The following is a 57,671-nucleotide window of genomic DNA, read 5'->3' as shown; positions in this document are numbered from 1 at the left end:
ACGTATGGCAGATGCCGGCGCCAGTCTCGATGACCGGTACCGTTGCGTTCTGCACGACGTTCTGAATAAGAGATGCTCCGCCCCTCGGAATGATGACGTCGAGCAGACCGTTCAGCTTGAGCATTTCGTCGACCGATTTGCGGTCCGAATCTTCGATCAGCTGCAGCGCATCCTCGGGAATGGCGGAACGCGACAACGCTTCGCGCAGCACGGCGACGATGCTCCGGTTGGAAGACAACGCGGCAGAACCGCCGCGCAGCACGACGGCATTGCCCGTCTTCAGGCACAGGGAGGCGGCGTCGACGGTGACGTTCGGGCGAGCTTCGTAAATGATGCCGATGACGCCGAGTGGAACGCGGCGCTGTTCGATCGACAATCCGTTCGGACGGTCGAAAGCGGCGATGACTTCGCCGACGGGATCGGGGAGCTCCACGATCTCCCGGACGGCGTCCGCGATCGCTGCTAGCCTTTGCGGAGTAAGCTTAAGACGATCGAGGAGCGATTCGGACGTGCCTTGCGCGCGTCCGCGTTCAATATCTTCGGCGTTGGCGGCGAGCAGGCGATTCTGCTCGGAGGTAAGAGCGTCCGCCATCAGCAGCAGGGCTTCGTTTTTCTGGGTTGTCGTCAGTGTGTTCAACACGGTGGCGGCTTCTTTGGCCGCTTTGGATTTCGCGATTACTTCACTCATTCGCGTGAGCCTCCTTAACGTTTGTGGATGCGACCCATTCGTCGCGATGGATAACTTCGATGCGCGCGATGTCAATGCGTTTCTGCGCTTCTTCGCTTGATAAACCGGCGACGGCGGTCACTTGCCATGCGGCGTATTGCGTAACGCCCCTGCCGAGAAGGCGTCCATCGGCGTTCACGATTTCGACGACTTCTCCGGGGTGGAAATCGCCCTCAACGGCGGTGATACCTGCGGGAAGCAGGCTGCGTCCGCGGTTCAGCAAGGCCTCTTCCGCTCCGGCGTCCACGGCGATCTTGCCTTGCGGATCGGAGAGAAAGCCTATCCAATGCTTCTTGGCGGACAAGGATTGAAGCGAAGAAGTGAAATAAGTGCCTTTGCCGGTGCCGTCCACGGCAGCACGCAGATCACCGAGCTCGGAAATTCGGCCGACGAATACGGGTACGCCTCCTTGCATGGCGATGCGAGCTGCTTCGAGCTTGGAGCGCATGCCGCCGGTTCCGACGGAGGAGCCGGCGCCACCGGCCATCCGGTATAGCTCCTCGGTCAGCGTCTCGACGCGTTCGATGCGCTCGGCGTCGGGAACTTTCCGCGGATCGCCCGTATACAGACCGTCCATGTCGGTCAGGATGTATAAGCCGTCCGCTTTGACGAGATTGGCGACGAGCGCCGATAGGGAGTCGTTCTCGCCGAACTTGATTTCGTCGACTGCGACGGTGTCGTTCTCATTAATGATCGGAATCGCCTTTTGCTTCAGCAATTCCTCGATCGTCCTCGTCGCGTTCTGCGCCCGTCCCCGATTGCTGAAGTCCGGGCGAGTAAGCAGAATTTGAGCGGCAATGACGCCGCCTGCATTTAGCGCTTCCTGATAAGCCTGCATGAGCAGCGCCTGACCGACGGCTGCCGCAGCTTGTTTCTCGTGCACGAGCTTCGGTCTTGCGGCATAGCCGAGACGGCGGAAGCCGGCGGCGATCGCGCCGGAGGTCACAAGCAGTACTTGACACCCGGAAGCGTGCAAAGACGCGAGTTCGTCGGCGAAGAATTGAACCTGTTCCCGGTTCAGGCCGCCTTCCGCGGAGGTGAGCGAGCTGCTGCCGATTTTCACTACAATACGTTTAGCCATGTTTTCAACTCCTAATCACACTCGCGACCTGAAAGGCGCTCCCCTTCGGAAAAATAGTTGTATAGCATACAACTAAATATGTCGGAGAGTGGTTGTTTTCGAGAATAATTGCATTTTGTACAACTAATAAAAGGCGGTAGACGTGTTTGGCAGAGAAATGGGTCAATTAGTTGTACTCAGTACAATTAGTTGGACTATTCCATTTGAAAGCGGCCAATTAATTGCACGAAATGCAACTAATACGCAAATCTCTTCGCGAAGACGCCGTCCCTTCGGAAAAACAAAAAACTCCCGTCCTCGTAAAGGACGGGAGTTTAACTTCCGCGGTACCACCTTCGTTGACGGCGCCTGTAAATAGAGGCATCCGTCCTCTTATGCTCCTGATAACAGCAGGGTCTGTCCGGCTCATCGCCGGCCGCTCGGGGATGGGGGAGGCGGGGGATCAGGTAAATTCTCTCAGCCTGGAAATTTACTCTCTGGTCGTGTCCGGGTCCGCTTCGTTTCCCGTCAATGCGTTCGTATGGCGGCGCCGAGTTCGGCGCTTGAATATGTTAAGAATACCATGCGCGGTAAGGCTTGTAAAGAAACGAGCGACGGGAGAAATGGTTTTAGAACAGACCCAGACGTCCGACTCGTGCAGCGACTTCTCGCAAGCGGTCTTCGGATGTCAAAAGTCCGAGCCGGACGTAACCTTCTCCGGAAACGCCGAAACCTGAACCCGGCGCGACGACCACGTCGGCTTGCTCGAGCAGCAAATCGGCGAAGGACATCGAAGTGTGGCCTTTCGCGACCGGAAGCCAGCAGAAGAAGGAACCAGCAGGTTTAGTCGCTTTCCAACCGATCTCGTCTAGTGCGCCGTATAAGGCATTCCGCCTGCTTTCGTAAGTCGCTACTAGATCGCGAACCGATTGCTGCGATCCGGTTAACGCTTCGGTGGAAGCTTCTTGAATGCCTCCGAACAGGCTGCAATACATATGATCTTGAATCAAATTGATCAATTCGATGATTTGCGGGTTTCCGATCGCGAATCCGACGCGCCAACCGGCCATGTTGTAGCTTTTGGACAGCGTATAGAACTCTACGCCAACTTCTTTTGCTCCCGGAGTCTCGAGGAAACTGATCGGGCGCTTGCCATCGAAGCCGATCGCGCCGTAGGCGAAGTCGCTGGCGACGACAATGCCGTGCTTGCGGGCGAACGCGACCGTTTCCTCGTAAAATTCGGGAGTGGCGATAGCCGAAGTCGGGTTGTTCGGATAATTCAAGAACATGAGCTTCGCGCGATCGATCGCGCCGGCCGGGATTTGAGAATAGTCAGGCAGAAATTCGTTTTCCTCTTTTAGAGGCATGAAAGCCATCTCCGCTCCTGTGAGCGCGACACCAGACCAATAATCGGGGTATCCGGGATCGGGCACGAGGCAGACGTTGCCGGGATTGAGCAGAACTTGACTGATCTCGATAAGTCCCGACTTGCCTCCGAACAAGACGGCCACTTCGGTATCGGGATTCAAGTCGACGCCGTAATCCGTTTTGTAACGTTCGGCGACAGCTTGCTTTAAGAATGGAAAACCGCGAAAAGGCGGATATTTATGGTATTGGGGGTTGTCCGCTGCGTTTTTCAACCGATTGACGATCGATTGGGGCGTCGGCAGATCGGGATTGCCTTGGCCAAGGTTGATGACATCACGACCGGTAGCCGCTCTGGCGTTGGCTTTGGCGACGAGCGCCGCGAAAAATTGTTCCGGTAAACCCTGCATCCGTTTGGCCGGTGTAATCGTAAAGCTCATCTATTTCGTCACGCTCCGTCATGCTTAAAATAGGATAGGATGAATGTAGCACAATGAGACTCGCTCGGCAACGGAATCGACGGACATTTTTGAAAAAAATCGGGGTTTAGTGGTCGGAATGGTATGATTCTTTATCGGGTTGTTGCTCTCTAAAGATGGATGCAGTAGGATGGAGAGCATACAAGCATGCAGATACATGGAACGGGAGTGGAGCGATATGAGTAGCCCATTGCGTCTCGCATTGGTTCAAATGAATATTGAAGCGGGCAATACGGAATCCAATTATGCTAAGATGAGAGCGAAATTGGAAGATGCGGCTTCGCTGGAACCCAAGCCGGATATCGTCGTTTTGCCGGAAATGTGGAACACGGGATATGCGTTGACGGAAATCCGCGAGTTGGCGGACCCGAACGCTTCTCGGACGAAGGCGATTTTATCGGAGTTCTGCCGTGCGCACGAGATCGTCGTTATTGCCGGTTCGATCGCCGAACTACGCGGAGATTCCGTAACGAACACGCTTTATATTTTCGATAGGACGGGTGCTGAAGTTGCCGAGTACAGCAAAATTCATCTATTTCAACTGATGAACGAGCATTTGCATCTGAAAGCGGGGGATACTCCGGGAGCTTTCGATCTAGAAGGTGTACCCGCCGCCGCTATGATTTGTTATGATATCCGCTTCCCAGAATTGGCACGCAAGCTCGCTCTGAGTGGAGCGAAAATCCTGTTCGTGCCCGCCGAATGGCCCCATCCCCGCCTGCATCACTGGAGAACGCTGCTGCAAGCGCGCGCGATCGAGAACCAAATGTTTGTCGTCTCCTGCAACACGGTTGGCGAGAGCGGAGGCTCGAATTTCTTCGGCCACTCTATGGTCATCGATCCATGGGGCGAAGTAGTCGCGGAAGCGGAAGAGATAGAAATGATTCTCGTCACGGAGATCAATCTAGATCTCGTCGACGAAGTGCGAGGACGCATTCCGGTATTCGCAGATCGTCGTCCGAATATTTACGAGTGAGGAGAGCTGTCTGTAGCGCAGATTAACCGATTGGCAACCCATCTCACAGTTACTCTGCCGCTATCCCCGCCACTCAGATAGGAGCAGTCTCCACCTTATTTGCCTCTGTCCCTATCCCCGTCACTCAGACTGATACCTATCCAACGTTGATCACTCTGGCGCTATCCCCGTCGCTCAGACGGATACCGTTCCAACATCGATCACTCTGGCGCTATCCCCGCCGCTCAGACAGATACCGTTCCAACACCGATCACTCTGCCGCTATCCCCGTCGCTCAGACAACCGGGTTCTTGGCGAGTACGCTGCAATCTTCTGAGTAGAGGGGATACCGTCGGAGTATTGGTGGTGTACAACGATTTAACGGTCTGCGAGACCGCTAAAGTGCTGATTGGTGGGGAAAAAGTCGGTGTAATGGTCTGCGAGACCGTTAAAGAGCTGATTGGTGGAGAAAAAGTCCATGTAACGGTCTGCGAGACCGTTAAAGAGCTGATTGGTGGAGAAAAAGTCCATGTAACGGTCTGCGAGACCGTTAAAGTGCTGAATGGTCGAGAAAAAGTCCATGTAACGGTCTGCGAGACCGTTAAAGTGCTGAGTGGTGGGGAAAAAGTCGATGTAACGGTCTGCGAGACTGCTAAAGTGCTGAATGGTGGGGAAATAGTTGGTGTAACGGTCTGCGAGACTGCTAAAGTGCTGAATGGTGGGGAAAAAGGCGATGTAACGGTCAGCGAGACCGCTAAATGGCTAACTGGCTGCATTCTTCTGAGTTGCGGGGATAGCGGCAGAGGTAACGGAACACAGAATACGATGTATGGCCTCGCCAAGCGTGCCAATTGTACCACCACACGGTGCTTTATCACCGAAACCCCTAACCAACACCCCAATAGTACCCCCATACGGTACGACATCGCCAAAAGCCAAGTCAAGCTCCCGGATCGTACCGTCCGGCGACGTAATTGCTAATATCTTGTCGCGATTTTCTCGGTCGTCTCGCGGAAAGTCGCGATGAACGCTTCGGCCGCATTGGACAGGTATCGGCCTTTACGAAATGCGATGACAAGCGTGCGCGTCGGATCGCCTTCCAGCTTCAAGTAGACGGGCGCGCGTACTTGCCAGTCGTTGCGTGTGACCATCTTGGGAAGGAACGCAATGCCCATGCCGGCTGCGACGAGAGACTGGACGGTTTCGATGTTCCCGCTTTCGAAGACGACGCGCGGATCGAACCCTGCGGCGGAGCACAGATCGTGGGCAATGGCCCGGAAGCCCTGCCCTTTTTTCAGCAGCACGAATGGCTCGTCACGCAGCATTTTTACGGAAATCGCCGAGTTCCGGTGTTCTGGAGCCGCGAGTGGATGATCGGGAGGGACGGCTAGACATATCCCTTCTTCAAGCATAGGCACGTAGGCGAGCGACGGCTCGATCAGAGGCAACGACAGCAGGCTGACATCGGTTCCGCCGCTTGCGGTCAATTGCTCGAGCACTTTGGTCGATTCTTCAATTAATACGACCTCGATGTTCGGATAAGCTTCCCGGAATACAGGGAGCACGTATGGAAGGACGTGGGACCCGGTCATCGGCAGACTGCCGACGACGAGACGACCTTTGCGCATCTCGGCGATGTCCTCCATCTCCCGTCGGAGTTGATCGGCCATATCGACGATCTGCTGGGCTTTCTCGACGAAGACGGAGCCCGCGTGCGTAAGCTCCACCGAATTGGTGCTTCTTTTGAACAGGAGCACGCCCAATTCTTTCTCCAGTTTGGAAAGCTGTTGGCTAAGCGAAGGCTGGGCGATATGCAGTTTTTCGGCGGCGCGGGAGAAGTTTCTCTCGCTGGCGATCTGAATCGCGTAGAGCAACTGCCTGAATTCCATAGTATTCGGCCCTCTCGTTATAGATTGCAACTATCAACCTTATAGATATTATATCTTGGAACAATGAAAGATAAAATGATAATATAATGTCAAGATAAAAGAGAACTATTGGGGTGAACTGAAGACATGAGCAAACAAACTATGTTCGAGAAAATTTGGAACAATCACGTCATCGTCGCAGAAGAGGGAAAGCCTAGCATCCTCTATATCGATCTGCAATTGGTGCATGAAGTAACGTCTCCGCAAGCCTTCGAAGGCCTGCGCATGTCCGGACGCAAAGTGAGACGTCCTGATCTGACGTTCGCGACGATGGACCACAACGTTCCGACGAAAGACCGTTTCAACATTGCGGATCCAATCTCCAAGCAGCAAGTCGACACTTTGACGGCCAACTGCCAAGAGTTCGGCGTTAAGCTGTATGACTTGAACACGATCGATCAAGGCGTTGTTCACGTTATGGGACCGGAACTCGGCTTGACCCATCCTGGCAAAACGATCGTTTGCGGCGACAGCCATACGTCCACGCACGGCGCATTCGGAGCGCTTGCGTTTGGTATCGGAACAAGCGAAGTCGAGCACGTGCTCGCGACGCAATGCTTGCAGCAAGCGAAGGCGAAGACGATGGTCATTCGTTTTAACGGCAAACGCCAACCAGGCATTACCGCAAAAGACATGATCCTCGGCCTGATCGCGAAATACGGCACGGACTTCGGTACTGGCTATGTCATGGAGTACACAGGAGAAGCGATTCGCGAGCTGTCGATGGAAGAACGTATGACCGTCTGCAACATGTCCATCGAAGCCGGCGCACGCGCCGGTCTTATCGCTCCGGACGAAACGACTTTCGAATATTTGCGCGGTCGCGAATACGCTCCGCAAGGCGCCGCATTCGACGCGGCCGTCGAGCAGTGGAAAGCGCTGTGCACGGATGAAGGCGCGACGTTCGACGCAGTCATTGACTTCGACGTCGAATCGTTGATTCCTCAAGTCACTTGGGGAACGAGCCCGGGCATGGGAACTGGCATCACGTCCTCCGTACCGGTTCCGGAGAACCTTCCGACTGAGAACGAACGTAAAGCCGCGACAAGCGCGTTGGATTACATGGGCCTTAAACCGGGCACTCCGATGACCGATATCGAGATCGACTATGTCTTCATCGGTTCTTGCACGAACGGACGTATCGAAGACTTGAGAGCGGCGGCTTCCGTCGCGCGCGGACACAAAGTTAGCTCTAACGTTACGGCGATTGTCGTACCGGGCTCTGGCCGCGTCAAGATTCAAGCGGAGAAGGAAGGCCTTGACAAAATCTTTACCGAAGCTGGCTTTGAATGGCGCGACGCCGGCTGCAGCATGTGCCTCGCGATGAACCCCGACGTTCTGAAGCCGGGCCAACGCTGCGCGTCGACTTCCAACCGTAACTTCGAAGGCCGTCAAGGCCGCGGCGGACGCACGCACCTCGTGTCGCCGGAAATGGCTGCGGCAGCTGCCGTACAAGGTCGTTTCGTCGATGTTCGTACATGGGATTTCAAAACCGAAGTGAAGGCGTAACATGCCTACCGAGCGCAACTAACGTTGCGTGCTAGCGGTAGCATTCTGAGGAGGAGCACCAACATGGAAGCATTTGTGAGTTTAAATGGACTTGTCGCCCCGGTCGACCGGGTTAACGTAGATACGGACGCTATCATCCCTAAGCAATTTTTGAAAAGAATCGAAAGAAGCGGGTTTGGCCAATTTTTGTTCTTCGAGTGGAGATGGGATGAGCAAGGCAACGTCATTCCCGAATTCAACCTGAACAAACCGCGCTACCAAGGCGCGTCCGTCTTGCTGTCCCGCGCCAACTTTGGCTGCGGATCGTCTCGCGAGCACGCGCCGTGGGCGATCATGGATTATGGATTCCGCTGCATCATCGCTCCGTCGTTCGCGGACATTTTCTACAACAACTGCTTCAAGAACGGCATTCTGCCGATCAAGCTGAGCGAAGAGCAAGTCGACGACCTGTTCAAGCGCACCGAATCGACGGAAGGCTACAAGCTGAACGTCGATCTGGAGAGCAAAGTCATTACCGACGACGAGGGACTGAACATTCCGTTCGATCTCGACGAGCACCGTCGCCAATTCCTGCTGCAAGGGTTGGACGATATCGGCTTGACATTGAAGCACGAATCTGCGATTACGGAATACGAACAAAAGCGCGCTGCCAACGCTATCGTCTAACGCTGCGCTTGAGATCGGATTAACCATTTTTGGCCGTACAGTGAAGGACCTATTGCCACCGATTCGGCATAATTCGGGGCAATGGGTCTTTTTTTCCTCGGTTACGCAACTTTTCATGCTTCCCGACGTCTAAATATTCGTGGACAAGCCGATATGAAAGCTACATAATCCGGCAACATCCGCAAATTTATTTGACATCGAGGTGAAGCATGAAGAAGTGGTTTTCCCTGTTGTTCGTCGTCGCTGGCATGCTGTTCCTCAGCGCGGGCATCGTTCAAGCGGCTAAAGCGGAAACGCTTACGCCCAAGCTTATTCTGGACGGCAAAGCTTTGGAGCCCGAAGTTCCGCCGGTTGTGATTGGCCAGACCGTAATGATCCCCGTGAGGATTGCGACAGAAAGTCTGGGCTATAAGGTGGATTACGACAATAACAAGAAGCAAGTAACGGTAACGAATTCGCGCAAACAACTCGTCATGACTTTGGACAAGTCTACCGCGTATCTCGACTCCGTTCCGCAAGAGATGATTGTACCGCCTACGGCAAAATCCAACAAAATTCTTATTCCTTTAAGATTTCTTGGCGAATCGCTAGGCGTCCAAGTTTTCTGGGATAATCAAATTAAATCGGCATTTTTGTACTCATCGAAAGGCTCCGATAGCGGTAACAACGCAGGTTCCGATCCATCGAACGGCGGAGACTTGATCGGCATCGTCGACCCGAACGACGAGGAAACGGGAAGCGGCCCGCAGAACCCATCCAATCCTCCCGTCATTACGGGAACGTTAAACGAAGTACGCTACGAAAATGATTCGGTTATTCTGAAATACGATGGACTTATCGCACCGACCGTATTCAAGCTAGACAATCCGAAGAGGATCGTCGTGGATGTGCCTCAAACGCAGTACTCAGGCGAGTTTGTTCCGTTTGTTGATTTTACGCAATCGGCCGAAGGCAGGCTGTCTATTGACGAACACGAAGCGTTGCAAGCGATCCGGTATTCGGTGTTCGGTACGGAAGCGAAGTCCCCGCGATTTGTTCTTGATCTGAATCAAGCTTGGGATTACGAGGTTTCGAACGATCCCTCGCTCGGTGAATTCAGGATCCTGCTGAAAAAGCCGGTTCCGGATAAATCGATCTTTACGGTCGTGCTGGACGCCGGTCACGGCGGCAGCGATCCGGGAGCGATCAGCCTCTCGAAACGACCGGAGAAAGACTTTAACCTTTCCGTCGTTTTGAAAGTGCAGGCACTGCTCTCGGGCGACGAGCGGATCAAGCTCGTATTGACCCGATCCGACGATTCTTTCCCTACTTTGATCTCGAGATCGCAGCTTGCCAACTCGATCAACGCGGACTTGTTCGTGTCCGTGCACGCCAATAGCTACACAGCAGCGACGAATGGTACGGAAACGTATTATACTCGTCCTGAGAGCAAAGCGTTCGCGGATTTGATGCACTCTCTCTTCATTCAGGCAACGGGTCTGAAAGACAACGGGGTTCGTCAGAAAAGCTTAAGCGTGACAAGGGAGACGACGATGCCGGCCATCTTGCTGGAAGCCGGTTACTTGTCCAACAAGATCGACGAGCCGAAATTGTGGACCAACGAGTTTCAGGATCGCGTGGCTCAAGCAATTGCTAAAGGAATTAAAATGCAGTTGAAATTATCTTAAGTCATCCGGCCCTCTTAGGGGGGCCGGTATACTCATATATTAGGAGAGGAGACATGTTAACGATGAAAAACGGAATTTCGAAAGGCGTTACAGGTTTGCTCGCAACATCGCTGGTCTTATCGGGGGTCTCCTATACGCAATCGACCGCGTCGGCGGCTTCGCCGTTCTCGGACGTCAAAGCGGGGGGGTGGGCCGAGAAACATATCACGAAGCTGGCCTTGCAAGGTATCCTGAAGGGCGGAGCGGGCAAAGCTGCAGGAACGTTCAGTCCGGCCAATAAGGTGACTCGTCAGGAAGCGGTCATTATCGCGCTGCGCTTCATGGGTGTCGCGGATGAAGTCAAGCTGGGAGATCCATTGGTGTTTCCGAGCGACCTGATTATTAAAGACGATTACAAACCCTACATAAAATTAGCAGTACAAAAAAATATTTTATTCCTCGACGAGGAGATCGCGATAGCACAGAAAGAAGGCGGTAAGGAATGGGGCAACAGCCCCGCGACCCGGGAATGGATCGCCAAGCTGATCGTGCGGGCGATCGGCAAAGATCAGGACGCTAAAGCGGCCGCCGGCAAAGCGTCCTCCTTCACGGATGATGCGCAGATCGGCACGGATTTTAAGGGATACGTCAACTACGCGGTAACTTCGGATCTCATAACTGGAGTTAACGGCAAATTCGATCCGAAAGGCGCCGTTACGCGGGAAATGGCATCCACGCTGTTCAGCCGGGCAGAATCCCACGTATCCGTAGCCTATTCCGGCCAGGTGACTGGATCATTGGTTGCGGTGAATGGCAACAAACTGACCGTCCTTCAATCCGATGGCGCCACTAAAGAATACACGCTTTCTCCGACGGCTTCGGTCTATGCGTACCAATCGGAACAAACGTCCGATATTTCCAAATTAAAGCTATTTGGCGAAGTCGTCCTGATCAGCAATTCGGACGGGACGATCGGTTACGTAGAGCAAACGAGCGAGACGCCGAAAGTGAAAAACTACGAGGGTACCCTCATCTTGGTGTCAGACGCGCAAAATACGTTGACCGTATCTGTTGATGGAAAACCTAAAACAGTATCTTACGATTCGCAACTGTTAACGATCAAAGATATTAACGGCCAATCCCTGAAAATAGCCGATCTGCCGCTTAACGTGCCGGTGAAGCTGGGTGTCGATGTCGCGACTGAGAGCAAATTGCTGTCGCTAACGGTGAATAAGGCTGTCACGAACAAAACGGGGTCGGGCACGGTCGCGGCTTGGAACGTATCCGGTCTGTCGCTGCAAGTCAAGGACGCGGCGGGTAATACGGAGACGTATCCGACAGCATCCAATATGACGATCAAGTACAAAGACTCGAACCTGACGTTCGACCAGCTTACGGTCGGAGACGTGATCTCCTACGAGGTCAAGATGGGTTCGGTAACGAGTATTACTGTCACGAACAAAGTGCAGCCGCCCATTACAGGCGTGCTTAACCTAGTCGATAAAGTCGGCAAAACGATTCAATATCGCGTCAATAACGAATTGGGCGCCAAGGACCTTGCGGACAACGTCGTCGTGAAGATCGAAGGGATGTCGGACGTGACGTTGGACGATTTGTTCAAAGGCGACACGATTTCCATGACGCTTAACGACAGCGGCAAAGTATCCGTCATTACCATCTCGAACAGATCGGTAAGCTTCTTGAACGGAGTTACGGTCGCCAATTATCTTCCAGAAGACAATACGTTGATCGTAACGGATTCCGCGAACAAAAAAATCCCGCTGATTCTGACCGAAACGACGAGATTCGATCTGAACGGCACGATCATTACGCAGAAAGAAGCCAATCAATATATTGCCAAAGGCAAAAAGATCAACGTCGGCTATTCGAACTCCAACGCCGCATACGTCTCCATCGTATCCCAATATACGGGAACCATCCTGGAAAACAACGTGACGGCTAGAACGTTGAAGCTCTCTTTGGATACGTCGACTAACGTTACGCTTTCTTATTCCACGTTCGTGCCAGTCGTAGATGTTTATGGTCAGAATTTCACGACTTACCTGGATCTGCGCGTAGGCGATAAAGTAACGGCGATCATGGACTATCAGACGCAGGATAAGGTCATCTCCGTGCAAGTGCAAAAGGCGGTTCAGTTTGATCTGGTAACCGCCGACGTTGCGGGCAATAAAATACGGGCTAAACGCGCGGACGGGGTTGTCGAGGATTGGTACTTGAACGGCACGACGATTACGCTCGTGGACGAGAACAACGCGCCGATCAGCGTGAGTGCGTTGAGCCAATCGAATTACACGTTGCTTAACGTAACCTTTAAGGGGAAGACGCCGATCAAAATCAAGGCGTTGTCGACGGCTCTCGGAAGAGTTGCTGCTGTGAACACATCCGCTTCTTCAATCGACATCGTGACGCCTGCGGGCAATACCGTTACGAAAGCTTTCACTGCTGCTCCAACCGTTGTGAGAGACGGAGTTACGATCGGTTCGTTGTCTTCGGTTAAAACGGATGACCGCGTGGAAATCCGAATGGACGAATACGATCGTCCGATCATTCAGATCATTCCAGCGCTCAGCAAAACGGTGCAATATACCGACAGCACGCAACGTACGGTGATCGTGTTCAGAGCTTCGGTTAGCGATACTACGAATAACGTCTTTACATTGCATCAGCAGGCCTATATTCACAAAGGAACGACGACTTTAAGCCTGTCCGACCTGAAAAACCAAGATTCCATATTGCTGTATGCCCTTCGCGATAAAGCATTCGAGATCGTAAAACAATAATGCCGCGAACCCCTTTCGCTCCCCGGTCAATTCGGCCGGGGAGTTGTCGCGTTTCGGCGGATATTGCCGCTTGGCCGATCTTCCGGTAAACTTGTTAATGACTTTCAATCGAGAAGGAGCGCCTATGAACGCCGCAACGTTAAGGCAAGTGTTGAATACGATAGCAGAGATGTTTCCCGATGCCCGGTGCGAGCTGAATCATCGCAATCCGTTCGAACTGACGATTGCGGTTCTGCTGTCGGCGCAATGCACGGACGAAACGGTCAACAAAGTGACCGCGACGCTATTCGATAAATACCGCACGCCCCAAGATTATTTGAACGTTCCGCTCGAAGAGTTCGAGAACGACATCCGCAGAATCGGATTGTTCCGGAATAAGGCCGCGAACATTCAGAAGCTGTGCAGGCTCGTAATTGATAAGCACGACGGCGAAATTCCGCGTACGCACGAGGAGCTGACGGAGCTTCCCGGAGTCGGCCGGAAAACGGCAAACGTCGTCATGTCGAACGCGTTCGATGTGCCAGCCATCGCGGTGGATACTCATGTCGAACGAGTGTCCAAGCGGCTTGGAATCGCGAAGCCGGACGACTCTGTTCTTGAGGTCGAGAAGAAGTTGATGCGCAAAGTTCCTCGCGACGAGTGGACGATCACGCATCATCGGCTTATTTTTTTCGGGCGGTACCATTGCAAGGCGCAAAATCCGAAATGCGAAGTTTGTCCGATATTGGAACATTGCAAGGAAGGCAAGTCCCGAATGAAAGCCTCCTTGAAGAAAAGGAGCGTCGGCAAGTGAATCCGACTGACATCATTGAGCAAGCGGTCCATACACCGCAATTATCCGAATTATCCGTATATCGTAAGTCTCTGGAGCTAATGTCCGCAAGAGTGGCCGAGCACGGGGATCCGGTTCAAGCTGAGAAGCTGGGCGAACTGTCCGAGAAGCTGGCAACCGGTCGATTAACCATCGCATTCTGCGGGCATTTCTCCGCGGGAAAATCCACTTTAGTAAATACGTTATGCGGAGCGAATCTGCTTCCATCTTCGCCGATCCCGACGAGCGCGAACGTGGTCACCGTTGTAAACGGAGAGCCATCCGCGGAAACCGTTTTTCGCGAAGTGAGCGGAACAATATTCCCTTCGCGCCGAATCGAAGTTGAGCAGCTTCACGACTTCGCCGTCGATGGAGAAGGAGTCACCTCGATCCAAGTGTCCTACCCGATTCCGCTGCTCGGTGATCGGATGGCGATCGTCGACACCCCTGGCGTAGACTCGACGGACGGCGCCCATCGGGCAGCCACCGAATCTGCTCTGCACTTGGCGGACGTTGTGTTCTACGTCACGGATTACAATCACGTGCAATCTGAAGTGAACTTCCGCTTTTTGCGCAGCTTGGCGCGATGGGGGAAGCCGACCTATTTGATCGTGAACCAGATCGACAAGCACCGCGAAGATCAGATTGCTTTTACGGCTTTCCAGGAAAGTTTGAGACAAGCTTTAGGCAATTGGGATATCGAGCCGGCGGGCACTTTGTTCCTCTCGCTAAGAGAACCGAAGCATCCGCTCTCTCAGTGGAATCAGTTGCTCGACCTGATCAAGGACCTGCAGCCGCTTGCCACGCCTTTATTGTTAAGAAGCGCGGCAAGATCCGCCATTCATCTGGCCGACCAATACCGGGAGACGCTGCATACGCTTAACGGCGATAGCAGAGAGCAACTGCTGAGCGAACTTGGCGAGTACGCGGATAACGAGCGCCGGTCCGCTCTTCGTCATGAGCTCGAGCAGCGATTGGCGGATATTCGTTCTGCAGGAGCTATCCGCAAGGAACGCACAAGGGCGGATATGGATAACTTGCTTCGCAACGCGAGCCTTACGCCTGCGGAGACGCGCGAGAAAGCGCGCGAAGCGCTTGTCGCTTTGCAGCCCGGATTCAAATCGGGATGGTTCGCAAGCGCGGCCAAGACGGAAGCGGAGATCGCGTCAAGGCTGGAGCGGCTCGCCGAAGACTTCAACCGGCAAATATCCGCTCATGCAACCGGACATCTGAAGGAGATCTTGCGCAAAGAAGCGGAGCAATCCGGTTACACGGGAGAAGAGATGGAGCAATCTCTATCCGCATGCTTCAAGCCGGTGGAGGTCGCATGGCTGCGGGAGAGGGTTAAACCCGGAGCGGGAGCGGACGGTCAAGCGGTTCTAAACTATGCGGCCGAAATCGGAGAAGCGTTAAAGTCGTTATACCGTAAATCCGCGCTCCAGTGGATCGACGAGCTCCAGGAGAAAGATCGACCTGCTCTCGACAAGCAGGCGCAGGAACTGGAGCTTCAACTGGCTGAGTTTACGGTACGGGAAGGCACCGCGAACGAACTGGCCAAGTTGGAAGAGGCGGAGAAAGAGGAGGAACGGCAGTTGCTCGCGATCCTTCCGTCCTCGGACAGCTCGAGCGAGCTAGTCCTTCCGAGACCTACGGCCATTGCAGCCGAGCGGGTGCAGCAAATCGTGCAGGAAGCCGGTCAGGGAGGCGTCGCCGTTCCTGTGCAGGAAGCGATTGTCGAAGGCGGCTCCTCGATTGAATCGGCTGCTAACGACGGCGAGCGGCCTACGCGGCTTGGAGCGCCGCATGGGGCTGCAGAGATGCTGGAGCGGTCCGCGGAGCTTCTGTCGGGCATCTCCGCTCTTCGCGGCGTCGCAGACGGCTTGTACGCCAAAGCGGAACGATTCAAGAACAAGAGCTTTACGATCGCGTTGTTCGGCGCGTTCAGCGCGGGCAAGTCCTCTTTCGCCAATGCGCTGGTGGGTAGATCGGTGCTTCCCGTATCGCCGAACCCGACGACTGCGACGATCAACCGGATCGTCGCTTCTTCCGCGGAGCATCCTGACGGAACGGCGCTCGTAACGATGAAGACAGCCGCGGATTTCGCAGACGATCTGCGCCATTCGCTCAGGAGAATCGGCGTCGACAAGGATAAGCTGGCGAAGGCTGGAGACGACGTTGCAAGCTTGCTTGCGCTTAAGGAGCCTATTTCCGCTGGCGATCTTCATCCCCGGGGAAGGCCGCACCTAGCCTTCCTGACAGCCGCGGCAAGAGGGTGGACCGAATACGGCACGCTGCTTGGACAGAAGTTGACGGTCGGGGAAGAGGAATACAGGCGATTTGCCGCCGAGGAAGAGGCGTCATGCTTCGTAGCGGAGATCGACCTATTCGTCGATTCACCGATTACCCGCAGCGGCGCGGTGCTGGTCGATACGCCGGGAGCGGATTCGATCAACGCCCGGCATACGGGCGTTGCTTTCCAATACATTAAGGACGCAGACGCAGTATTGTTCGTAACGTATTACAATCATGCTTTTACGGAAGCAGACCGCGAGTTTCTGAATCAGCTCGGCAATGTGAAAGACGTGTTCGAGCTGGATAAAATGTTTTTCGTCATCAACGCAGCGGACCTGGCGTCTTCGAATGAAGAGCTGGATGCGGTGAAGGCGCACGTCGAAACGCAGCTCTTGAAGCATGGCATTCGCAATCCGCGATTGTTCGCGGTATCCAGCTTGCTTGGCCTGCAAGCGAAGCAATCACGGAATGAGACGGCGCGCCAAACTTCGGGGCTTACCGCCTTCGAGAGCGCGTTCCAGACCTTCTCCGAGGAAGAGCTCGGGGGATTGGCGCTCGAAGCGGCGAACAAGGAGCTGGACCGGGTCGACAAGCTTCTCGAGAGCTGGCTGCAATCCGCGAGTGCGGATGCGGCGACGCGCGAAGCCAAAGCTCGGCGACTTAGCGAACAAGCGGAGAGGTGGCGTAGCGAGGACGCGTCTAACGTTCCTCAAGCGACGATGCAGCCGCTGCAGCAAGAAGTCGGCGAACAGTTGTATCATCTCCGTCAGAGACTTCTGTACCGATTTAAGGAGCATTTTCAGTCCGCCTTCCATCCTTCGATCCTTCAGGACGACGGCCGGGACTTGAAGAAGCTGCTGTCGGCATGCGGCGAAGATCTTAAGCGCTCGCTTAGCGAAGATCTTCTCCAAGAGCTTCGCTCGGCGGGATTGCGCCTGGAAGTGACAATTCGCGCGATGGCGGCCAAGGCGCTTGGAGCCCTACCCGGCTTATCCGAGATGGAACGGGAAGGCTTCACGCCTGAACAGATCGAGAAGCATCCGCTCGAGCTGCCGCTCTTGGATGTTTTCGCGAACGGGCCTCAATTCGAGACAAGGCAGTTATGGAGCGCATTTCGATCGCCTAAGCACTTTTTCGAGAAGGAAGGGGCCAAGTCTCTCCGGGAGGAACTGGAGCTGGCTTTGTTTCAAGCGATCGACCGGGAACTCGCGAATTTGCGACAGCTCTGGGAATCCTCCTCGGAGGAGGCCCTCCAATATACCGTTCGCATGGCGTCATCCGCATGGTCCCAGCAATTGGCATTATTTGCTTCGAGCATGAGCCAGACGCTGAGGGAACCGGGGGAAGAGCGTTTATTGTCGGATTTGCAAGAGAAATGGCGGAAAATCAGGCAATAACATTCATAATCGGTCCCTTTTCATCCGTTTTCGGATGGAAGGGGACCTTTTCTTCTATTGCCGTAGTTTTCCTCTGCTAATCGATGTAACTCAGGGATGTTATGCATGAATAGCGAAGATATCGGAGATATTCGGTGCATTCGCGGGATAAAGGCGCTAGTTCACGCCGTAAGGACCAATAGGGCTCTATAACGCTGTTGCCGGGGGATAGGGATTAAGCTACACTGCCGTAGAAAGCAGCGAGGGGAGGCCCAATTTTGGATATTTTTCGGGGACTAAAAGATTATTATTGGCAAAACAAAGGATTACTGTGGGGTTCCGTAGCTGGGCTCGCAATCGCGACCGCGCTGGGATTGGTTTACCCTCTACTGCTCAAGACGTTAATCGACGATATGATCATACCAGGCCGGTATGAAGGGGTAACCGGGCTCACTCTCTTAGCGGTGAGCGTAATCGTCGTCAAAGCCGGGTTTCAGTACGTTCACGGGTTTTGGGGGGGACGTGTAGGGAATCGCTTGGCATATCGGCTGCGCAACGCATGTTACGAGAAGCTGCAGCAATTATCTTTTTCCTATTACGATACCGCCAGGACGGGTGACCTCATGTCGAGGTTGACGGCCGATATCGAAGGCATACGGCAATTTATCGGATTCGGTTTCGCCCAGTTGCTTAATACCGGACTGCTGCTCGTATTCGGCTTCGCAATGATGTTCACGATCGATTGGCCGCTGACGCTGATGACGCTCGTCATGATTCCGGTTCTCGGTTACGTGGCGATCCGGTTCGAGCAGAACATTCATCCCGTTTTCAGGTCCATACGCGCCGCCGTAGGCCGTTTGACGGTACGTGTGCAAGAGAACATCATGGGCGTGAGAACGGTAAAATCTTTTGCCCGCGAACCTTTTGAAATCAAGAAATTCGTTAAAGAAAACGTGGACTACCGCGATAACCATTTATCGCTTGCAAGCGTATGGGCTAAATATTTCCCTATGATCGAGTTTATCGCGAATGTAAGCGTTGCCGCTCTTTTGCTGGTCGGAGGTTGGAGAGTCATTGAGGGCACTTTGACCTTGGGGGATCTCGTCGCTTTGTCGGGTATGCTTGGGCTTATCGTAGCTCCGTTATGGACGCTCGGCTTCCAGATCAACGGTTATACGCAATCCAAAGCATCTGGCGAAAGGCTGCTAGAACTTCTGAATCAGCCGGTGGCGGTTAAAAGCCATACCAAAAGTCTCGTGCTTGACGATGACGCGGTTCAAGGCCATATCCGTTTTGAAGACGCGAGTTTCCGGTATGCGAACAGGGACGATCTCCCGTCCGCGCTGCTCGGCTTCGAATTAGACGCTCCTGCGGGTTCTGTTATCGGGTTGCTTGGGGGAACGGGTTCGGGGAAATCGACCGCGGTTGGGCTGCTGCTGAGGGCGTATGATGTCGGCGAAGGCTCGATAACGCTTGATGGAATCGATATTCGTCATATCGAACTTCAAAGCTTGCGGAAACAAATCGGCATCGTCTTTCAGGAGTCGTTCCTGTTCTCGACGTCGATCAAGGAAAACATCAGTTACGGGAAACCGAACGCAACGATGGATGAAATCGAAGAGGCGGCTCGGCTTGCGCAAGCGGACGGTTTTATCCGTGAACTTCCGCTAGGCTACGATACGGTCGTCGGAGAACGCGGAATGGGGTTGTCCGGCGGGCAGAAGCAACGGATCGCTATTGCTCGGGCATTGCTGAACAAACCGAAAATCCTGATTATGGACGATGCGACGAGCGCGCTGGATATGGAAACCGAGCACGAGATTCAAACCGCGGTCCGTCAAGTGATGGCCGGTCGGACCGTGTTCATGATCGCACACCGCATATCAACGTTGCGCCGCGCGGACGAGATCATCGTATTGGAACGCGGGCATACCATCCAACGGGGGACCCATGACAAGCTTGTGCGGCAGCCGGGGCTTTACCTCGAAACATACCGAATTCAATATGCCGATCGTCCGGAGGATTTGGATCATTATGAGAAAAACGCGGACGGGTCCGGAGAAAGGCGGGTGTCGGGATGAGCCGTCAATTCGTATACCAAGACGACGAGCTGATCGAGAAGCCGTTTAACTGGAAGCAGATGGGCAGATTGCTTACTTTCGTAAAACCTTATAAGTCTGACGTCACCAAAGTCGTATTCGTGATGACAGTATTCGGCATGTTGGCGAGGCTTGCCATTCCGTTCCTAACGATGAAAGCAATTGATAATGCGATCCATCCGAAGAACGGAGACGGGAGTTTGTCGCTTCTCGTCATAATTGTGTCGATCATGTTGGCGATGTACGGTATGCGCTGGTGGGCGCAGCGTTATACGATTCAGCAGACGAACGAGATTGGACAGAAGGTCATTTTCGATTTGAGGGCGGCGCTATTCCGCCACATCCAATCACTTTCGTTCAGGTTTTTCGATAAACGTCCTGCAGGTTCCGTACTCGTGCGGGTTACGAACGACGTCAACTCGTTGCAGGACATGTTTACCAACGGCGTCGTCAACTCGGCGATCGACATTGTGCAGCTAATCGGGATTACCGTCATTCTGCTCGTGATCGAACCGAAGCTGGGACTGGCGATAATGATCACGGTTCCGCTCATGTTTATCGTCTCGAGTGCGCTTCGCAAGAACATTCGCATGGCCTGGCAGGTCGTGCGGATCAAGCAGTCGCGCATCAATGCTCATTTGAATGAAAGCATTCAAGGGATTCGTGTGACACAAGCTTTCACGCAGGAGAAAGAAAATATCGGTTTCTTCGACGGCATGAACAAGAGCAATATTCGCTCTTGGAATAAAGCATCGGCACTGAATCAGTTGTTCGGACCAATTATCGAAGTGACCTCCGCGGTAGGCACGCTGATTCTACTGCTGTACGGCACGTATTTGATTCAATCCGGTACGATGACCGTCGGCGTTCTTGTCGCGTTCATTACTTACGTAGGCAGCTTCTGGGAGCCGATTACCCGGCTTGGGAACATGTACTCCCAACTTCTGATTTCCATGTCTTCCGCCGAGCGGATATTCGAATTCATGGACGAGAGACCGGCCGTTCCGGAAAAAGAAGGAGCGAAACCGATCGCCGAGCTTCAAGGAAACGTTCGACTCGAGAACGTCACTTTCGGTTACGAAGCCGACCGTCCGGCGCTTAAGGGAATCAATCTCGACGTCAAGGCGGGCATGTCCATTGCTCTTGTCGGGCATACCGGCTCTGGCAAGAGCACGATCGTGAACCTGATCTGCCGATTCTACGACACAGTGGAGGGCCGCGTACTGATCGATGGCACGGACATTCGGGATATCACCATCGACAGTCTCCGTTCGCAGATCGGCATCGTGCTGCAGGATACGTTTATTTTCTCGGGAACGATCCGTGATAACATTCGTTACGGCCGCCCGGACGCCACGGACGCGGAGGTCGAAGCCGCCGCTCGCTCGGTCAGAGCTCACGACTTTATCGCCGACTTGCCGAACGGATACGATACCGAGGTCGAGGAGCGGGGCAACGCTCTCTCGGTCGGCCAGCGCCAACTGCTCAGCTTCGCCAGGGCGTTGCTCGCCGATCCGCGTATTCTCGTTCTCGACGAAGCGACCGCGAGCATCGACACGGAGACGGAGTTGCGCATTCAGGAAGCGCTCGCGACGCTGCTGCAAGGGCGCACTTCCTTCATTGTCGCCCACCGTCTGTCGACGATTCGCCACGCGGATTGCATTGTCGTCCTGGACCATGGCGAAATCAAGGAAATGGGCAATCACGAAGAACTTATGAAGCGTCCGGGCCATTATCGTAACCTAGTCGACGCGCAATACCGCTTTTTATCCGCATAGCTGATCACAACCCGCCTTGTCGGTCCGATTGGATCGTCAAGGCGGGTTTATTTTGTCTTATTTCATGCTGTCCCTCATTCTGATTCCCTTTGTCGGTATCCCATTGGATCAGGAACTAGATAGCTCACAATACTCGGGTCGGGTTCCTCTGTCGGTATCCCATTGGATCAGGAACTAGTTAGCTTACAACTCTCGGTTCGGATTCTCTCTGTCGGTATCCCCATGGTTCAGGAACTAAATAGCTCACAACTCTCGGTTCGGATTCCCTCTGTCGCTATCCCCATGGTTCAGACACTTTCTTACATTAAGGTTTGCATATAATTTATTCCATTTAGGATCAACTAATCAGAATTTGGTCTAAATTCCTTAGCGAACGGGATAGCGACGAAGTAGAAATAGATGGATGCTGAGCGAACGGGATAGCGACGAAGGAGAAATGAATGTGAATGCTGAGCGAACGGGATAGCGACGAAGGTGAAATAGATGGATGCTGAGCGAACGGGATAGCGACGAAGGAGAAATGAATGTGAATGCTGAGCGAAAGGGATAGCGACGAAGGAGAAATGGATGTGAATGCTGAGCGAACGGGATAGCGACGAAGGAGAATTGAATGGATGCTGAGCGAACGGGATATCGACACAGGGGCTAATTTGATAAATTCTGCAAGAAACGTTATCGTTGAGACGTATAGACTGCAATCGGAAAGAGAACCCGATGGATCCGGGAGAGGGGGAAGCGAATGAGATCGTCATCTTGGCTATGGAAAGTAGTGGGGTTGACTTCGCTAGTTTGTCTGCTGGTTATGCTTCTCGGTTTCGGGTGGGCGCTGAAGGACACGTGGATGCCGAAGGAAGGGTTGGCGTTACCGGAAGCTAGCGCGCCGGAGAAGGCGTCAGCGGGAGACATTAGCTCCAAGAAAGAGCTGTACGTGACCGCGCTTGGGGACTCTTTGACGAAAGGGACGGGAGATTCAACAGGCGAAGGGTATGTCTCTCGCGCGATCGACGGTCTATCCAAACGGATGGACAAGCCGGTTTATTTAGTCAACAATATGGCCATTAGTGGGCTTCGGGCCGATCAGTTGGTTGCCAAGTTGGATGAGAAAGGCTTCGTTAACGCGATAGCCAAGGCGGACATCGTTCTCCTTACGATCGGCGGCAACGACCTATTTCAGGTCGCGCAGAATGGGGGTTCGCTCGTCGAAGGGGGAGATTTGTCCCCCGAGGCTATGAAAGAGCGGCTGCCCGAAGTGGAAACACGCCTAAAGGAAGTTCTAGCCAAAATCCGTAAAACGAACCCGAACGCGCGCATTGTCTACGTGGGTCTTTATAACGCTTTCTTCGACTTACAGGATATGAGAGAGACGGTCAGCGACACGGTTGCGGAATGGAACGCGTTCGCATATCGCCTGGCTTTGGCGGACGGAAACGCGAAGGTAATTCCGACGTATGATTTGTTCGAGTTCGATTTGAAAAAGTATCTGTCGTCGGATCACTTTCATCCTAATGCTCAGGGGTATGAACGAATTTCGGACCGAATTGTCGAGGCGCTACAATAAATCGCAGCAGGGGAGGGCTTAGCGGATGGCCGATCATGCCAAAGAAGTCGTATTGTCCGTACAAAATCTGCAGAAATCGATTGGTCGCAAGCAGATTATTCGCAACGTTTCTTTTGACGTCTATGCGGGTGAGATTTTCGGTTTTCTCGGGCCTAACGGCTCCGGGAAAACGACGACGATCCGCATGCTGGTCGACTTGATCAAACCGACGGCGGGCAAGATCTTGATATGCGGCGAAAATATCAATTCGCATCCGGATCGGGCGCTTGCGCACGTAGGCTGCATCGTGGAAAATCCAGAGATGTACGGATATATGACGGGGTGGGAAAATCTCGAGCAGTTTGCCCGTATGCAGCCGGGCATCTCAGAGCGAAGAATCGCCGAGGTGGTTGAGATCGTTGGTCTAGACGCACGTATTGGCGATAAAGTGAAAACGTATTCGCTCGGTATGCGCCAACGGCTTGGCATCGCGCAAGCGCTGCTTTGCAAGCCGAAGCTGCTCATTCTGGACGAACCGACGAACGGCCTCGATCCAAAAGGCATTAAAGAGCTGAGGGAATTCATACGCATGCTCGCGGGCAGCGGCATGAGTTTGTTTATCTCCAGTCATCTGCTTAGCGAGATTCAGTTGATGTGCGACCGCGTGGCGATTATCGCTCATGGGGAAGTTATCGCCGTGGGGGAAGTGGACGAACTGGTTTCCCAGGCCGGCACGTATACCGTATGGCAAGTCGATAAGCCCGATCGGGTAAAGGAAATGTTCGAAGGGCAACCTGACGTTCAAGTCGTGCCCGAGAATCAGCATCGCATAGACGAGTCGCTGCTCACTACATTAAATGAACCGATCGTTACGGTAATGGATGAGTTGCTCGTAACCGATTGGGTCAACCGGTTGGTGGCTGCCGGAATAGGCGTCCAATCCGTCCAACGCGTCGCGCCTTCCTTGGAGGAGCTATTCCTGAAGTTGACGGAGGGTGAGAAGATTGGTTAATCTATTAGCTCTGATCCGAAATGAGACGACTAAAGTATGGAAGAAAAAAAGATTCGCGGTCGTCGTGCTCATTTTGCTGATTCTGATCCCCATATTCGTCTATGCCCAAATGAAAATCGCTCAGAACAGCGCCGACAAGTTTAACGAGGACTGGCGAAGCGAACTGCAAAGCCGGATCACGGATAATACTAACGCTCTGAGCAGCAACCGCATTCCCGAAGAGTGGAAACAATGGAGAAAAGCGCTCGTGCAGCAATTGCAATACTATTTGGATCACGACATTAACCCGCAGACTCCGAATGCGGTAACGTTTACAAGGACGTTCATGGACAACGCGGTTTCGTTATTCATTCCTCTTATGGTGCTTGCGATTGCTTCGGATCTCGTTTCGTCGGAGCGTTCCACGGGGACGATCAAAATGCTGCTTACGCGGCCGGTTCGAAGATGGCGAATTTTGTTCTCGAAATTGGCAACGCTGACCTTATATGTCTCATTGATCTTGGTCGTGACGGTTCTGCTCTGTTACGCGATATCCGGACTCGTCTTCGGATACGCAGGCTGGGGCGAGCCGGTGTTCGTCGGATTTCATATCCGGGGCGCGGACGTGGACACGGCGAACGTGCATGCCATAACGCAAGGAGTATATTTGCTCATGCAATCCGGCTTGATCTGGTTTTCCGCTATGGTTGTCGCCATAATCGCCCTTATGGTATCGGTTCTCGTACGCAGCACGGCCGCCAGCTTCGTAACGATGATGGCGACGATTATCGCCGGAACGATTCTCGCTAATATGGCCTCTTCGTGGAAAAGTGCTAAATACTTGTTTAACGTCAATCTCGAGCTATCGGGATATTTGCGGGGAACGCCGCCTCCGATCGAAGGGATGTCGCTTGGTTTTTCCCTTGCCGTGCTTGGCATTTGGGCTGCCGCGGCACTAATCGTTTCATTCACTGTCTTTACGAAGCAAGACATCTTGAATTAAAATAAATGGAGTTGTGTTTGTCGAGAGCAAACGCGAGAGATCACGCAAGGAGGTCCGTTCGTGACCGATCAAATGGATATGTTCACAGAAACCGCGGCCATTGCCGGAAGTGAATACGGCGCGGATGATATTCAGATTCTGGAAGGCTTGACCGCCGTCCGCAAACGGCCGGGGATGTACATTGGCAGCACGACGACGTCGGGTCTGCACCATCTATTATGGGAGATCGTCGATAACGCCGTGGATGAGCATTTGGCCAAGTTCTGCTCGCAGATCAGCGTCACCGTTCACGCCAACAATTCCGTCACCGTCGTCGACAATGGACGGGGAATTCCGACGGGTATGCACAAGAGCGGCATCCCGACGCCGCAGGTTGTCTATACGATCCTGCACGCTGGCGGCAAATTCGGCGGAGGCGGGTACAAGAAATCCGGAGGGCTGCACGGCGTAGGCGCCTCGGTAACGAATGCTTTATCCGAATGGCTCGAAGTCGAGATTTATCGCGAGGGCAAAATACATAGGATGAGATTCGAGACGTGGGTCGACGACAAAGGCATCGAACACGTCGGTGAACCGGTAACCGGTCTTGAAGTCATCGGTAATACGAACAGAACCGGAACAAAGGTAACGTTTAAACCCGATCCGAAAGTGTTCCATGGCAACGTCAGCATGAACTATGACACGCTGTCGGAACGGCTGCAAGAGATCGCGTTCCTGAATTCCGGCTTAAAGGTCAGCATCAAGGACGAGCGCAATGGCAAATCGGACACGTATCATTACGAGGGCGGAGCCCGGCAATTCGTGCAATTCTTGAACGAAGAGAAGTCGGTGCTTCACGACGTCATTCATTTTACCGCGGAGAAGGACGATATCGAAGTCGAGATCGCCTTGCAATATAACGACGGATACACGGAGACGATTGCATCTTTCGTCAACGCGATTCCGACTCGTGGCGGGGGCACCCACGAGACAGGGTTCAAAACCGCCTATACTCGGGTCATGAACGAGTACGCCCGCAAAACGGGACAGCTCAAGGAAAAGGAAAAGAACCTGGAAGGCAACGACTTGCGGGAAGGCATGATGGCTGTCATCAACATTAAAATGTCGGAAGTGGAATTCGTCGGTCAGACGAAGGACCAGCTCGGCAGCGCCTCCGCAAGGAGCGCGGTCGACGCTGTCGCGACGGACAAGATGACGGTGTTCTTGGAGGAAAATCCACAGGTTGGCCAGCTGCTTATCCGCAAAGCCGTTCAAGCGTCCAAAGCTCGCGAAGCGGCCCGCAAGGCGCGCGAGGAGATCCGCAGCGGCAAGAAGCGGAGCGAGAGCGCAAGCCTCGGCGGCAAGCTGACCCCGGCGCAATCCAAGGACAGCTCGCGCAATGAGCTGTTCATCGTGGAAGGGGACTCCGCGGGAGGTTCCGCCAAGCAAGGAAGGGACTCGAAGTATCAGGCGATACTACCGCTGAAGGGCAAGCCGATGAACCCCGAGAAGTCGAAGCTGGTCGACATTCTGAAGAACGACGAGTATAAGGCCATTATCTCCGCCATCGGAGCGGGGATCGGCTCGGAATTCGACGTCGAAGAATGCAACTATTCGAAAATCGTCATCATGACCGATGCGGACACGGACGGCGCGCATATTCAAGTGCTGCTGCTGACGTTCTTCTATCGGTACATGAAACCGCTCATCGACGCGGGCAAAGTGTTCATCGCGCAGCCGCCGCTGTATAAAATCACGAGGAAATCCGGCAAGCTCGAGACGGTGCGTTATGCCTGGACCGACGAGCAACTCAATATCTATACGAAAGAGCTCGGTAAAGGCGCGGAACTGCAACGTTACAAAGGCTTGGGCGAGATGAATCCCGATCAATTGTGGGAGACGACGATGAATTACGAGACGCGTACGTTCCTGCAGGTTCAGATCGAGGATGCGGCCAAGGCGGAGCGCCGCGTTTCCACGCTGATGGGCGACAAGGTCGACCCTCGCAAGCGCTGGATCATCGAGAACGTTGATTTCACGGAGTACGAGGAGTAAGGTTTTGGCCCAATTTTTCAGGACTCGTACCCATAAAATACTAGGGGGCAATAAGCAGTGAGCCTACTTGAGAATTTTTTACCGGCGTTTCTGGAGGAGGTCGTGGGAGACCGCTTCGGACGCTATTCCAAATATATTATTCAAGACCGCGCGATTCCCGACGTTCGCGACGGGCTGAAGCCGGTGCAGCGCCGGATTCTGTACGCGATGTACGAATCGGGCAATACGCCGGACAAGCCTTACCGTAAGTCGGCCAAGACGGTTGGCGACGTCATGGGCAACTACCATCCGCATGGCGACTCTTCCATCTACGAAGGCATGGTCCGGATGGCCCAGCCGTGGAAAATGGCGCATATGCTCGTAGACGGGCATGGCAACTGGGGTTCGATGGACGATGACCCTGCCGCGGCCATGCGGTACACGGAAGCTCGCTTATCGCACATCTCGATGGAGCTGCTGCGGGATATCGAGAAAAGAACGGTGCTATTCAAGGATAACTTCGATAACACGGCCAAGGAACCGGTCGTGCTTCCTTCCCGTTATCCGAATTTGCTCGTTAACGGCGTCTCCGGCATATCGGCGGGATTCGCTACGGAGATTCCGACGCACAATCTGCGCGAGGTTATCGATGCTTGCGTGGCCGTCATGAACAAACCGGATATCGGCGTTCAAGAGTTGATGGAGATCATGAAAGGTCCCGATTTTCCGACGGGCGGACTGATCATGGGCGCGGACGGGATTCGGGAAGCGTACGAGACGGGCAAAGGAAAAATCCATATCCGTTCCAAAACGGCAATCGAAGAAATTCGCGGCGGCAAGCAGCAGATTGTCATTACGGAAATTCCGTATCAGATCGTGAAATCCAGGCTGGTCAACGCCATCGACAATCTTCGTTTGGAGAAGAAAGTAGAAGGCATCGCGGAAGTCCGCGACGAGAGCGGCAGGAACGGACTGCGTATCGTCGTTGAGCTGAAGAAGGACGCCGACGCCGAAGGCATTCTCGCATATTTACTAAAGAAGACCGATCTTCAGACGACATACAGTTTCAATATGGTCGCGATCGTCAACAAGGCGCCTCGCCAGCTTGGCATCAAGCCTATGCTAGAGGCCTATATCGACCATCAGAAGGAAGTCGTTACGCATCGTACCCAATACGACCTAGAGAAGGCGGAAGACCGCGCGCACGTCCTGGAAGGGCTTGTTAAAGCGCTAAATCTGCTGGATCAGATTATTGAGACGATCAAAGCATCGAAGAACAGGCATGACGCGCAAAATAATCTGGTCGAGAAGTTTGGTTTCTCCGAGCGGCAAGCGGACGCCATCTTGACCTTGCAGCTTTATCGCTTAACCAACCTGGAAATTACGCAGTTGGAGAAGGAGCATGGCGATACACTCAAGAAAATCGCCCAACTTCGGGCGATTCTCGAAAGCCCGCGCAAGCTGCTGAACGTCATCAAAGACGAGCTGACGGTAATCAGAGACAAATACGGCATCGATCGGCGCTCCGTCATTCAGGGCGAAGTGGAAGAGATCAAAGTTAATCTGGAAGTGATGGTCCCGGCGGAAGACGTGCTCGTAACGTTCAGCCGCGAAGGTTATATCAAGCGGACGAGCTTGCTCTCATTCACGCGTTCCGGCGGTGAGCTCGAAAGCGCCGGCGTGAAGGAAGGCGACGTCATTCGCTGGAGTATGGGCGTCAGCACGTTGGACCCGCTGCTCTTGTTCACGCAGAAGGGTTATTACTATCTGCTGCCCGTCCATCAGATTCCCGAGTTCAAGTGGAAGGATACCGGAACGGCAATCGTTAACGTGCTGCCTATGGCGAAGGACGATCGGATCGTTGGCGTTGTCCAAGCGAAGAGCGCGGAGCTTACGTCTTCCTCCGCGGAAGGAGAAGACACCTCCGGAACGAGTCCGATGCTCTTATTCTTCACGAAGCGCGGGCAAGTGAAACGGACGCCTCTCACCGACTACGCGACGACGCGGAACATGGCGATCGCCGCCTGCAAAGTCGCCGACGGAGACGAGATCGTCAAAGTCATTCGTTCCGATCAAGCGGAGGACTTGTTGCTCGTGACGGAGCAAGGAATGAGCATTCGGTTCAACCGGGAAGAAGTGAGTGTGCAAGGCCGTGTTGCCGGCGGCGTGCGCGGCATTACGCTTAAGGAAGGCGATCACATCGCGGACGCCGTTGTCGTGTCCGAGGATGAAGGGGAAATTCTGGTGCTTTCCGACTACGGATACGCCAAGAGGTCGCTCCTGCTTGATTATCCTCAGCAGGGCCGCGGAGGCAAAGGGATTCAGACATTTGAGTTCAAGGAAGGCAAGAGGGTCCGCCCGAACGGTACGAAATTGATCGCCGCATTCCATGTTAAAGAAGCCGTAAGTTTGCTCGCTCTGACAGCAAACGGCGCGGTATCGGAATTCTCCTCCGAGAACGCGCCGCTCGACGATAGAAGAGGGCAAGGCAAGCTGTTGATGGCCGTCGATCGCAGCGACACGCTCGTCGAAGCGTTCACTAAGCCGCTTTCTACAACATAAACAGGATCAGTCGTACGGGCCGCCGTTCGGTTCGGTCCGATCGATCCAACGCAATAACAAATCCAAGACGACCCACAGGGGCACCGGTTCTTCGAGCCGGTCCAGCCACTGGGGGTCTTCTATTAAGCCGGCGTTACGGGCCATCTGGCCGATCATTTTGATTTTTTGATCGTTAGAGGACATTGGCGCTGCCTCCTCCATTACCGTTTTTCTCCGCGAATACCCATATTTCGTAACCAATATATGTCGCCGATTGTCGCGGTGTTCGTTTCCGTGCGGATTTATGTCGCAAATATTTAATTGCATTAAACTATCTTTCGACAAAGGCTCTGAGTATAATAAAAGAGAAGGCATTGTTCGGGATGAAAGGAGCGTATCTATGGATCATGCGGCGGAATTTGTGAAAAGCTGGACGAAGCTTTCGAAGGATTGGAACGCGCAGATGGAAACGGAGCTTGCTCCGCAACTGACGGCAGGACAACTTGAGGTGCTGGAGCTCTTGCAGACGTACGAGCCTATGAAACCATCGGATTTGCTCCCGTATCTGGAGACGACTCCCGCGGCTATAACGACGCTGCTCGACCGGATGGAGCGGGCAGGACTCGTCGAGAGAAACCGGGATGAGGGAGACCGCAGAATCGTATGGGTCACGATGACGGAGCTGGGGCGTGCGGAGGTAGAGCGGGGAGTCGCCGTCCGCAGCGCGATCGTGAATCGGTCGCTGGAAAGAATATCGAGCCACAATCGGCAATTGCTCGTCTACCTGATTGGCAAGGTGTCCGGGACTAGAGATTCCGCTGCGGCGGCGGAACCGAAGAAGGACAAAGAAGAAACGAGCAGCGAACTCGAGCATGTAAGCGGTATCGAATCCACGGTCGCAGGTTAGCGTAATAGGAAAAGCCCTTCCCAGTGTCATTCAGCGGGAAGGGCTTTTCATTATAATCCTTTAGCCGGCACGAAGCTGAAGCAGATGCTTATTGATTCCGTTAAGCATCGTTTTCATTTTCGTATAATCGTTGGCCGTTAATCCGGGAATATTGCGATTTTGAATTGCGGCTTGCATCGGGATGATCGTATAATACCTAACTTTATTGTTCCAAACAATGTGCACCCAAGTCGGAGTCGTCGTAATCTTCTCCCAGCGAATATCCGACGTTCCGTCTGGATGGACGGTTTTCGTCAACTGCACGCCGAAAATCAATCCGACGTCTTTCCAATTCCCGGTCTGATTGGAGATGAAATTGCCTAGCGAGTAGATTGCGATGCCTTTCTTGGCCGTTCCGTCTTCGCTCTCCGAAGCGGGAACGTCGATCTCTTCGTAGGGCTGTACGACGTGAGGGTGGGAACCGAGAACGATATCGGCACCGGCCTTCACGAGCTCGCGAACGAGCTGTTTCTGCTCTGCATTCGGCATCCGCTGATACTCGACTCCGAAATGCAGGCTGACGACGACGGCTTCCGCGCCTGCCTGCCGCAGGCTGGCGATGTCCCTCTTAATCGTATCCGGATCGATTAAGTTTACGGCATAGGCGCTGTCCGCGGGCAAGGGGATGCCGTTCGTACCATATGTATAAGCGAGGAAACCGAGGCGAATGCCGTTTCTCTCTTCGATCACTTTCCGCGATCTATCCGTCAAGCTTACGGAAGTGCCCACGGGGATCAGGCCGGCCTTGCGAACAGTGCCCAGAGTTCTCCTTACGCCCGGAACGCCTCTGTCGAGCGAGTGGTTGTTCGCCGTCGAGACGAGCTGAATGCCGGATTGCTTAATCGCGAACGCCAGCTCATCCGGAGCGTTAAAGCGCGGAAATCCGGTAAATTTCAAGTCTTTACCGGCGATCGGCGTCTCGAGGTTGCCGATGACCCAATCGCCCTTCTCCAGGATAGGTTTGACCTGCGCAAACCAGGGCGTAAAGTCGTAGTTCTGGCTCTTGGCGTTGTAATATCCAGGCAGTTGCGGCATATGGGACATAATATCTCCGACTGCAAGCAGCGTCGCTCTCCGGACGACGGGCTCTGTCGGCAGCGTTGAGAGCCGCTCGGGCGACTCGGACGGAGGTATAACAGGCGCCTGTGCGACGACGGATACAGGCGATGACCGAGCCGAAGCCGTTGCGGACGCGCCGCTTGGCGAATCAAGCGAGCAGGCGGTAAGCGCGGCAGCAAGCAGGCATATTCCCAATATGGATACTTGCGTCTTCATCGGCCCTTCCGGCCTCCTTCGCATATGCGAATAGTCTATCAATCTTCGCTTTCCCATCGTCCGTATATTCCGCAAGGCAGCGTCATTCCGCTTCTCGTAATCGGCAATCCGACTTCCCCGCAGTCCAGCTTACCTCCGAATTTGCGGCTAATGGAGAGTTGGAGCAGATTGCTGAGCACGGTAGGGGAGAATCCGGTCGTATAGGAGTTCACCAAGACAAACAGAGGTTTGTCGGACAGGATGGATACGCAGGATTCCAAGAAGGGAAACAGATTTTCTTCTAGTTTCCACATTTCCCCATTCGGTCCCCGGCCATAAGAGGGTGGATCCATGATGATGGCTTCGTATTGCCGCCCGCGTCTTTGTTCGCGCTGCACGAATTTGAAAACGTCGTCCGTAATATATCGGATCGGCGCGGAGCCGAGTCCCGACAATTCGGCGTTTTCCTTCGCCCATTGAACCATGCCTTTGGCGGCGTCCACATGGCATACTTCTGCTCCGGCGGCCGCGGCCGCCACAGTGGCTCCCCCCGTATAAGCAAACAAGTTCAGCACGCGAATCGGACGGTTCGCCTCGCGGATTTTGTTCATCATCCAGCTCCAGTTGACGGCTTGTTCAGGGAATAATCCCGTATGTTTGAAACTGGTCGGTTTGATATGAAATTTAAGCGGACCGTAAGCGATGTTCCAACGTTCAGGCAGCGGACGCTTATACGTCCACTGTCCTCCGCCGCTGCTGCTTCGGTGGTAGTGGCCGTCGGCTTGTTTCCATTCTGAGTTCTCGGATTTTAACGGCCAAATAATCTGCGGGTCGGGGCGCCGTAGGATGACGTCTCCCCAGCGTTCCAATTTTTCTCCGTTGCCGGTATCCAGCAGTTCGTAATCTTGCCAATCTTGCGCCATTCTCATCATTGTCTATCTTCCTTTGTTCTGTTTTTAAGTAGAGAGCGTTTCATCACAGCTTAATGCCGGACTGAACCGATATCCAAATCCGCGCACCGTTTGGATCCAGCGCGGGCGAGCGGGATCCGGTTCCATCTTTTTTCTGAGGTTGCTGACGTGAACCATAAGCGTGCGCGTGTCGCCCATGCTGTCCGATTGCCAGACGCGTTGGTACAACTCCTCAAGAGGGAATACTTTGTTCGGGTTTCTGGCTAGTACAGTGAGCAGTTCAAACTCCTTTGCGGACAAGAAAATAAGCTCATCTCCCATGCGGACCTCCATGCTGCGGAAGTCGATATCGAGACCGGGAAAGCTGAGCAAGGCGGTTTGATCTTCCGTACTTCTCTCTCTCGTCCTCCGTCTGCGAATATGCGCTTGAATTCTTGCAACGAGCTGACTAGGGCTGAAAGGTTTCGTGATATAGTCGTCTCCGCCTTCGGACAGGCCACGTATAATATCTTGATCCTCCGACTTACAGCTCAAGAACAAAATAGGAACATCGGCGCATACCCCTTGGCGTAAAGTGCGGCATACTTCGATTCCGTCCATGCGGTCGAGCGAGACATCCAGCACGATCAAATCGGGAATGAGAGCTTCCGCGATTCGTATCGCCTCGATTCCGTTATCGGAAGTAAGAACGTCATACCCTTCCTTTTCCAAGTATAGGCTGATTAATTCCGTAATTTCCCGTTCGTCATCCACGACTAGAATCGAACCTTCGAAACTGTTCATTTTTCTCCCCCGTACAAAAGCACTTAATGCCTTATTATAACGAAAGCGTTGACGAGTAATCAATGCACCGTTAAAATGACGTTCGAAACCATTTCGCATGCGGAACGGACTCGGAGCGACTGATAAAGGGAGAGGAACACCTTGGCATCCCGAAACGCGGCAAGATCAACAGGATATGGATGGGGAAGAACGTGGATCGTAATGGTCTTCTTGCTGTTGTTCGCGTTGTTAAGCGGCTGCTCTCCTTCATCGCAGCAATCGACGCCATCGCCGCGAGCCGAGAACGGAACGATCGATCTGAGAGAATGGTCCTGGAAAGAGGACGGAATCGCTTCGCTTGATGGAGAGTGGAGCTTTGAGTGGCTCGAATCAAGTGGAGATAACGGCGAGAATCCCAACTTTACGGCATCCACGATTGATGTCCCGGGAACGTGGGACTACGAGGAAATGGGAAACGGCTCGGAATTGCGAGATTACGGCTACGGCATATATCGGTTGACAATCCTGCACAGAAATGAACGAGACATGATGGCGATTCGTCTCCCGAACATCTCAACGGCCTATGAACTGTCCATCGACGGGGAGCCGATGATGTCGCGGGGGAGAGCGGACTATCAGCCGGATTTGACGGTACCTTACCAGCTTCCTGCCACCGTTTATTTTAACGCGCGGAGTGATCGGACGGAACTGAAGCTGGTCGTGGCTAATTACGACCACCGTTACGGCGGCATTCGAACTTCGATCGTCATGGGCGACGCCGATCGGATTCAGAATCTGCAAACACGACATGCAGCCCAGGAACTCGTCATTCTCGGCGCTTTGGTTATGATCGGTTTTTACCATCTTGGGTTGTACGTGTTAAGGCGCAAAGAAATCGCCAACTTGATGTTCGCCTTGTTATGCCTGTTCGTCGGTTTGCGAATGGGCTTGATCGGAGAAGGCTTTATCGTCCGGTGGATCGACGAGATCACATGGGTGCTCTCGATCAGGCTGGAGTATATCTCCTTGGTGTTGGCGTGTTGGGCGGGGCTGGTTTATTTCCAATCGATGTACCCGCTCGAGATCAGACGATTCTGGATCAAGCTCTCCGGCGGGTGCGCCGTCTTGCTGGTGCTGTTCGTGCTGGTCGCGTCGCCTTCGCAATTTACGTCGTGGGTCATCGCGTTCCAACTCTATTTGTTGCTGTTTAGCACGCGGGTCCTGATCGGTCTCGTATTGTCCGCCAAGCGACGCCGCGAAGGAGCGAAGCTTGCGCTGATCGGGGTCGCGGGACTCGTCGTGACGATCATAAACGATATTTTGTTCTATAATGGTTGGTCGCGTTCGATCGATTTGGTGCCATTCGGTCAGTTGTTCTTGATCGTCATGAACTCCTTTATTATTTCGCTTAGATTCTCGCTGACGCATGAGAAAGCGGAGAGAATGTCCGCGCAATTGATCGAGTGGAACAGCTCGCTGGAAGAGAGAATCGAAGAACGCACAGAAGAGTTGCAGAGGATGGAAAAGTCGCGAACACAGTTGATCAGCAACATTTCGCACGACTTGCGGACGCCAATCACGCTGTTGCAAGGGTATTTGGAGGCATTAAGAGACAACGTCATTTCCGAACCGGCGCAACGAGACAAGACGATCCGGTCGATGTTGACGAAGGTTGAAGGGCTGAACTCGCTCATTCAGGATTTGTTCGAACTGTCCGTCCTCGAGGCGCGCAAGGTTGAATTGTCGATTGAGAATGTGCCGCTCTCTTGGTGGAAAGAAAGATTAATGGAGCAATACGGATTGGAAATGCAAAGCAAGGGCATCAACTTCTTCTGCCGGATTGAAGACGATGCCGATGAAGAAACGACGGTGGCTATCGATATGCGGCGGATGGACCGCGTCTTCGCGAATTTGTTGTACAACGCGATCAGGCATACACCGGAAGGCGGTACAATCGGTATCACGATGGCCTCGCTGCGGGACATGCCTTTCGTGGAGATCAAGGTCGTGGACAGCGGGCTTGGCATCGATCAGGCGGATTTGCCTCATATTTTCGATCGTTTCTATCGAAAAAGCGACTCCCGGAATTCCGCTTCCGGGGGGAGCGGATTAGGCTTATCGATCGTCAAAGAGATCGTCGAACTGCATGGCGGGCTGATCAGCGCGCACAACTCGGAGGAGGGAGGCGGCGTGTTCCGCATTCTCGTACCCGTAACCGTGCGCTAACCGCTATCCTCTTGATGCATGAAATCGGAAATGAGCGTTAGGGATTTCTGTCGCTGTTCCTGATTCATGCTCCGAAACAAGTTCAACAGTTCCCGGGAATCCGGGGAAGAGTGTCCGAGCGGATCCCGGTGCTGTGTTCCTCCAATGATGTAATCAAGCGATACGTCAAAAAAAACCGCTAATTTAATTAAGGTATCATACACCGGCTGCCGGTTATTGATCTCGTAATGGCTATATGCAGATCGCGTAATGCCGATATTGCGCGCGACTTCCTCTTGCGAGATTTTGCGGCGTAAGCGCAATTCGCGCAATCTTTCTCCCATGTTCATCATTCATATCTCCTTGCCCCGAAATGAAATGGCTTAAATTAAATTTATGATACATAATGTATCATGTCAAGTGAAAATAAGAAACGAATCTCCGCTACTTCTTTGTTTTACCAAATGGGATTGATAAAATAAGATACAATATGTATCATGTTGAGGGAGGTGAAGAAATGAAAGTTCACATTATTAGCGCTAAAATGACTCACGATGAGGAAACGGGTTATGTAGGACAAATCCAATTCGAAGTGGAACAACATAAACAGCCTTATGAAGTGACGATTCAAAGCGATAACGGAAGGAACAATTGGAGCTACGCGCTTAACTTCGGTTCCCAATCCGGCAGTGAAGAAGAAATTCAGGCGGTGGACGAACGCCTTGAAGAAGACGACGCATTCTTCGAACAATTCGTGATTGCGGCGAATAACAGCCTTAAGGCTTCGGATTGAGGAAAGCCCCCTAATTTTACATGTTGCAACATCGGAGAGACGAATTGCGTCTTTTCTAGTTAAACAGAAAAAAATAGGGGGAATCTGAATGCGCAAAAAGATTGGATTGATCATGCTGGCCGCAATCGTAGCCAGCTCTGGCTGCACCCGTACGAACGGAGATTCGGAAAGGAGCAAGCTACAGGAGCGTACCAACAGCGCATATACGATGGATGATCTTGATCCGCGGATCGTACAGTCCGCGAACCGTTTCGGGGTTGAATTGTTCGGGGAATTATACCGAACGAAACCGAAAAAAAATATATTTCTTTCACCCTTAAGCATCGCGGAAGCGCTATCTCTAGTGTCGGTCGGGGCATCTGGAGAGACGGCTGCGGAGATGGAGAAGGCGCTCGGATTACAAGGCTTGAAAAAAGAGGAAATCGGGCGTGGTTACCGGGTGCTCGTCGATCTGCTAAGCCATCCGATTGACGATGGAGTGGAAACGCATATCGCGAATTCCTTGTGGCTGCGGGACGACCAACCTGTTTACGACGAGTTTCTGCGCATCGGTCGGAACGATTTTAATGCGGAAACGAATCGGTCCGATTTCAAGGATACTAAGACGCTTAAACAAATGAACAAATGGGTGGAGGAAGCGACGAACGGCAAGATCAAGCGGATGCTTGAGCGTGTAGAGCCCGACGCCGCCCTATATTTGTTGAACGCAGTCTATTTCAACGGCGCATGGAAGGAGCCGTTCCGGGCCCAGAATACGGCGAAAGCCAAGTTTTTCGTCGCGGACGGCGAGTACGTCGAGACGGATATGATGACGAAAGGCGGGTATTACGAATACACGGAAAAGGAAGGCTACGAAGCGATCAAGCTTCCTTACGGAAAGAACGAATCGGCATACATGGCGATCGTTCTCCCCGACCAATCAATCGGAACGCTCGATCGATTGGTCAGCCAGATCGGTTCGGATCCTTCCCTGCTGACGGAAGCTTTCGAAGAGCGTCCAGGCCGAATTGAGCTTCCGAAAGTCAAATTGGACTTCTCCGCGACGTTAAACGATGCTCTGAATGTACTCGGCATACGGGAAGCCTTTGATTCCGTAAAGGGAGATTTCACTGGAATATCCCCGGCTCCGCCGAATTTGTACATCAGCAAAGCGGAACATAAGTCCGCGATTGAGATCAACGAACAAGGAACGGAGGCGGCGGCCGCAACCGCGATCGAGATGGAGGTCGGGGGCGCGCAGCCGCAGAATCCCTTCTTGATGTCGGTTAACAGACCGTTCGTCGCAGCGATCGTCGATCGCGAGACTGGGTGTATTTTGTTCGCCGGAGTTATCTTTAACCCGAATGAAAAGAAGAGTTCGGAATGATCGGATATTGATGATATCTTGGTTACTCGCGAAGGGAGTCGGGAAATGTTCAAGGTTACGAAACGAATAGCGGCCGTCATGTTGGTCGCGGCGATGAGTCTAGCGTTTGCCGCTTGTTCCGACAAAAAAGTGGAGCTGACGATCTCTGCGGCTGCCAGCTTGACGGATGCCCTGAACGAGATTAAAACCATCTACGAAGAGAATTATGCCAATACGAAGCTGCTTTATAATTTCGGCGCGTCGGGAGCGTTGCAGCAGCAGATAGAACAAGGGGCTCCGGCGGATTTGTTTCTGTCGGCGGCGACAAAAAACATGAAAGCTCTCGTGGACGGACAGTTAATCGACGGGGATAAGCAAACGAACTTGCTCGCGAACGAGCTTGTCGTCGTCGTTCCGGCGGATGGAAGGGCCGATTTGCCGGACGAGAACGCCCTTACGGCAGCGGAGATCAAGAGAGTCGCAATCGGGATCCCGGAAAGCGTTCCCGCCGGAAATTACGCGAAGGAAGCTTTAACGACCGCGAATCTTTGGGATAAGCTTCAGCCGAAGCTAGTTCAGGCCAAAGACGTCAGACAAGTGCTTCAATACGTGGAGACGGGGAATGCGGATGCCGGATTCGTCTATAAGACGGACGCGCTTTCTTCGCAGAAGGTGAAGATAACGTTCGTTGTCAATCCGGATTCCTATGCCCCGGTAGAATATCCGATCGGGATCGTCAAAGCGACCAAACACGGCAAGGAAGCGGAAGAGTTCTATCGCTATCTGCAAACGCAAGAAGCGCTGGATATTTTCAAGAAATACGGATTTTCCGTTCCTCGTTCCGGACAATAGGAGCAGTGTTGAATTGGCATGAGTTCTGGTCGCCGATCCAGTTATCGCTGCAAGTGGCGCTGTTATCAAGCGTTCTTACGATTATCCTCGGGACTGTGGTCGCGCGAGCGTTAAACGGGAAATCTTTCAGGGGTAAAACGCTTCTCGAAACGGCAATGATGCTGCCGCTGGTTTTGCCGCCGACGGTTGTCGGGTTCGTTCTGCTCATGTTTCTTGGTCGTAGAAGCTGGATCGGCCGGTTTGCGGAGTGGCTGTTCTCTTCACCGATTATTTTTACGTGGTGGGCAGCCGTGATCGCATCAGTCGTCGTCTCTTTTCCCCTCGTCTTTCAGACGATGAAGGTCGGGTTTGCGTCGGTGGATCGGCAATTGGAAGAAGCGGGCCGCTCCGCTGGCGCCACGGAATGGCAAGTATTCAGATACATTGCGCTTCCGCTCGCTTACCCTTCGCTGATAACCGCCTACATACTCGGCTTTGCGCGCGGATTAGGCGAGTTCGGCGCAACGCTTATGATCGCCGGCAATATTCCCGGACGGACACAAACGATTCCTACTGCGATATATGTCGCGGTCGATGCCGGACATACCGGCATGGCGTGGGCGTGGACGATTGCTATGATCGGCATCTCTTTTCTAATGCTGCTGGCAACCGGCCAAAAATCGAATATCGGATAAAAAATGAAGCTGACTGTGAACCCATTCGGGACTGTCAGCTTTTTTGTACTATAAAAATGATATTAAATATAATTTGACAGTAACTATCAAATAAAATATACTACCATTATATCGGCAGGGAATTGGCCGTGAAAGGTGGATGATATGAAGATGAGTAAATCCGATCACCGCAAATGGTGGGTACTGGGCTCGCTTTCATTCGGCATATTGGCGATTGCGCTGGATATGACGATTTTGAACGTTGCGTTGCCTACGCTGGCCACCGATCTCAATGCCTCGACAAGCTCCTTGCAATGGATCGTGGATGCTTACAATCTCGTGCTCGCGGCGGTGCTGCTGCCGGCAGGCATGATGGGGGATCGGTTCGGGCGCAAAAAGTTTCTGCTTATCGCGCTAGTTCTATTCGGAGCGGCATCGTTGGGATGCGCCATCTCCGATTCGTCATCGATGCTGATTGCGATGAGGGCGCTGCTGGGGCTGGGAGCGGCATTCATCATGCCTCTATCGATGTCGATCCTGCCTGTGCTGTTCCACGGAGCCGAGCGTACGAAAGCGATGATGATCTGGGCTATGGCGAACATGTTCGGCATCCCGCTCGGCCCGATTCTAGGGGGATGGCTGCTCAAGCATTACGCATGGGGCTCGGTGTTTCTGATCAACCTTCCTCTCGTCGCGATTGCGTTAATTGCCGTCGGGCTACTGTTACCGGAGTCGAAGAGCGAAACGCGCCGGCGGCTCGACGGCGTCGGAATCGCGACTTCCAGCATCGGGCTTGCGGGCGTGACCTACGGCGTCATCCGTACAGGAGAGCATAGTTGGTCGGATCCGGCGGCGCTCGCCGCAATCGCTGCAAGTGTTGTCCTGTTGCTTTTGTTCGTCTGGAGGCAGAGGCGTATCGCGTATCCGCTCATTGATCTATCCTTATTCCGCTCTTCACGCTTCACATGGGGCGCGCTTTTGGCCACAATCGTCACGTTCGCGATGTTTGGTATCATGTTCGCCATGCCGCAGTATTTCCAGGCGGTGCAACAGTTCGATTCCTTTGGGACGGGCATAAGGCTGCTGCCGATGATCGGAGGGGTCATCATCGGAGCCAAACTCGCCCAAAGCCTAATCGCCAAAGCCGGAACGAAGCAAGTTGCCGCGATCGGATTCGCGATGCTTGCCGCCGGTCTCGCCGTCGGCGCATTCACGCAATCGGGCAGCGGCTACGGTTTTGCCGCGGCATGGCTGACGCTCGCAGGCTTCGGACTCGGCATGTCGCTGCCGACGTCGATGGATGCCGCCCTCGGCGAGCTGTCGGCCGAAAGAAGCGGCGTCGGTTCGGCGCTTATTATGGCGCTGCGCCAAATCGGCGGCACTTTCGGCGTCGCTTTGCTAGGAGCCGCTCTTAATGCCACATACCGCTCTAAGCTTCAATTGCATGGGGTGCCGGATGCGGTTGCCGAGACGGCCCGGCAGAGCGTGTCCGCCGGGGCCGCGGCTGCGCACCGCATCGCTTCGGAGCCGTTGCTCGATTCGGTCGGCCGCGCTTTTGTCTCCGGAATGGATGTGATGTTCTGGATTTGCGGCGGAATCGCCCTTGCGGGCATGGTATGCGCGATCCTATTTCTGCCCAGAGGAGAAGTGCATAGCGGCTCGAATCAATCAAGTGAGATCGGCGTCTAACGTTGCTCGTCCCCGCGAAAAAAGGTACACTAACCTTATAGCGTACAAATTCCGGGAGGCATAGGCGTGACCTTAGATGACCAGCCCAAACTCGGGCTTCGCGAACGAAAAAAACTGAAAACCCGGGCGATCATTCAACAGAACGCGATCCGGCTTTTCCGCGAGCAAGGCTATCAGGAAACGACGGTGGAGCAGATTGCCGCTGCTTCCGAGATTTCGCCCAGCACTTTTTTTCGATATTTTCAGACGAAAGAAGCGGTTGTCATTGAAGACGACTTCGACCCGATGCTCATCGAGCTTTATCGGCGGCAGCCTCCGGAGCTTGACCCGATCGAGACGTTTCGAAGGGCGGTAATCGAAGGGGCGGCTCTCATATCGGACGAGGACCGGAAGGCGGTCCGTATAAGGATGGAGCTGATGTCCGCGACTCCCGAGCTACGAGCCGCGTTCATGAGCCAGACGTCCAGTACGCTGACTTTGATCGCCGATTTGATTGCGGAGAGAACCGGACGACATAACGGCGACCTTGGCGTATACGCACTTGCAGGAGCGGTCGTCGGAGCGACGATGGGTGCGCATGCCTACTGCGAACGCCATCCGGAGGCAGATTATATTGAAACGATTGTAAGCGCGCTTGAGTCTGTCGAAACCGCCTTCCGAGCATAACGTTGATGCCGTCTTCTACGGTTTGTTCCGTGGAGGGCGGTTTTTTGCGGATTTCGATCGTTCGCCGGTTTACTTTTGATAGGGGATGGGAGTATATTAAGGAATAACGGAAGGGGGCGACTCGAATGAGCGCGGATACGGAGATGCTAGCGCAGGGCGATAATCTGCATGTGGAAAGCTGCCATGGAGGCGAGGCGGAGCGCAAAAGCCATCACTCGGACAAAGTCAAGAGCAGTCTAATCAGTCGATTGAACCGCATTGAAGGCCAAGTTCGGGGATTAAAGGGATTAGTCGAGAAGGATACGTATTGCGACGACGTCCTGAATCAGATTGCTTCCGTTCAATCGGCGTTAAACGGAGTCGGCAAGCTGCTGTTTGAGAACCATTTGAAGAGCTGCGTCATCGAACGGATTCAGGAAGGCGATATGGAAGTACTGACGGAACTGATGACGACGATGAACAAAATGATGAAATAAACCAGGAATGAGAGCAGCTTTTCTAACGAATGCTGCTTTTTTGTGGATATGGATATAGAGTGGGGGGGTATTTTCGAAAAGAGTTGACTTAATATAGGGTAGAGGGGTATACTAAAAACATCAAATGGAGAAAGGTTGATGCACAGTGCAAAACTTGACGTTAAACGTAAATGGAATGAGCTGCCAACACTGCGTGAACTCTATCGAAGGAGCGTTGAAACAGATCGGTGCCGACGCTAAAGTAAATCTTCAAAGCGGTACGGTCGACGTCTCGTACGACGAAAGCCGCTTGACGATCGACCGGATCAAGGAAACGATCGAGGATCAAGGTTACGACGTAAAATAATACTTGGCGATAGGCTGGGAGTGAGCGAACGTGGAACAATCCGCCGCGACAGAGAGTAAACAAACGACTTTGCAAATTACCGGGATGACTTGCGCGGCATGCGCCAACCGAATCGAGAAGGGGCTTGGTAAGCTGCCCGGGGTCACAAGCGCCTCCGTTAATTTCGCGATGGAAACCGCGCGGGTGGAATACGCCTCGGGACAAGTGACGATCGCCGATATGGAGAACAAGGTCGAGCAGTTGGGCTATAAGGCGATTCCGCGGCAAGAGAGCGGGAATGCAGAGGAAAGCAGGTCGAAGGAAGTCCGAAATCAGCAAAGGAAACTCGCGATTTCCGCAATCTTGTCGTTTCCTCTCTTATGGAGCATGGTTGCCCACTTTTCGTTTACTTCGTGGATATATATCCCCGACTTATTCATGAACCCGTGGGTCCAGCTGATTCTGGCCACGCCGGTGCAATTTTACGTCGGTCGACAATTTTACGCCGGAGCTTATAAAGCGCTGCGCAACGGCAGCGCGAATATGGATGTTCTCGTGTCTCTAGGGACATCAGCGGCGTATTTCTATAGCTTTTATTTGACGCTTGATTGGTATGCCTCCCGTGTCGGCATGCATCAAGAACCTTCTCTTTATTACGAGACGAGCGCGATTCTGATTACGCTCGTGATCATGGGCAAATTGTTCGAATCACTGGCGAAGGGGCGTACGTCCGAGGCGATCAAATCGCTGATGGGCTTGCAAGCGAAGACGGCTCTGGTTGTTCGCAATGGCGAAGAGTTGTCTATCCCCGTGGAACAAGTGATAACGGGCGATATCGTCCTTGTCCGTCCGGGAGATAAAGTGCCGGTGGACGGTGAAGTGTTGGAGGGCGCTTCTTCTGTGGACGAGTCGATGCTGACGGGGGAAAGTCTCCCTGTGGGGAAAAAACCGGGGGATACCGTCATCGGAGCGACGCTCAACAAAAACGGCATCCTGCGGATCAAAGCGACGAAGGTCGGCAAAGATACGGCGCTTGCGCAAATTATTAAAGTTGTGGAAGAGGCGCAGGGCTCGAAAGCTCCGATTCAACGAGTCGCGGACGTCATTTCCGGCATCTTCGTTCCGATCGTTGTCGGCATCGCCATCGTTGCCTTCGTGGTTTGGTACTTCTGGGCAACGCCCGGCGATTTCGCGGGAGCTTTAGAGAAGGCGATCGCCATTCTCGTTATTGCTTGCCCTTGCGCCTTGGGCTTGGCGACGCCGACATCGATCATGGCGGGATCGGGGCGCGCGGCCGAGTTGGGTATTTTGTTCAAAGGCGGGGAACATCTGGAGCAGACGCATAAGATCGACACCGTCATTCTCGACAAGACGGGAACAGTAACGAAAGGCAAACCTGAGTTGACCGATGTGTTCGCCGTAGGCGATGAAACGAAATTTCTAAGGCTCGTCGGCACCGCCGAGTTCAATTCCGAGCATCCCCTTGCCGAAGCGATCGTAGCGGGCATTCGGTTAAGAAACATCGAGCTTGCATCAACACAATCGTTCGAAGCGATTCCGGGTTACGGTATCGTTGCCGAAGTGGAAGGCGAGCGAATTCTGATCGGTACCCGCCGTTTAATGGGACGATATGGGATCGATGCAGCCGATGCGTACGGGACGATGTCTACTTTAGAAGAAGCGGGGAAAACGGCGATGCTCGTTGCGATCGGCAACCGCTACGCGGGCATAGTGGCGGTCGCGGATACGATTAAGGAAACCTCGCGCGATGCCGTCGATAGATTAAAGGGATTGGGCATTCAAGTCATCATGATCACGGGAGACAACGAACGGACGGCAAAAGCGATCGCCGCTCAGGTCGGAATCGAACACGTGCTTGCCGAAGTGCTTCCCGAAGGCAAAGCGGCGGAAGTGAAAAAGCTTCAAGGTTCCGGCAAGAAAGTGGCCATGGTCGGCGACGGCATCAACGATGCCCCCGCTCTAGCGACGGCCGACATCGGGATGGCGATCGGGACCGGCACGGACGTAGCTATGGAAGCGGCAGACGTAACTCTGATGCGGGGAGATCTGTCCGGCATACCGGACGCGATCTATATGAGCCGTAAAACGATGGTTAATATCAAGCAGAATCTGTTCTGGGCGCTGGGATATAATACGCTCGGAATACCGATTGCGGCGATTGGTTTGCTGGCGCCTTGGGTGGCGGGAGCGGCGATGGCATTAAGCTCCGTCTCAGTCGTGCTTAACGCGCTCCGGCTACAGCGAATGAATGTTCGACGGTAATGTCCGAAAGTAACGCCAGAAGGACCGAGAAACTCTCAATAGAGAGAGCTTCTCGGTCTTTTTATCGAACTTTAATAACAATATTTCCTAAATTATAGGTCAAAAGAATTAGGCCCGGAATAATATTCGGGATTTAGGTCCTTAATTTTACAATTCCAGTAGGATTTATAATAGTTTTTTAGGGACTCCCTCTCTATGATATCAATTAGGAAATGAAGAGTTGCCATTTGACATCAGGAACAGGGGGAAGATCATGGGTTCTGTTAGAGTAAAATTGCTAGGCGCATTTGCTGCCGTACTTGTACTCGTCGTGGTGCTCGGAGCGAACGGGATGACTCAACTGAAGAAACTCAACGATTTTACGGGCGAAGTGGTGTCGGTATGGATGTATGGGATCGAAGAGATCAATCAAATCAGTCTTAATACCGAGCGCTTTGAGAACAATTACTATCAAACGTTGATCGCGAACAATCCCGAGGAAGTGAAAAAGCTGAATGAGATCAGCAACGGGCTTGTGCGGGACATCGACGAAGGGATCAAAAGATACGAAATAACGATCGAATCCGACGAAGACAGGAACCACTACGAAGTCATGCGAACTGCATGGGGGACTTTTCATGAGAGCCTCGAGATCACCACTGCCGCGAATTCCAGCAAGGAAGATGTGGACAATGCAACCGAAGCTGCGGGTAAAGCGTTTGTGGAATTGCAAAACGCTATCAAAGAACTCATGGCATATAACCATGAAGGTGCTGTGAATAGCGACTCTGAAAGTGATGCCATATATAATAAGACGATCTCAATGCTATTTTATCTCGGCATCGCCATTTTCTTAGTTGTGGTCTTGCTCGCCGTAGTGTTGACCCTTAACTTGACCAGGCCGTTAAAAGCAACGACCCAGATCATGAACCGGATTGCAGTGGGCGATCTGACGGTAGACTTGCTGAGAGTCAATCGCAAAGACGAGTTCGGGGTCATGATGGAAGCCGTTAATAAAACGTTGCTGGCTTTGCGGACGTCGGTCAAGCAAATGCAAGATTCATCCACTTCCATAGCGGCCGCTTCGACACAGTTGTACGCGAGCTCCCAGCAAAATTCGGAAGCGGCGAGACATGTCTCGGAGGCGATCGGCCAAGTGGCTATCGGATCGGAGGAGCAAGCGAATACGGCAACGGAATGCGGTCGGGTGATCGACGAGATGGCGGATGGCGTACAGCGTATTGCCGAGACAACCGGAGAAGTGGCGGAATTGTCTCAGCAAGCGTCCGGCCGCGCGAATGACGGAGCTGGGACAATCGGCGATGTCTCCGACCGGATGAAACGTTTGACCGATTCCGTCGAGCAAGCCAGTCAAACGATTCTTAGGCTGGAAGAGCAATCGGGCCAAATCAGCGATATTTCCGCTGCGATCGGCGACATCGCATACCGCACGAATTTGCTTGCGCTTAATGCAGGCATCGAAGCGGCACGCGCGGGCGAACACGGCAAAGGATTTGCGGTTGTCGCCGGAGAAGTGCGCAAGCTGGCCACGCAGAGCGACGAATCGGCCAAGGGTATTATCGAACTGATCGAGATCATCCAGAAGGATACGGTCGTTGCCGCCGAGGCGATGAGAAAGAGCCTTGCCGAAGTACATGAAGGCGTGATTGCGGTCGATCATGCCGAGCAGGCGTTTAAGGAAATCGTCGTTTCCACGGGGGAGGTATCGACCCGGGTGCAGGAAGCAGCCGCAGCTGCGGAGCAGCTTGCCGCAAGTTCCGAAGAGGTCGCCGCGTCAATCTCGAACATGGGCCATATCGCGAGACAAACGGCGGGCATGTCGCAGCAGGTCGCGGCATCGACGGAAGAGCAGCTCGCCTCGAGCGAAGAGATGACCCAATCTTCGCAGACGCTCTCTGGCATCTCGAAAGACATGCAGACGTTGGTAAGAACCTTTAAGCTATAAAATCTACCTTACATGAAAGCCCCGGGACTGCATGCTACATGCGTCCCGGGGCTTTACTTGTGTTTATCGGACTAGCTTTTGCAATCCTTGCTTGACCCACTTATTTCAAAATTTCTTCGATCCGTCCTAGAATGTCCTCGCTTATTTCGATACCGGAAGCTTTGGCGTTTTCCGTCACCTGTTCGGGACGGCTTGCGCCGACGAGCGCGCTTGCCACGTTCTTCTTGCTGAGAATCCAGGCCAAGGCAAGATTACCTACGGAGATTTCCAATTCGGCGGCAATGTCTTCGAGCTGTTTCACTTTGGCGATCTTTTCTTCCGTAATTCCATTGCGGACCCATTCCAATTTCGCGGCCCGGCTGTCTTGAGGGATATCGGAGGCCGATGTATATTTGCCGGTCAGCAAGCCTTGGGCAAGAGGAGAGAACACGACTTGACCGATGCCGGAACGCTCGCTAAGCGGGATGACTTCTTTCTCGATATAACGTTCGAACATATTGTAGACCGGTTGATTGACGACGATGCGGTCTAGCAAATAACGGTCGGCCACGCCGAGCGCTTCCGCGATCTGGGAAGCTTGCCATTCGCTAACGCCCGCATATAACACCTTGCCTTGTCGGATTAGATCGTCGATTGCTCGCAACGTTTCATGAAGCGGAGTGTCCGGATCATGGCGATGGCAGTAAAAGATGTCCACGTAATCGTGGCCGAGACGTTTCAGGCTCGCGTTCGCCTGTTCGATCACGTGCTTGCGCGACAATCCGCGGTCGTTCGGTCCTTCGCCCATCGGCCAGTACGCTTTCGTGGCCAGTACGTACGATTCGCGGGGATATTCGTTGAGCGCTTTGCCCACCAGTTCTTCCGCAGCTCCTCTTTCGTATACGTTGGCTGTATCAAAAAAGTTAATGCCCAGATCATACGCGGTTTTAATCGATTTCACAGCGTTGTCGCGTTCAACGTAGCCGCCATATGTAAGCCAGCTTCCCAAGCTGATTTCACTAACCTTTAGTCCGCTTCCGCCTAATCTGCGGTATCTCATTTGAAAGACCTCCTCAAGATCGTGTAGTTACCATTCTTATTCTATTAAAGTTCATATACGATTTGAAGAAGTGAAATGTTCTTCATTTAATTATAAAGACTATAGATACTATACTTAACTATAGTTACAATCTCGATTAGCGTAATTAGATTGGAATGAGAGTGAATAAACGATATGATAATGAATGACTGATTCGAGCAGTGGAAAGTGAAGTGGTAGTTTGAGCCCGTCTCAAGTGATCGTGCCGATATTCACGCATTTTTTCCCCATATTGTTTTTTGTATATATGACCATTGATGTGCTTGCCCGTAATTCGATCAAGGTCGAGCATCGCCTAGTAGGTGCCACTTCGTTTTGCTTTATGTTGTTATTTGCCGAAGAGTACGTGAGGCAGCAGCTTCCGATTTCATATAGTCCGCTCGTCGCAGGGTTATGGTTCAGCGTCGTCGGCATTGCGATTCCCGGAGTGGGGTTCCATCTATTCATTAAACTAACGCATTTGGAACATAAGTTTCCTCGGTATGTCTACCCTTATTTGTTTTACGCGCCATTAGTCGTCGTGTTGATGATAATATTTATCGATCATCAGCTGGTTTCCGCGACTGATTTTTATCAAAGCGGGATATGGAAACTTCCCATATACAATAAGCCATATTATGTTGCCATGACGGCTAGCGTCATCTGCAATTTGTTATACTTGATTCCGCTTTTTACGGCCAGAGCGAATACAGTTTCAAGGGAGCTTAGAGGCATATACAATCAATTGATCGTTGGCGTCGGCATATCCGCTTGCTGGTTTATCGTTTTCGGACTGTTCGACTTTGGCGACAGCTTGCCTCCATATCCATATCTGTACGGGGGAATCGTCTGGTGCTTCTTTCTGCGGAGAACGATGAAAAAGCACGACTTTCTGAATTTCTTGGACAAGCGCTATGAGAAATTGTTCAATCTGAACCCGGCAGCTATCGTGCTTTTCGACCTTCACGGGAAAATCAAAGATTCCAACCCGAGCGCCAAGCAACTATTCGCGATGTCTCGTTTAGACGGGGCGAACATTTTCATGATATTAAACGAAGACTTCAGAGAATGGATTCGATCTCGGCAAGAAATCAAAAACGTCGAGATGACGATCCAAATCGGGAATAAGCGCTTAGACGTTCTGATCGACGGCGATTATGTACTGGTAGAATATCAGCCGCATATGATTCTCATTCTGCGGGACGTCACCATGCAGATGGAGAACCAAAGAGAAATCGCGTTCCTGGCTTATCACGACCCTCTTACTCGTTTGCCTAATCGAAGATACTTTTATGAGAATTTGGAAGCTATTATCGACGATGCCCGCAGTCACCATCATAAGCTTGCACTAGTCCTGATTGATCTTGATTATTTCAAAGATATTAATGATAAATACGGTCACCAGGTCGGGGATGAAGTTTTGTTGTACGTAGCCGATGTTCTTCGCGAAACGACCTCCAACCACGGAATGGCGGCGAGGCTCGGAGGGGACGAGTTCGTGATCAGCATACATCGGGCCTCATCTATTCAATTCGTTGAATCGATCATACATACATTGCAGCTTAAATTGGCCGTATTCAAACCGATTGACGCGCAGGAACCGATTCCGCTTGGAATGAGCATCGGAGTCAGCTTTTTTCCCGATAATGGACTGGACGGGAGTGCGTTAATCAATAGCGCCGACAAAGCGATGTACAGTGTCAAACGAGAAGGTAGAAATGCATATCATCTACTATCAGGGGCAAAGGAGCTATGATATGAATTTCGATTTGGAGAAAACGATTGAGATCCTGGAACGGACGCCGCGGTCGTTGGAGCAATTGTTATCCGGATTATCGGGGGATTGGCTTCAGTGCAGCGAAGGCGAAGGAACATGGAGCGTCGCTGAAGTGATCGAGCACTTGATCGAAGGGGAGAAAAACAATTGGATTCCCCGCTTGGCATTCATTCTTCGGGAGGGCGAGCGGAACCCTTTTCCTGCGTTCGATAGGTATTCTCATTTAAATCGTAATGTGGAAAGATCGATCGAGGAGAAGCTGCATGAATTCACAACCGTCAGAGCTAAAAGTCTTGAGAGGCTTAAAGAGTTGATTCCGTCCGAATCGCTGCTTGAAGCGACGGGATTCCACCCTGCGTTCGGGGTCGTGAAGGCAAGAGAATTAATCGCGACGTGGGCTGTCCATGATATGACCCATATGGCTCAAATCGTAAGGGTGATGGCCGAGAGGTACAGGGAGGACGTCGGGCCTTGGGTACAATATTTGGGAATTCTGAACAAGAAATAAAATTGAAAAGGCTCCGAACCGGTCGGTAGGTTCGGAGCCTTGAGTTTCCTTATTGCTTATTTAATCGACGCTTCGTATATGCCGCGGACGGATTCGGATAACATGGCGTAGAATTCGTCGTCCGTTTGCCCTGCGGTGAGTCCTTGGGACAAAGCTCGGGAGAAGCTTGCGATCAATCCGCGGTTGCGGGCCAGCTTTTCATTGGCTTCCGCTTGTGAATATCCGCCCGACAAAGCGACGATCCGTACGACGCGAGGATCGTTCATCAAGTCGGCGTAGAAATTGTCTTCGGTCGGTATGGAGAGTTTCAGCATGATATTGACGTCTTTGTCGAGAAGCGATAATTGATTAGCAATCTCTTCTTTTAATAGATTTTCCGATGTTATCTTATCCGAGCTGCGGATATCGACTTCCGGTTCAATAATCGGAACGAGCCCCGCCCGAGCGATCTGCTTGCCGAGGGCGAACTGTTGCTCGACGACTTTTTTGATTCCGGAAGCGTTGGCTTCTTGAATGACCGAACGCATTTTCGTTCCGAAAATACGGCGTTCGACCGCTCGCTTCAGCAGGTTGTCCAAACCTGGTATCGGCTTCATGAGCTGCACGCCGTCCTCCAGGCCTGCGAGTCCTTGGTCCACTTTCAGGAACGGCACGACATTTTTCTGTTCCCATAGATAGTCCGCGGTGAATTGTCCGTCGATGAAACGATCCATCGTGTTCTCGAACAGAATCGCGCCGATAATATACCTCGAATCAAATGCAGGACTTTTGATAATGCGCGTTCTCATCTCGTGCACCAGCGCATACATTTCTTCTTCGTTGGAAAAGCTGTTTTCCTGAATGCCGTACTGCTGCAGAGCTTTGGGAGTGCTTCCGCCGCTCTGGTCCAATGCGGCTATAAAACCTTGCCCCGTACGGATTCGTTCGAATTGATTCGGATTCATGGTAGGTTCTCCTTCCCTCTCGCAAATCGAATGGTTTCTTGTATTTTATTATAACACTTCTAATTACAGGAACAACTTTCACGCATGCCGAAAAGGAAAGGGAGTAGAGGACCGCAGGTGAAGTCGCGGCCCCTTGCATGGCTGCAAGGAGGATGATACGATGTACTCCTGCGGCTTTGCGGCGCATAATGAACTTTCCTATTCTCTAGTTCGACTATTATAGAATAAAGAAGAAATTATGAGGGACATTGCATGATCTTTTTACGGAAATTCAAGAGAACGGATACGTTTCTCATCTTCATTGTGGCATGTTTGATTGCCATTGGCACTTATATGGTCTACGAGGCGACTTCCGGCACGAAACTCGACGGTTTGCACAAAAACAATATGATGTTGGCCGGGGCGTTCTTATTGCCAATGGTTTTTATCGCTTCGTTCGATTACCGCTTGTTGATCGGCAAATTATCATATGCCCTGTATGCGATCGGAATCGGATTGCTTATACTCGTAAAGTTCAAAGGGGAGAACGTGAACGGGGCATACAGGTGGTTGGACATCGGTGCTTTCCAATTCCAGCCTTCCGAGCTTGCCAAGCTTTTTACGATTCTGCTAATCGCCCATTTGCTTCAGAATCGGAACGGAGAGCACCTCCGATTTCTAAAAGACATCCTGCCGATCACGATCGTTTTCGCCGTTCCGTTTGTTCTGATCTATAAGCAGCCCGATTTGGGAACTGCGCTCGTGTTCGTGGGCATTTTTCTCGGAATGTTATGGATGGGCAATATCAAAGCGATATATATGGCGATTCTGGTCGGGGTTTCAATCATATTGATTTGGGCGATATTGTGGTTATTTCACTCGAATTACGAATTGCTGGCCCAATATATCAAACCTCACCAATTGTCTAGAATCCAAGCGTTCTTGGACCCCACGAGCGATCCCGACAAGTCTTGGCACGTCATTAACTCCATTAATGCTATCGGAACCGGCGGGTTAAGCGGAGGATCTGGTTTTCTATCGAAGCAAGGCTTTATCCCCTATATTTACTCGGATTCCATCTACGTGATCGTCGGCGAGCGATTCGGGTTTATCGGATCAGCCGTGCTGCTCATGTTTTATTTTCTGATGATTTACCGGATGGTCATGATCGCCATCGATAGCAAACGCCGGGCGGGTTCCTATCTGGTTGCGGGAATCGTCAGCATGTTCGTTTTCCAGATCTTCGTCAATATCGGCATGCATATCGGGCTGCTTCCTCTGACTGGGATTTCCTTGCCGTTCATCAGTTACGGGGGAAGCTCGCTGCTGATCAGCATGGCTGCGGTCGGCCTGGCGCTGAACGTAGGAATTCATAACCGGGAAGAGAACGAGAAATCGTAATCATACTCAGTAACGAGAAATGCCCCGAATCGGCGGTTGCCGTTCCGGGGCATTTCGTTATGTGGTATGGATGTCCGCCCACATCTCGTCTTCAACTTCGAGCTCGATCTGCGACGGGTATACCCGCTGCCCGTATTCGTTCAGGACATAACGCATGATCGCTTCCTTCAGATTCGCTTCGATCAGAAACCGGCTTCGTCCCTGGATCCACACTTCGGCACCGAAGCCTCGTTCTTCGTCATACAGCAGTTCGACTTCGACGGATTCGACGGACACCTCGTGGCGTTCCGCCATGTTCAGGCATACGGCGTTTACGATATGATCCATGCTTAAGCGCATCATGGCCGATTACCACCTGCGCTGATTTGGGTTTTGGGTTTGCCTGCGCCGTTTGATGGCGTCGAATATACCTCTGAAGATCATGAACAAGACGAACAATGCCAGCACGTTCACGATTAATCCCATCATATTGGCGAGGAATCCGGTTCCGAAAAAGCCCCCGAACAGCAATCCGGCCAAACCGCCGATCATCATGCCTTTCATGAAGCTGCCGCCGCTGAAAAAACCGCCGCGATTCGTCGAAGTTCCCTTCGAAGACGAAGATTTGTCGGTCGTGGAGCTTTTGTTGACTTGATCCTTCGAATGGGAGGGATCTTTCTTGAACGTGCTTTTCCCCGAACTGAACGAGCGGGGCCTCGCGTCGGCGTTATCGGCCGGAACCGTGACGGCGATCATGAACGCGAATAGACCCAGAACGATTATTGCTTTTTTCCACATGATGTTCGTTTCCTCCTGAAGCTTGATATTATCAATAAATTGATAACGAGTAATACGGGCTGACTGAACTTCGGTTTCATTTCTTCTCGGGGATGATGGATCGGACTTTTTGAGGTATGCTTGAAGCAATGCGATAGTTGATGGAGAGGGACGAAAATTCATGTCTATAAATACCGGTTATCCCGAGGCTTATGTAGCTTATTTAGCTGAATACTACGGTTCTAGGGATTATTTCGAATGTCACGAGATTATGGAAGAGTTCTGGAAGGAAAATCCGGAATCGGAATTTACGTCATGCTGGCTTGTCCTGATACGCATATCCGTCTGCTTATATCATGCTCGACGCGGCAATTGGAAAGGGGCAGTCAAGCTGATGGGCAAGGCTGCCAGAGAGGCCGACCCGCAGTTGTTTGATCGTCTGGGTGTCGATGGATCGTCGCTGTCCGCTCGATTGCGACAAGTATCCCTAGATTGGTCGGATCCGGGGGCAGTTTACGATGATATCGAGCTGCCGATTACCGACGAGCGCTTATTGCGAGCGGCCCGGCGCCGATGCGCCGAGCTGGGCTACGCTTGGGGAATTCGCGGGGTGGACGTTGGGGATGAAGTCATTCATCGGCACCTAACGCGCGATCGAAGCGACGTCGTCGCGGCAAGGGCGGAATCGTTCGAACGCAAGGCGCTTAGCCGTCGGATTCCAGAGCCTGGTAGCCGTCCGTAACGATCTCCAGTTCGCCGGTGTCGGGGTGGATGATCAGGCCGTGAACGGGTGTGCCCGGAGGCAGGAGAGGATGATTGCGAACGATGTCCACGCTGTTCTCCACGCTTTCCCGCACGTTGTCGAAGCCGGTAAGCCAGCGGTTAAGATTGATTCCGGAATGGCGTAGCGTATGGATCACGTTTTCGGGAATGCCTCTTGCTTCCATATGCTTGACGACCTCGTTAGGGTTGATCCCGGTCATTCCGCAATTGTGGTGTCCGATAATAAAAACTTCATGGGCGTTTAACTCGTACAGAGCGACCAACACGCTGCGCATAATGTTGCCGAAGGGAGAGGTGATGATGGCTCCGGCGTTCTTGATGATCTTGGCGTCGCCGTTCTTCAGGTTCATCGCCTTGGGAAGCAGCTCGGTCAGCCGCGCGTCCATGCAAGTGACGATAACGATGCGTTTTTCGGGCGGTCTGTTCGTCGTCAAGTATTGTTCGTAATCCTTATCATGGACGAATTGTTGGTTATAAGCGAGAATCTCTTCCATCTTGCGCATTTGCTTATCCTCCTGTCGCGTTCGTTTCTAATAATGCCGCGCTGCGTTTCCGCCGGTCTTCCATTCTTAATTGATTGCAATAGATTTGTCCGTCGCTCGCGAGCTTGAAGGCACGTTTGTCTGGATCGTAGGAGACGCGCATCAGTTCGTCGAAAAATACTTCGTGCCGCTTCTCGTAGAACACTTCGACGCCGTTGCTCTCCGCTTGCAAATCCCCCAATTCCGGTTCGTTGATCGCCCAAAATGCCGCGACTCCGTTCATCGCGCAGCCGCAGCCTTCCGAATCCGACACAAGTTTCCACGTCGTTGCTTCTTCGCCGTATCGGAGGCGCACTTCCCGAAGCGATTCCGCGCTCCACTGAATGATCATCCGGGATTGTCCCCTTTGCTTCCGTATTAGTCTCGTCCTAAAATAAACAAGTAAGTTGATTATAGTTTTTGCGAAGAGTATGATCAAGAAAACATTATCCATGCCAGGAAGGTTGTGTTCCTATGAGCCATGCGAAGCCAGAGGTTTCGTCTTCATTAAACCGTTTTCGGGAGTTGACGGCCCGGATCAAACAATACGAAGAAATATTAGGATTGGTCTACTGGGACATGAGAACCGGCGCGCCGCGCAAAGGGATCGAGCTTCGGTCGGAAGCGGTCGGAGCGTTATCTTCGGAAACGTTTAAGCTTTCGACGTCTGCAGAGATGGGCGAGCTGTTGGCCGAGTTGACGAAACCCGAGCAATTGGCGCAGCTTGGAGAGATCGACCGCCGGCTCGTCGAAGAGACGGCCAAGGAGTACGAGCGCAATCGGAAAATACCGCCGGAGATGCACAGAGAATACGTCGTGCTTACTTCGCAGGCGGAATCGGCTTGGGAAGAAGCGAAGGAAAAGAACGATTTTCCGGGGTTCGTTCCATATTTAGAGAAAATCATCGCGTTTAATCGCCGTTTCATCGAATTGTGGGGCGCCAAAGAAACTTCGTACGATACGCTGCTCGATATGTATGAGCCGGGACTGACAACAAAAGAGCTGGATCGCCTGTTCGGCGAGCTTCGCGCTCGTCTCGTGCCGTTGGCTGAACGGATCGCGAATTCCCCGAACAAACCGGACGTTTCTTTCCTAGAGGGAACATTCGATAAGGAAGCGCAGAAGAAGTTCAGCAGACACATTCTGAACGAAATGGGTTACGATTTCGAAGCCGGACGACTGGACGAGAGCGTGCATCCATTCGCGACAGGATTAAGCTCGGGAGACGTACGCATAACGACGCGTTATTTACCGGACGATCTGACGAGTGCGCTGTTCGGCACGATTCATGAAGGCGGACATGCGCTTTACGAACAGAACATTATGCCGGAGCTTGCTGGAACCCTGCTGTGCACGGGAACCTCGATGGGGATTCACGAGTCCCAATCTCGACTGTGGGAGAACATGATCGGGCGTAGTCTCGGTTTCTGGGAACGTTACTTGCCCGATTTGCAGGCGAACTTCCCGGGACAATTGGACGGGGTAACGGCGGAACGCTTTTATCGAGGCATCAACGTTGTTGAACCTTCCTTGATCCGGATCGAAGCGGACGAACTGACGTATAACCTACATATTATGATCCGCTACGAGATCGAGAAAATGTTATTTAATGAGAATTTGGACCCCCGAGATTTGCCGGAAGTATGGAATCGCAAATATAAGGAAGCGCTTGGAATCGAACCTTCGACCGACGCGGAGGGCGTGCTTCAAGACGTTCATTGGTCCGGGGGAGCTTTCGGATATTTTCCTTCCTATTCTCTCGGGAATATGTATGCCGCGCAGATCATGGACGTCGCCCGCCGGGACATTACCGACTTGGATCGCCAAGTCGCAGAGGGTCAGCTTCATCCTCTGAAGGAATGGTTGACGAAACAGGTGTATCAATACGGCAAGCTGCAGCAGCCGGGCGAGATTATCGAACGCATCAGCGGCAAACCGCTTGAATCTTCCTACCTGTGCGATTACTTGGAAAATAAATATCGGGACATCTATCAGTTGGATTAGGACAATAGCATCGGGAGGGGCGGAGGTGAGAACATTCACCTTCGCCCTTCTTTGCCGTACGGCATCATGATCCGCTAGCAAAAACGACAGGCAATTTCCGCCCAAGCGATCATACAATGAAACGTAAAGGCTCTATGCTTAAATACATTTTTGTCACCCTAGACGAATGTCCTGCATAGACTTTAAGAGACTTGATCGTATGGAGGAGGGCTACCGAAATGGCTATTGCGGATCAACGGCTGCAGCGCAGGGAAATCATCACGAAGGCGGTCTGCGGCAAAGGCCGTAAGTTCTCGACGATTACCCACACCGTAACGCCGCCGCACCACCCGACCAGCATCCTGGGCGCGTGGATTATCAACCATCAGTATGAGGCGGTGAAATCGGGGAACGGAATCGAAGTCATCGGGTCTTACGATATCAACATCTGGTATTCGTACAACAAAAACTCGCAAACCGATGTCGCGAAAGAAACGATCTCGTATGTTGAGCTCGTTAACCTGTCGTACGTAGACCCGAAACATCGCTCTTCCACGGAAGAGGTCTCCGCGGATGCGACCCAGGAGCCCAATTGCGTGGAAGCGACGATCAGTTCTAACGGCGGCGCCGTCCTCATTCGCGTCGAACGTGAATTCGCCGTGGAAATGGTGGCGGAAACGAAAGTATGCGTCATCGTTGATCCGAGCGGAAGCGAAGACGAGGGGAAAGACGTCGACTTCAGTCTCGGGGACGACGGAGATTACGAAGATCTCGATTCCGATTTACTGGAAGACGATTTGTGATCGGTTCGGTCACCGGCCGGTACTTAAGTCTATGCAGAAGCGGAGCGTAAGTCGAGGGCGGCTGCCCTGTCGGATCAACGGGATTAGCCTGATTGCAGCAGGGGCAAACAAGGGGAAGGGTCATTCGGCTTCGGCGTTCACGCGCCGCCTGCGGGACGGCCCTTCCCGTGTTGCGCAGGGGGAGATCGAGTGAATAGGCAACCGGGCGAATTAAAGCTGCATATGGGGAAAGCCGGCGGAAGTCGGAGCATCTGCCGGTCCGGCATGGAGAAAGCCGGGGTGCCGGTTTTGGCGGATCTCTCCGACGCATGCTCGAACGACTGCGTCATTCTCGTTGGACGGCCGAACAAGCGGGCGGGGGTGACGAGTCCGTCGAAAGAGAGGGGAGTGTTGGCGTCCGAGGATTCGGGGTCTTGCGCTGCTTTGACAATATCCCCTTGGCTCATGAACAATATTGCCCCGCTCGTAAGGCAATTG

49 protein-coding genes (2 of these 49 running past the window's edge) are annotated in these 57,671 nt (G+C 52.8%); 34 read left to right on the top strand and 15 right to left on the bottom strand.

Translation table 11 applies throughout. The annotated features are described in order from the left end of the window. The 3 genes from FPZ45_RS07975 to FPZ45_RS07965 form a co-directional block, all read right to left on the bottom strand. On the bottom strand, positions 1-688 hold the 5' portion of the coding sequence (locus tag FPZ45_RS07975; RefSeq protein WP_144700060.1) for a glutamate-5-semialdehyde dehydrogenase. 560 nt of this gene lie to the left of the window's left edge; the window shows 688 of its 1,248 coding nt (coding positions 1-688); its start codon is at positions 686-688; its stop codon lies off the left edge, out of view. After that, complete coding sequence (gene proB, locus FPZ45_RS07970; protein ID WP_144700059.1) at positions 681-1,808, bottom strand: glutamate 5-kinase; 1,128 nt, start codon at positions 1,806-1,808, stop codon at positions 681-683. The genes FPZ45_RS07975 and proB overlap by 8 nt, the downstream gene beginning before the upstream one ends. 608 nt (positions 1,809-2,416) lie before the next feature. After that, complete coding sequence (locus FPZ45_RS07965) at positions 2,417-3,592, bottom strand: pyridoxal phosphate-dependent aminotransferase (RefSeq protein ID WP_144700058.1); 1,176 nt, start codon at positions 3,590-3,592, stop codon at positions 2,417-2,419. 217 nt (positions 3,593-3,809) lie between these two features. On the opposite strand from FPZ45_RS07965, the gene FPZ45_RS07960 reads away from it, so the two are divergent. Together FPZ45_RS07960 and FPZ45_RS07955 are read left to right on the top strand one after the other, a co-directional pair. After that, entirely contained in the window at positions 3,810-4,607 is a 798-nt protein-coding gene (locus FPZ45_RS07960) for a carbon-nitrogen family hydrolase (RefSeq protein ID WP_186438278.1), read from the top strand. A gap of 345 nt (positions 4,608-4,952) precedes the next feature. Further along, on the top strand, positions 4,953-5,567 hold the full coding sequence (locus tag FPZ45_RS07955; RefSeq protein WP_144700057.1) for a hypothetical protein: 615 nt from the start codon (positions 4,953-4,955) through the stop codon (positions 5,565-5,567). On the opposite strand, the gene FPZ45_RS07950 is transcribed toward FPZ45_RS07955, so the two are convergent. Beyond that, positions 5,564-6,475, bottom strand: a complete 912-nt coding sequence (locus FPZ45_RS07950; RefSeq protein WP_144700056.1) for a LysR family transcriptional regulator — start codon at positions 6,473-6,475, stop codon at positions 5,564-5,566. The genes FPZ45_RS07955 and FPZ45_RS07950 overlap by 4 nt on opposite strands. A 126-nt stretch (positions 6,476-6,601) precedes the next feature. On the opposite strand from FPZ45_RS07950, the gene leuC reads away from it, so the two are divergent. The 13 genes from leuC (at position 6,602) to gyrA (ending at position 29,598) form a co-directional block, all read left to right on the top strand. Continuing rightward, positions 6,602-8,023: a 3-isopropylmalate dehydratase large subunit gene (leuC, locus tag FPZ45_RS07945; RefSeq protein ID WP_144700055.1), complete on the top strand. Its 1,422-nt coding sequence runs from the start codon at positions 6,602-6,604 to the stop codon at positions 8,021-8,023. Between the two features lie 63 nt (positions 8,024-8,086). Continuing rightward, positions 8,087-8,689: a 3-isopropylmalate dehydratase small subunit gene (leuD, locus tag FPZ45_RS07940; protein WP_144700054.1), complete on the top strand. Its 603-nt coding sequence runs from the start codon at positions 8,087-8,089 to the stop codon at positions 8,687-8,689. Positions 8,690-8,898: 209 nt separating this feature from the next. Next, the gene (locus FPZ45_RS07935) at positions 8,899-10,356 is read left to right on the top strand and encodes an N-acetylmuramoyl-L-alanine amidase (protein WP_144700053.1); all 1,458 of its coding nucleotides are present in this window, start codon (positions 8,899-8,901) and stop codon (positions 10,354-10,356) included. A 53-nt stretch (positions 10,357-10,409) separates the two neighbouring features. Continuing rightward, positions 10,410-13,136: an S-layer homology domain-containing protein gene (locus tag FPZ45_RS07930; protein ID WP_144700052.1), complete on the top strand. Its 2,727-nt coding sequence runs from the start codon at positions 10,410-10,412 to the stop codon at positions 13,134-13,136. A 124-nt stretch (positions 13,137-13,260) separates the two neighbouring features. Next, a complete protein-coding gene (gene nth / locus FPZ45_RS07925; RefSeq protein ID WP_144700051.1) occupies positions 13,261-13,929 on the top strand; it encodes an endonuclease III in 669 nt (222 codons plus the stop codon). After that, positions 13,926-17,636, top strand: a complete 3,711-nt coding sequence (locus FPZ45_RS07920; protein ID WP_186438277.1) for a dynamin family protein — start codon at positions 13,926-13,928, stop codon at positions 17,634-17,636. The genes nth and FPZ45_RS07920 overlap by 4 nt, the downstream gene beginning before the upstream one ends. Before the next feature lie 257 nt (positions 17,637-17,893). Next, a complete protein-coding gene (locus FPZ45_RS07915) occupies positions 17,894-19,696 on the top strand; it encodes an ABC transporter ATP-binding protein (RefSeq protein ID WP_144700049.1) in 1,803 nt (600 codons plus the stop codon). Beyond that, the gene (locus FPZ45_RS07910) at positions 19,693-21,492 is read left to right on the top strand and encodes an ABC transporter ATP-binding protein (RefSeq protein ID WP_144700048.1); all 1,800 of its coding nucleotides are present in this window, start codon (positions 19,693-19,695) and stop codon (positions 21,490-21,492) included. The genes FPZ45_RS07915 and FPZ45_RS07910 overlap by 4 nt, the downstream gene beginning before the upstream one ends. 739 nt (positions 21,493-22,231) lie before the next feature. Continuing rightward, positions 22,232-23,050 (top strand): GDSL-type esterase/lipase family protein, encoded by an 819-nt coding sequence (locus FPZ45_RS07905; protein ID WP_144700047.1) that lies wholly within the window; start codon positions 22,232-22,234, stop codon positions 23,048-23,050. 25 nt (positions 23,051-23,075) lie between these two features. Beyond that, positions 23,076-24,041, top strand: a complete 966-nt coding sequence (locus tag FPZ45_RS07900) for an ABC transporter ATP-binding protein (RefSeq protein WP_144700046.1) — start codon at positions 23,076-23,078, stop codon at positions 24,039-24,041. Then, complete coding sequence (locus tag FPZ45_RS07895; RefSeq protein ID WP_144700045.1) at positions 24,034-25,023, top strand: ABC transporter permease; 990 nt, start codon at positions 24,034-24,036, stop codon at positions 25,021-25,023. The genes FPZ45_RS07900 and FPZ45_RS07895 overlap by 8 nt, the downstream gene beginning before the upstream one ends. A 72-nt stretch (positions 25,024-25,095) precedes the next feature. Then, the gene (parE, locus tag FPZ45_RS07890; RefSeq protein ID WP_425456993.1) at positions 25,096-27,057 is read left to right on the top strand and encodes a DNA topoisomerase IV subunit B; all 1,962 of its coding nucleotides are present in this window, start codon (positions 25,096-25,098) and stop codon (positions 27,055-27,057) included. A 57-nt stretch (positions 27,058-27,114) separates the two neighbouring features. Beyond that, on the top strand, positions 27,115-29,598 hold the full coding sequence (gyrA, locus tag FPZ45_RS07885; protein WP_144700043.1) for a DNA gyrase subunit A: 2,484 nt from the start codon (positions 27,115-27,117) through the stop codon (positions 29,596-29,598). 6 nt (positions 29,599-29,604) lie between these two features. On the opposite strand, the gene FPZ45_RS25250 is transcribed toward gyrA, so the two are convergent. Then, entirely contained in the window at positions 29,605-29,781 is a 177-nt protein-coding gene (locus FPZ45_RS25250; RefSeq protein ID WP_186438276.1) for a hypothetical protein, read from the bottom strand. A 196-nt stretch (positions 29,782-29,977) separates the two neighbouring features. Here FPZ45_RS25250 and FPZ45_RS07880 point away from each other — a divergent pair, with 196 nt between their 5' ends. After that, positions 29,978-30,484 (top strand): MarR family winged helix-turn-helix transcriptional regulator, encoded by a 507-nt coding sequence (locus tag FPZ45_RS07880; RefSeq protein ID WP_144700042.1) that lies wholly within the window; start codon positions 29,978-29,980, stop codon positions 30,482-30,484. A 60-nt stretch (positions 30,485-30,544) separates the two neighbouring features. Here the strand turns inward: FPZ45_RS07880 and FPZ45_RS07875 are convergent, their stop codons facing one another. Genes FPZ45_RS07875 through FPZ45_RS07865 form a run of 3 tightly spaced genes read right to left on the bottom strand, consistent with a single transcriptional unit; the run spans position 30,545 to position 33,471 of the window. Next, complete coding sequence (locus tag FPZ45_RS07875) at positions 30,545-31,798, bottom strand: CapA family protein (RefSeq protein ID WP_186438275.1); 1,254 nt, start codon at positions 31,796-31,798, stop codon at positions 30,545-30,547. A 38-nt stretch (positions 31,799-31,836) separates the two neighbouring features. After that, positions 31,837-32,706: a class I SAM-dependent methyltransferase gene (locus tag FPZ45_RS07870; RefSeq protein ID WP_144700100.1), complete on the bottom strand. Its 870-nt coding sequence runs from the start codon at positions 32,704-32,706 to the stop codon at positions 31,837-31,839. 27 nt (positions 32,707-32,733) lie between these two features. Beyond that, the gene (locus tag FPZ45_RS07865; RefSeq protein ID WP_144700040.1) at positions 32,734-33,471 is read right to left on the bottom strand and encodes a response regulator transcription factor; all 738 of its coding nucleotides are present in this window, start codon (positions 33,469-33,471) and stop codon (positions 32,734-32,736) included. 141 nt (positions 33,472-33,612) lie between these two features. On the opposite strand from FPZ45_RS07865, the gene FPZ45_RS07860 reads away from it, so the two are divergent. Further along, the gene (locus FPZ45_RS07860) at positions 33,613-35,676 is read left to right on the top strand and encodes a sensor histidine kinase (RefSeq protein ID WP_144700039.1); all 2,064 of its coding nucleotides are present in this window, start codon (positions 33,613-33,615) and stop codon (positions 35,674-35,676) included. On the opposite strand, the gene FPZ45_RS07855 is transcribed toward FPZ45_RS07860, so the two are convergent. Beyond that, on the bottom strand, positions 35,673-36,008 hold the full coding sequence (locus FPZ45_RS07855; RefSeq protein WP_342780030.1) for a helix-turn-helix domain-containing protein: 336 nt from the start codon (positions 36,006-36,008) through the stop codon (positions 35,673-35,675). The two genes, FPZ45_RS07860 and FPZ45_RS07855, sit on opposite strands and share 4 nt — an antisense overlap. Before the next feature lie 164 nt (positions 36,009-36,172). Between FPZ45_RS07855 and FPZ45_RS07850 the strand changes: the two genes are divergently transcribed. The 10 genes from FPZ45_RS07850 (at position 36,173) to FPZ45_RS07810 (ending at position 46,682) form a co-directional block, all read left to right on the top strand. Next, positions 36,173-36,448 (top strand): hypothetical protein, encoded by a 276-nt coding sequence (locus tag FPZ45_RS07850; protein WP_144700038.1) that lies wholly within the window; start codon positions 36,173-36,175, stop codon positions 36,446-36,448. An 88-nt stretch (positions 36,449-36,536) separates the two neighbouring features. Then, positions 36,537-37,814, top strand: coding sequence for a serpin family protein (locus tag FPZ45_RS07845; protein WP_144700037.1), 1,278 nt, complete (start codon positions 36,537-36,539; stop codon positions 37,812-37,814). A gap of 45 nt (positions 37,815-37,859) precedes the next feature. Beyond that, positions 37,860-38,645 (top strand): molybdate ABC transporter substrate-binding protein, encoded by a 786-nt coding sequence (gene modA, locus FPZ45_RS07840; protein ID WP_144700036.1) that lies wholly within the window; start codon positions 37,860-37,862, stop codon positions 38,643-38,645. A gap of 8 nt (positions 38,646-38,653) precedes the next feature. Next, the gene (gene modB, locus FPZ45_RS07835) at positions 38,654-39,319 is read left to right on the top strand and encodes a molybdate ABC transporter permease subunit (protein ID WP_144700035.1); all 666 of its coding nucleotides are present in this window, start codon (positions 38,654-38,656) and stop codon (positions 39,317-39,319) included. 144 nt (positions 39,320-39,463) lie between these two features. Further along, positions 39,464-40,987 (top strand): MFS transporter, encoded by a 1,524-nt coding sequence (locus FPZ45_RS07830; protein WP_246120361.1) that lies wholly within the window; start codon positions 39,464-39,466, stop codon positions 40,985-40,987. 66 nt (positions 40,988-41,053) lie between these two features. Next, positions 41,054-41,653: an acyl-CoA-like ligand-binding transcription factor gene (locus FPZ45_RS07825; RefSeq protein WP_246120360.1), complete on the top strand. Its 600-nt coding sequence runs from the start codon at positions 41,054-41,056 to the stop codon at positions 41,651-41,653. A 143-nt stretch (positions 41,654-41,796) separates the two neighbouring features. Beyond that, positions 41,797-42,129, top strand: a complete 333-nt coding sequence (locus FPZ45_RS07820; protein ID WP_144700097.1) for a metal-sensitive transcriptional regulator — start codon at positions 41,797-41,799, stop codon at positions 42,127-42,129. Between the two features lie 145 nt (positions 42,130-42,274). Next, a complete protein-coding gene (copZ, locus tag FPZ45_RS25680) occupies positions 42,275-42,475 on the top strand; it encodes a copper chaperone CopZ (RefSeq protein ID WP_246120359.1) in 201 nt (66 codons plus the stop codon). Between the two features lie 30 nt (positions 42,476-42,505). Further along, on the top strand, positions 42,506-44,737 hold the full coding sequence (locus tag FPZ45_RS07815) for a heavy metal translocating P-type ATPase (protein ID WP_246120358.1): 2,232 nt from the start codon (positions 42,506-42,508) through the stop codon (positions 44,735-44,737). Between the two features lie 253 nt (positions 44,738-44,990). After that, complete coding sequence (locus FPZ45_RS07810) at positions 44,991-46,682, top strand: methyl-accepting chemotaxis protein (protein ID WP_144700033.1); 1,692 nt, start codon at positions 44,991-44,993, stop codon at positions 46,680-46,682. A gap of 100 nt (positions 46,683-46,782) precedes the next feature. On the opposite strand, the gene FPZ45_RS07805 is transcribed toward FPZ45_RS07810, so the two are convergent. Continuing rightward, entirely contained in the window at positions 46,783-47,721 is a 939-nt protein-coding gene (locus tag FPZ45_RS07805; protein WP_144700032.1) for an aldo/keto reductase family protein, read from the bottom strand. A gap of 220 nt (positions 47,722-47,941) precedes the next feature. On the opposite strand from FPZ45_RS07805, the gene FPZ45_RS07800 reads away from it, so the two are divergent. Both FPZ45_RS07800 and FPZ45_RS07795 read left to right on the top strand, forming a co-directional pair. Beyond that, positions 47,942-49,495: a sensor domain-containing protein gene (locus FPZ45_RS07800; RefSeq protein ID WP_144700031.1), complete on the top strand. Its 1,554-nt coding sequence runs from the start codon at positions 47,942-47,944 to the stop codon at positions 49,493-49,495. A 1-nt stretch (position 49,496) separates the two neighbouring features. Then, complete coding sequence (locus tag FPZ45_RS07795) at positions 49,497-50,024, top strand: DinB family protein (RefSeq protein ID WP_144700030.1); 528 nt, start codon at positions 49,497-49,499, stop codon at positions 50,022-50,024. A gap of 56 nt (positions 50,025-50,080) precedes the next feature. Here FPZ45_RS07795 and FPZ45_RS07790 read toward each other — a convergent pair whose 3' ends face one another. Next, positions 50,081-50,968 carry a fructose bisphosphate aldolase gene (locus FPZ45_RS07790; RefSeq protein ID WP_144700029.1) on the bottom strand — a complete coding sequence of 296 codons (888 nt, stop codon included), beginning with the start codon at positions 50,966-50,968 and terminating at the stop codon, positions 50,081-50,083. A 252-nt stretch (positions 50,969-51,220) separates the two neighbouring features. Here FPZ45_RS07790 and FPZ45_RS07785 point away from each other — a divergent pair, with 252 nt between their 5' ends. Beyond that, positions 51,221-52,348: an FtsW/RodA/SpoVE family cell cycle protein gene (locus tag FPZ45_RS07785; RefSeq protein WP_144700028.1), complete on the top strand. Its 1,128-nt coding sequence runs from the start codon at positions 51,221-51,223 to the stop codon at positions 52,346-52,348. A gap of 57 nt (positions 52,349-52,405) precedes the next feature. Here FPZ45_RS07785 and FPZ45_RS07780 read toward each other — a convergent pair whose 3' ends face one another. Both FPZ45_RS07780 and FPZ45_RS07775 read right to left on the bottom strand, forming a co-directional pair. Continuing rightward, complete coding sequence (locus tag FPZ45_RS07780; protein WP_342780029.1) at positions 52,406-52,690, bottom strand: DUF2653 family protein; 285 nt, start codon at positions 52,688-52,690, stop codon at positions 52,406-52,408. Between the two features lie 6 nt (positions 52,691-52,696). Next, complete coding sequence (locus FPZ45_RS07775) at positions 52,697-53,125, bottom strand: hypothetical protein (protein WP_186438274.1); 429 nt, start codon at positions 53,123-53,125, stop codon at positions 52,697-52,699. 160 nt (positions 53,126-53,285) lie between these two features. Between FPZ45_RS07775 and FPZ45_RS07770 the strand changes: the two genes are divergently transcribed. Then, positions 53,286-53,846 carry a DUF309 domain-containing protein gene (locus tag FPZ45_RS07770; protein WP_144700027.1) on the top strand — a complete coding sequence of 187 codons (561 nt, stop codon included), beginning with the start codon at positions 53,286-53,288 and terminating at the stop codon, positions 53,844-53,846. Here the strand turns inward: FPZ45_RS07770 and FPZ45_RS07765 are convergent. Both FPZ45_RS07765 and FPZ45_RS07760 read right to left on the bottom strand, forming a co-directional pair. Then, positions 53,809-54,390 carry a beta-class carbonic anhydrase gene (locus FPZ45_RS07765; protein WP_144700026.1) on the bottom strand — a complete coding sequence of 194 codons (582 nt, stop codon included), beginning with the start codon at positions 54,388-54,390 and terminating at the stop codon, positions 53,809-53,811. The two genes, FPZ45_RS07770 and FPZ45_RS07765, sit on opposite strands and share 38 nt — an antisense overlap. A 4-nt stretch (positions 54,391-54,394) precedes the next feature. After that, positions 54,395-54,760, bottom strand: coding sequence for an iron-sulfur cluster biosynthesis family protein (locus FPZ45_RS07760; protein WP_186438273.1), 366 nt, complete (start codon positions 54,758-54,760; stop codon positions 54,395-54,397). A 122-nt stretch (positions 54,761-54,882) separates the two neighbouring features. Between FPZ45_RS07760 and FPZ45_RS07755 the strand changes: the two genes are divergently transcribed. The 3 genes from FPZ45_RS07755 to FPZ45_RS07745 all read left to right on the top strand — a co-directional run. After that, positions 54,883-56,412: a carboxypeptidase M32 gene (locus FPZ45_RS07755; RefSeq protein WP_144700024.1), complete on the top strand. Its 1,530-nt coding sequence runs from the start codon at positions 54,883-54,885 to the stop codon at positions 56,410-56,412. Between the two features lie 218 nt (positions 56,413-56,630). Continuing rightward, entirely contained in the window at positions 56,631-57,194 is a 564-nt protein-coding gene (locus FPZ45_RS07750) for an outer spore coat protein CotE (RefSeq protein WP_144700023.1), read from the top strand. Positions 57,195-57,383: 189 nt separating this feature from the next. After that, a protein-coding gene (locus FPZ45_RS07745; RefSeq protein WP_144700022.1) for a putative amidoligase domain-containing protein crosses the window boundary here: on the top strand, positions 57,384-57,671 show its beginning. The gene runs 1,215 nt beyond the window's last position; 288 of the gene's 1,503 nt are visible here — the first part of the coding sequence; it begins with the start codon at positions 57,384-57,386; the stop codon falls past the right edge of the window.

This window comes from Cohnella terricola (assembly GCF_007786475.1).
In the GTDB taxonomy this organism is placed as follows: domain Bacteria; phylum Bacillota; class Bacilli; order Paenibacillales; family Paenibacillaceae; genus Cohnella; species Cohnella terricola.
This window is presented reverse-complemented; position numbering and strand designations above follow the sequence as displayed.

Excerpts from the sequence above, each read along its gene's own strand:
- proB (WP_144700059.1), bottom strand. The coding sequence starts at position 1,808 with ATGGCTAAACGTATTGTAGTGAAAATCGGCAGCAGCTCGCTCACCTCC.
- FPZ45_RS07965 (WP_144700058.1), bottom strand. The coding sequence starts at position 3,592 with ATGAGCTTTACGATTACACCGGCCAAACGGATGCAGGGTTTACCGGAA.
- FPZ45_RS07960 (WP_186438278.1), top strand. The coding sequence starts at position 3,810 with ATGAGTAGCCCATTGCGTCTCGCATTGGTTCAAATGAATATTGAAGCG.
- FPZ45_RS07950 (WP_144700056.1), bottom strand. The coding sequence starts at position 6,475 with ATGGAATTCAGGCAGTTGCTCTACGCGATTCAGATCGCCAGCGAGAGA.
- leuC (WP_144700055.1), top strand. The coding sequence starts at position 6,602 with ATGAGCAAACAAACTATGTTCGAGAAAATTTGGAACAATCACGTCATC.
- leuD (WP_144700054.1), top strand. The coding sequence starts at position 8,087 with ATGGAAGCATTTGTGAGTTTAAATGGACTTGTCGCCCCGGTCGACCGG.
- FPZ45_RS07935 (WP_144700053.1), top strand. The coding sequence starts at position 8,899 with ATGAAGAAGTGGTTTTCCCTGTTGTTCGTCGTCGCTGGCATGCTGTTC.
- FPZ45_RS07930 (WP_144700052.1), top strand. The coding sequence starts at position 10,410 with ATGTTAACGATGAAAAACGGAATTTCGAAAGGCGTTACAGGTTTGCTC.
- nth (WP_144700051.1), top strand. The coding sequence starts at position 13,261 with ATGAACGCCGCAACGTTAAGGCAAGTGTTGAATACGATAGCAGAGATG.
- FPZ45_RS07910 (WP_144700048.1), top strand. The coding sequence starts at position 19,693 with ATGAGCCGTCAATTCGTATACCAAGACGACGAGCTGATCGAGAAGCCG.
- FPZ45_RS07905 (WP_144700047.1), top strand. The coding sequence starts at position 22,232 with ATGAGATCGTCATCTTGGCTATGGAAAGTAGTGGGGTTGACTTCGCTA.
- FPZ45_RS07900 (WP_144700046.1), top strand. The coding sequence starts at position 23,076 with ATGGCCGATCATGCCAAAGAAGTCGTATTGTCCGTACAAAATCTGCAG.
- parE (WP_425456993.1), top strand. The coding sequence starts at position 25,096 with ATGGATATGTTCACAGAAACCGCGGCCATTGCCGGAAGTGAATACGGC.
- FPZ45_RS25250 (WP_186438276.1), bottom strand. The coding sequence starts at position 29,781 with ATGTCCTCTAACGATCAAAAAATCAAAATGATCGGCCAGATGGCCCGT.
- FPZ45_RS07880 (WP_144700042.1), top strand. The coding sequence starts at position 29,978 with ATGGATCATGCGGCGGAATTTGTGAAAAGCTGGACGAAGCTTTCGAAG.
- FPZ45_RS07875 (WP_186438275.1), bottom strand. The coding sequence starts at position 31,798 with ATGAAGACGCAAGTATCCATATTGGGAATATGCCTGCTTGCTGCCGCG.
- FPZ45_RS07870 (WP_144700100.1), bottom strand. The coding sequence starts at position 32,706 with ATGAGAATGGCGCAAGATTGGCAAGATTACGAACTGCTGGATACCGGC.
- FPZ45_RS07865 (WP_144700040.1), bottom strand. The coding sequence starts at position 33,471 with ATGAACAGTTTCGAAGGTTCGATTCTAGTCGTGGATGACGAACGGGAA.
- FPZ45_RS07855 (WP_342780030.1), bottom strand. The coding sequence starts at position 36,008 with ATGATGAACATGGGAGAAAGATTGCGCGAATTGCGCTTACGCCGCAAA.
- FPZ45_RS07850 (WP_144700038.1), top strand. The coding sequence starts at position 36,173 with ATGAAAGTTCACATTATTAGCGCTAAAATGACTCACGATGAGGAAACG.
- FPZ45_RS07845 (WP_144700037.1), top strand. The coding sequence starts at position 36,537 with ATGCGCAAAAAGATTGGATTGATCATGCTGGCCGCAATCGTAGCCAGC.
- modA (WP_144700036.1), top strand. The coding sequence starts at position 37,860 with ATGTTCAAGGTTACGAAACGAATAGCGGCCGTCATGTTGGTCGCGGCG.
- FPZ45_RS07830 (WP_246120361.1), top strand. The coding sequence starts at position 39,464 with ATGAAGATGAGTAAATCCGATCACCGCAAATGGTGGGTACTGGGCTCG.
- FPZ45_RS07820 (WP_144700097.1), top strand. The coding sequence starts at position 41,797 with ATGCTAGCGCAGGGCGATAATCTGCATGTGGAAAGCTGCCATGGAGGC.
- FPZ45_RS07810 (WP_144700033.1), top strand. The coding sequence starts at position 44,991 with ATGGGTTCTGTTAGAGTAAAATTGCTAGGCGCATTTGCTGCCGTACTT.
- FPZ45_RS07805 (WP_144700032.1), bottom strand. The coding sequence starts at position 47,721 with ATGAGATACCGCAGATTAGGCGGAAGCGGACTAAAGGTTAGTGAAATC.
- FPZ45_RS07795 (WP_144700030.1), top strand. The coding sequence starts at position 49,497 with ATGAATTTCGATTTGGAGAAAACGATTGAGATCCTGGAACGGACGCCG.
- FPZ45_RS07790 (WP_144700029.1), bottom strand. The coding sequence starts at position 50,968 with ATGAATCCGAATCAATTCGAACGAATCCGTACGGGGCAAGGTTTTATA.
- FPZ45_RS07785 (WP_144700028.1), top strand. The coding sequence starts at position 51,221 with ATGATCTTTTTACGGAAATTCAAGAGAACGGATACGTTTCTCATCTTC.
- FPZ45_RS07780 (WP_342780029.1), bottom strand. The coding sequence starts at position 52,690 with ATGATGCGCTTAAGCATGGATCATATCGTAAACGCCGTATGCCTGAAC.
- FPZ45_RS07775 (WP_186438274.1), bottom strand. The coding sequence starts at position 53,125 with ATGTGGAAAAAAGCAATAATCGTTCTGGGTCTATTCGCGTTCATGATC.
- FPZ45_RS07770 (WP_144700027.1), top strand. The coding sequence starts at position 53,286 with ATGTCTATAAATACCGGTTATCCCGAGGCTTATGTAGCTTATTTAGCT.
- FPZ45_RS07765 (WP_144700026.1), bottom strand. The coding sequence starts at position 54,390 with ATGCGCAAGATGGAAGAGATTCTCGCTTATAACCAACAATTCGTCCAT.
- FPZ45_RS07760 (WP_186438273.1), bottom strand. The coding sequence starts at position 54,760 with ATGATCATTCAGTGGAGCGCGGAATCGCTTCGGGAAGTGCGCCTCCGA.
- FPZ45_RS07755 (WP_144700024.1), top strand. The coding sequence starts at position 54,883 with ATGAGCCATGCGAAGCCAGAGGTTTCGTCTTCATTAAACCGTTTTCGG.
- FPZ45_RS07750 (WP_144700023.1), top strand. The coding sequence starts at position 56,631 with ATGGCTATTGCGGATCAACGGCTGCAGCGCAGGGAAATCATCACGAAG.